General features: G+C 26.3%; 47 protein-coding genes (1 of these 47 only partly in view). 13 read left to right on the top strand and 34 right to left on the bottom strand.

What is annotated here, in order from left to right:
• The first annotated feature begins 205 nt into the window (after positions 1-205).
• Entirely contained in the window at positions 206-1,399 is a 1,194-nt protein-coding gene (gene megL / locus I1959_RS03535) for a methionine gamma-lyase (RefSeq protein ID WP_195237117.1), read from the top strand.
• 89 nt (positions 1,400-1,488) lie between these two features.
• Entirely contained in the window at positions 1,489-2,883 is a 1,395-nt protein-coding gene (locus I1959_RS03530) for a Na+/H+ antiporter NhaC family protein (RefSeq protein ID WP_195237116.1), read from the top strand.
• A gap of 109 nt (positions 2,884-2,992) precedes the next feature.
• Here the strand turns inward: I1959_RS03530 and I1959_RS03525 are convergent, their stop codons facing one another.
• From I1959_RS03525 to I1959_RS03490, 8 genes are all read right to left on the bottom strand, one after another.
• Positions 2,993-3,514 carry an ECF transporter S component gene (locus I1959_RS03525; protein ID WP_195237115.1) on the bottom strand — a complete coding sequence of 174 codons (522 nt, stop codon included), beginning with the start codon at positions 3,512-3,514 and terminating at the stop codon, positions 2,993-2,995.
• 27 nt (positions 3,515-3,541) lie between these two features.
• Positions 3,542-4,132 (bottom strand): class I SAM-dependent methyltransferase, encoded by a 591-nt coding sequence (locus I1959_RS03520; RefSeq protein ID WP_195237114.1) that lies wholly within the window; start codon positions 4,130-4,132, stop codon positions 3,542-3,544.
• A gap of 45 nt (positions 4,133-4,177) precedes the next feature.
• On the bottom strand, positions 4,178-4,696 hold the full coding sequence (locus I1959_RS03515) for an FmdE family protein (protein WP_195237113.1): 519 nt from the start codon (positions 4,694-4,696) through the stop codon (positions 4,178-4,180).
• 177 nt (positions 4,697-4,873) lie between these two features.
• Positions 4,874-5,620 carry a MerR family transcriptional regulator gene (locus I1959_RS03510; protein WP_330615160.1) on the bottom strand — a complete coding sequence of 249 codons (747 nt, stop codon included), beginning with the start codon at positions 5,618-5,620 and terminating at the stop codon, positions 4,874-4,876.
• A 187-nt stretch (positions 5,621-5,807) separates the two neighbouring features.
• On the bottom strand, positions 5,808-6,914 hold the full coding sequence (locus tag I1959_RS03505) for a DUF362 domain-containing protein (protein ID WP_195237111.1): 1,107 nt from the start codon (positions 6,912-6,914) through the stop codon (positions 5,808-5,810).
• Between the two features lie 94 nt (positions 6,915-7,008).
• Positions 7,009-8,271 carry a 4Fe-4S dicluster domain-containing protein gene (locus tag I1959_RS03500; RefSeq protein WP_195237110.1) on the bottom strand — a complete coding sequence of 421 codons (1,263 nt, stop codon included), beginning with the start codon at positions 8,269-8,271 and terminating at the stop codon, positions 7,009-7,011.
• A 317-nt stretch (positions 8,272-8,588) separates the two neighbouring features.
• On the bottom strand, positions 8,589-8,852 hold the full coding sequence (locus tag I1959_RS03495; RefSeq protein WP_092926167.1) for a hypothetical protein: 264 nt from the start codon (positions 8,850-8,852) through the stop codon (positions 8,589-8,591).
• A gap of 199 nt (positions 8,853-9,051) precedes the next feature.
• Positions 9,052-9,888, bottom strand: a complete 837-nt coding sequence (locus tag I1959_RS03490) for a methyltransferase domain-containing protein (protein WP_195237109.1) — start codon at positions 9,886-9,888, stop codon at positions 9,052-9,054.
• A gap of 239 nt (positions 9,889-10,127) precedes the next feature.
• On the opposite strand from I1959_RS03490, the gene I1959_RS03485 reads away from it, so the two are divergent.
• Positions 10,128-11,507, top strand: a complete 1,380-nt coding sequence (locus I1959_RS03485) for a DUF4832 domain-containing protein (RefSeq protein WP_195237108.1) — start codon at positions 10,128-10,130, stop codon at positions 11,505-11,507.
• A gap of 85 nt (positions 11,508-11,592) precedes the next feature.
• Here the strand turns inward: I1959_RS03485 and pelG are convergent, their stop codons facing one another.
• The 8 genes from pelG to I1959_RS03445 all read right to left on the bottom strand — a co-directional run bounded on the left by pelG (position 11,593) and on the right by I1959_RS03445 (position 23,409).
• On the bottom strand, positions 11,593-13,047 hold the full coding sequence (pelG, locus tag I1959_RS03480; RefSeq protein ID WP_195237107.1) for an exopolysaccharide Pel transporter PelG: 1,455 nt from the start codon (positions 13,045-13,047) through the stop codon (positions 11,593-11,595).
• 2 nt (positions 13,048-13,049) lie between these two features.
• Positions 13,050-14,456: a GT4 family glycosyltransferase PelF gene (gene pelF / locus I1959_RS03475; protein ID WP_195237106.1), complete on the bottom strand. Its 1,407-nt coding sequence runs from the start codon at positions 14,454-14,456 to the stop codon at positions 13,050-13,052.
• Position 14,457: 1 nt separating this feature from the next.
• Entirely contained in the window at positions 14,458-16,278 is a 1,821-nt protein-coding gene (locus I1959_RS03470; protein WP_195237105.1) for a DUF2194 domain-containing protein, read from the bottom strand.
• Positions 16,271-16,981, bottom strand: coding sequence for a hypothetical protein (locus I1959_RS03465; RefSeq protein ID WP_141664389.1), 711 nt, complete (start codon positions 16,979-16,981; stop codon positions 16,271-16,273). Before I1959_RS03465 ends, I1959_RS03470 begins: the two co-directional genes overlap by 8 nt.
• A 178-nt stretch (positions 16,982-17,159) precedes the next feature.
• Positions 17,160-19,184 (bottom strand): NAD(P)-dependent oxidoreductase, encoded by a 2,025-nt coding sequence (locus tag I1959_RS03460; protein WP_195237104.1) that lies wholly within the window; start codon positions 19,182-19,184, stop codon positions 17,160-17,162.
• A gap of 178 nt (positions 19,185-19,362) precedes the next feature.
• Complete coding sequence (locus tag I1959_RS03455) at positions 19,363-20,784, bottom strand: MATE family efflux transporter (protein ID WP_195237103.1); 1,422 nt, start codon at positions 20,782-20,784, stop codon at positions 19,363-19,365.
• A 455-nt stretch (positions 20,785-21,239) separates the two neighbouring features.
• Entirely contained in the window at positions 21,240-21,788 is a 549-nt protein-coding gene (locus I1959_RS03450; protein WP_195237102.1) for a ferritin family protein, read from the bottom strand.
• A gap of 385 nt (positions 21,789-22,173) precedes the next feature.
• Positions 22,174-23,409: a VanW family protein gene (locus I1959_RS03445; protein WP_195237101.1), complete on the bottom strand. Its 1,236-nt coding sequence runs from the start codon at positions 23,407-23,409 to the stop codon at positions 22,174-22,176.
• Positions 23,410-24,004: 595 nt separating this feature from the next.
• Between I1959_RS03445 and I1959_RS03440 the strand changes: the two genes are divergently transcribed.
• Both I1959_RS03440 and cax read left to right on the top strand, forming a co-directional pair.
• Positions 24,005-24,655, top strand: coding sequence for a GNAT family N-acetyltransferase (locus I1959_RS03440; RefSeq protein WP_176698686.1), 651 nt, complete (start codon positions 24,005-24,007; stop codon positions 24,653-24,655).
• Between the two features lie 220 nt (positions 24,656-24,875).
• The gene (cax, locus tag I1959_RS03435; protein WP_092926192.1) at positions 24,876-25,922 is read left to right on the top strand and encodes a calcium/proton exchanger; all 1,047 of its coding nucleotides are present in this window, start codon (positions 24,876-24,878) and stop codon (positions 25,920-25,922) included.
• Between the two features lie 69 nt (positions 25,923-25,991).
• Here the strand turns inward: cax and I1959_RS03430 are convergent, their stop codons facing one another.
• Both I1959_RS03430 and I1959_RS03425 read right to left on the bottom strand, forming a co-directional pair.
• Positions 25,992-27,272 carry a DUF2974 domain-containing protein gene (locus I1959_RS03430; RefSeq protein WP_166505278.1) on the bottom strand — a complete coding sequence of 427 codons (1,281 nt, stop codon included), beginning with the start codon at positions 27,270-27,272 and terminating at the stop codon, positions 25,992-25,994.
• A gap of 133 nt (positions 27,273-27,405) precedes the next feature.
• Positions 27,406-28,050, bottom strand: a complete 645-nt coding sequence (locus I1959_RS03425) for a hypothetical protein (RefSeq protein WP_195237100.1) — start codon at positions 28,048-28,050, stop codon at positions 27,406-27,408.
• 211 nt (positions 28,051-28,261) lie between these two features.
• On the opposite strand from I1959_RS03425, the gene I1959_RS03420 reads away from it, so the two are divergent.
• Both I1959_RS03420 and I1959_RS03415 read left to right on the top strand, forming a co-directional pair.
• The gene (locus I1959_RS03420; RefSeq protein WP_195237099.1) at positions 28,262-28,798 is read left to right on the top strand and encodes a hypothetical protein; all 537 of its coding nucleotides are present in this window, start codon (positions 28,262-28,264) and stop codon (positions 28,796-28,798) included.
• A 221-nt stretch (positions 28,799-29,019) separates the two neighbouring features.
• Positions 29,020-29,160, top strand: a complete 141-nt coding sequence (locus I1959_RS03415; protein WP_195237098.1) for a hypothetical protein — start codon at positions 29,020-29,022, stop codon at positions 29,158-29,160.
• A 94-nt stretch (positions 29,161-29,254) separates the two neighbouring features.
• Here I1959_RS03415 and I1959_RS03410 read toward each other — a convergent pair whose 3' ends face one another.
• From I1959_RS03410 to hcp, 3 genes are all read right to left on the bottom strand, one after another.
• Positions 29,255-29,443: a ferredoxin gene (locus I1959_RS03410; RefSeq protein WP_092926200.1), complete on the bottom strand. Its 189-nt coding sequence runs from the start codon at positions 29,441-29,443 to the stop codon at positions 29,255-29,257.
• Positions 29,444-29,472: 29 nt separating this feature from the next.
• Positions 29,473-29,766, bottom strand: a complete 294-nt coding sequence (locus I1959_RS03405; RefSeq protein ID WP_195237097.1) for a cupin domain-containing protein — start codon at positions 29,764-29,766, stop codon at positions 29,473-29,475.
• Positions 29,767-29,858: 92 nt separating this feature from the next.
• Positions 29,859-31,502, bottom strand: a complete 1,644-nt coding sequence (hcp, locus tag I1959_RS03400) for a hydroxylamine reductase (protein WP_195237096.1) — start codon at positions 31,500-31,502, stop codon at positions 29,859-29,861.
• A gap of 194 nt (positions 31,503-31,696) precedes the next feature.
• Here hcp and I1959_RS03395 point away from each other — a divergent pair, with 194 nt between their 5' ends.
• Positions 31,697-32,173 carry a staygreen family protein gene (locus I1959_RS03395; RefSeq protein ID WP_195237095.1) on the top strand — a complete coding sequence of 159 codons (477 nt, stop codon included), beginning with the start codon at positions 31,697-31,699 and terminating at the stop codon, positions 32,171-32,173.
• Between the two features lie 92 nt (positions 32,174-32,265).
• Here I1959_RS03395 and hydF read toward each other — a convergent pair whose 3' ends face one another.
• From hydF to I1959_RS03375, 4 genes are all read right to left on the bottom strand, one after another.
• A complete protein-coding gene (hydF, locus tag I1959_RS03390; protein WP_195237094.1) occupies positions 32,266-33,453 on the bottom strand; it encodes a [FeFe] hydrogenase H-cluster maturation GTPase HydF in 1,188 nt (395 codons plus the stop codon).
• A 9-nt stretch (positions 33,454-33,462) separates the two neighbouring features.
• On the bottom strand, positions 33,463-34,839 hold the full coding sequence (gene hydG, locus I1959_RS03385) for a [FeFe] hydrogenase H-cluster radical SAM maturase HydG (protein WP_195237093.1): 1,377 nt from the start codon (positions 34,837-34,839) through the stop codon (positions 33,463-33,465).
• Positions 34,840-34,913: 74 nt separating this feature from the next.
• The gene (gene hydE / locus I1959_RS03380) at positions 34,914-35,963 is read right to left on the bottom strand and encodes a [FeFe] hydrogenase H-cluster radical SAM maturase HydE (RefSeq protein ID WP_092926212.1); all 1,050 of its coding nucleotides are present in this window, start codon (positions 35,961-35,963) and stop codon (positions 34,914-34,916) included.
• A 254-nt stretch (positions 35,964-36,217) separates the two neighbouring features.
• A complete protein-coding gene (locus tag I1959_RS03375; protein ID WP_195237092.1) occupies positions 36,218-37,639 on the bottom strand; it encodes a [FeFe] hydrogenase, group A in 1,422 nt (473 codons plus the stop codon).
• Between the two features lie 337 nt (positions 37,640-37,976).
• Between I1959_RS03375 and I1959_RS03370 the strand changes: the two genes are divergently transcribed.
• The 3 genes from I1959_RS03370 to I1959_RS03360 are packed head-to-tail and all read left to right on the top strand — an operon-like array spanning position 37,977 to position 41,019.
• Positions 37,977-39,089 carry an efflux RND transporter periplasmic adaptor subunit gene (locus I1959_RS03370; protein WP_092926216.1) on the top strand — a complete coding sequence of 371 codons (1,113 nt, stop codon included), beginning with the start codon at positions 37,977-37,979 and terminating at the stop codon, positions 39,087-39,089.
• A 1-nt stretch (position 39,090) separates the two neighbouring features.
• Positions 39,091-39,771, top strand: coding sequence for an ABC transporter ATP-binding protein (locus I1959_RS03365; RefSeq protein ID WP_330405593.1), 681 nt, complete (start codon positions 39,091-39,093; stop codon positions 39,769-39,771).
• A gap of 3 nt (positions 39,772-39,774) precedes the next feature.
• Positions 39,775-41,019 carry an ABC transporter permease gene (locus I1959_RS03360; RefSeq protein WP_092926220.1) on the top strand — a complete coding sequence of 415 codons (1,245 nt, stop codon included), beginning with the start codon at positions 39,775-39,777 and terminating at the stop codon, positions 41,017-41,019.
• Positions 41,020-41,113: 94 nt separating this feature from the next.
• Here the strand turns inward: I1959_RS03360 and I1959_RS03355 are convergent, their stop codons facing one another.
• From I1959_RS03355 to I1959_RS03345, 3 genes are all read right to left on the bottom strand, one after another.
• Entirely contained in the window at positions 41,114-41,821 is a 708-nt protein-coding gene (locus I1959_RS03355) for a TraX family protein (RefSeq protein WP_195237091.1), read from the bottom strand.
• A 157-nt stretch (positions 41,822-41,978) separates the two neighbouring features.
• Positions 41,979-42,662, bottom strand: coding sequence for an ABC transporter ATP-binding protein (locus tag I1959_RS03350; RefSeq protein WP_166505269.1), 684 nt, complete (start codon positions 42,660-42,662; stop codon positions 41,979-41,981).
• A gap of 11 nt (positions 42,663-42,673) precedes the next feature.
• On the bottom strand, positions 42,674-45,250 hold the full coding sequence (locus I1959_RS03345) for an ABC transporter permease (protein WP_166505268.1): 2,577 nt from the start codon (positions 45,248-45,250) through the stop codon (positions 42,674-42,676).
• 210 nt (positions 45,251-45,460) lie between these two features.
• Here I1959_RS03345 and I1959_RS03340 point away from each other — a divergent pair, with 210 nt between their 5' ends.
• Positions 45,461-46,396, top strand: coding sequence for a sensor histidine kinase (locus I1959_RS03340; RefSeq protein ID WP_092926228.1), 936 nt, complete (start codon positions 45,461-45,463; stop codon positions 46,394-46,396).
• 13 nt (positions 46,397-46,409) lie between these two features.
• Complete coding sequence (locus I1959_RS03335) at positions 46,410-47,147, top strand: LytR/AlgR family response regulator transcription factor (RefSeq protein WP_092926230.1); 738 nt, start codon at positions 46,410-46,412, stop codon at positions 47,145-47,147.
• Between the two features lie 172 nt (positions 47,148-47,319).
• On the opposite strand, the gene I1959_RS03330 is transcribed toward I1959_RS03335, so the two are convergent.
• The 6 genes from I1959_RS03330 to I1959_RS03305 form a co-directional block, all read right to left on the bottom strand.
• Positions 47,320-48,291: an FUSC family protein gene (locus I1959_RS03330; RefSeq protein WP_195237090.1), complete on the bottom strand. Its 972-nt coding sequence runs from the start codon at positions 48,289-48,291 to the stop codon at positions 47,320-47,322.
• 276 nt (positions 48,292-48,567) lie between these two features.
• The gene (locus I1959_RS03325; protein WP_195237089.1) at positions 48,568-49,728 is read right to left on the bottom strand and encodes a SpoIIE family protein phosphatase; all 1,161 of its coding nucleotides are present in this window, start codon (positions 49,726-49,728) and stop codon (positions 48,568-48,570) included.
• The gene (locus I1959_RS03320) at positions 49,728-51,440 is read right to left on the bottom strand and encodes a [Fe-Fe] hydrogenase large subunit C-terminal domain-containing protein (protein ID WP_195237088.1); all 1,713 of its coding nucleotides are present in this window, start codon (positions 51,438-51,440) and stop codon (positions 49,728-49,730) included. Before I1959_RS03320 ends, I1959_RS03325 begins: the two co-directional genes overlap by 1 nt.
• A gap of 25 nt (positions 51,441-51,465) precedes the next feature.
• A complete protein-coding gene (locus I1959_RS03315) occupies positions 51,466-51,705 on the bottom strand; it encodes a (2Fe-2S) ferredoxin domain-containing protein (RefSeq protein ID WP_166505265.1) in 240 nt (79 codons plus the stop codon).
• Positions 51,706-51,808: 103 nt separating this feature from the next.
• Positions 51,809-52,927 carry a hypothetical protein gene (locus I1959_RS03310; RefSeq protein ID WP_092926240.1) on the bottom strand — a complete coding sequence of 373 codons (1,119 nt, stop codon included), beginning with the start codon at positions 52,925-52,927 and terminating at the stop codon, positions 51,809-51,811.
• A 9-nt stretch (positions 52,928-52,936) separates the two neighbouring features.
• On the bottom strand, positions 52,937-53,235 hold the 3' portion of the coding sequence (locus I1959_RS03305; RefSeq protein WP_166505264.1) for a HAMP domain-containing sensor histidine kinase. Its footprint extends 1,156 nt past the window's final position; the window shows 299 of its 1,455 coding nt (coding positions 1,157-1,455); its start codon lies beyond the right edge, outside the window — the gene reads right to left on this strand; its stop codon occupies positions 52,937-52,939.

Genomic DNA, 53,235 nt, shown 5'->3' with positions numbered 1-53,235 from the left:
ATAAAATTTTTTTTAAGCCTAAATAATCTAAAGTCAAAATTTGTCTAAATTAAGTTTAAAAAATTTTTATTATTTTAAGTTTCATACCTATTTTTTAATTTGCCAATAAATTACAATAGTGTTATATTAAAAAAGAAAACAGCAGCAATCGTTTTCATGAAGTAAGACACTACTATATTAATCAAAATCTAGGAGGAGAATTACTATGGAAAACTTAAAAAACAAAAGATTTGCTACAAAAGCGATACATGGAGGACATCATAAAGATCCTGTATCTGGAGCATTAACTACACCAATATGCCAAACATCAACATTTGTATTTGATAGTGCTGAACAAGGTGGAAGAAGATTTGCACTTCAAGAAGGTGGATACATATACTCAAGATTAGGAAATCCAACTAATGCTCAATTAGAAGAAAAAGTAGCTTTACTAGAAGGCGCAGAGGCTTGTATGTCTACTGCATCAGGAATAGGAGCTATATCTTCAGCATTATGGACAGCCTTAAAAGCAGGAGACCATGTAGTTGCGTCTAAGACATTATATGGATGTACATTTGCATTATTAAATCATGGCTTAACAAGATATGGAGTTGAAGTAACTTTTGTAGATGCTACTAATTTAGAAGAAATTAAAGCTGCTATGAAAGAAAATACTAGAGTTGTTTATTTAGAAACTCCAGCAAATCCAGACTTAAAATTAATAGATATAGAAGCTGTTGCTAAAATAGCTCATGAAAAGAAAGATTGTATAGTTATGGTAGATAATACTTTCTGTACACCTTACATACAAAGACCTCTAGAATGGGGAGCTGATGTTGTACTTCACTCTGCAACTAAGTACTTAAACGGACATGGAGACGTTATAGCAGGTTTTGTTGTTGGTAAACAAGACTTTATAAACCAAGTAAGATTATTTGGTGTTAAAGATATGACAGGTGCTGTACTTAGCGCATTTGATGCTTACTTAATATTAAGAGGTATGAAAACTTTACAAATCAGAATGGATAAACATAGTAAAAATGCACTAGAAGTTGCTAAATTCCTAGAAGGACATAAAAATGTAGTAAAAGTTAACTATCCTGGACTTGAAAGCTTCCCTCAACGTGAATTAGCTAAAAAACAAATGCATTTACCAGGTGGTATGATAGCATTTGAAGTTAAAGGTGGCTTAGAGGCAGGTAAAAAATTACTTAACTCTTTAGAATTATGTACTCTTGCAGTTAGCTTAGGTGATTGCGAGACATTAATACAACATCCTGCTTCAATGACTCACTCTCCTTATACAGCTGAGGAAAGAGCTGAAGCTGGAATCTCAGATGGATTAATAAGAATTTCTGTAGGTCTTGAAGACCCTGAAGATATAATAGATGATTTAAAACAAGCCTTAGATTTACTTTAAGCTTTAAAATTGAACCTAGTTTAATTAAGCTAGGTTCAATTTTTTTAAAGTCTTAATTGTCACAATTTTAATTCAAAAGGAGAATTCTTATGAGAAAAGAAGAAAAAGTCAAACCGAGTTTTAAAGCTTTAATTCCATTTTTAGTTTTTATAGCAGTTTATTTAGGAAGTGGTATAATTCTTCAAGCTCAAGGCGTAGAAATGGCCTTTTATCAATTCCCAGCCCCAGTAGCTGTCAGTTGTGGTGTCTTAGCAGCTTTTTTCTTAATTAAAGGTTCTATTGATGAAAAATTTGATATTTTCGTTAAAGGTTGTGGTAACTCAAACATTATAATAATGTGTGTAATATATTTATTAGCTGGAGCCTTTGCTAGTGTCTGCCAACAAATGGGAGGCGTTGATTCAACAGTAAACTTAGGTTTAACATACATACCTTCACAATTTATCGTAATTGGTATATTTTTAATTTCTGGTTTCATATCTACTGCTACAGGTACTTCAGTAGGATGTATTGCAGCAATTGGTCCAATTGCAGTTGCAGTAGCTGAAAAAACTGGTGCTTCTCTTCCCCTTGTAATGGCTTGTGTTTTAGGTGGAGCCATGCTTGGAGATAACCTTTCTATAATTTCAGATACTACAATAGCTTCTACAAGAACTCAAGGATGTGATATGAAAGATAAGTTTAGAATAAACTTTTATTTAAGTTTGGTTCCTGCCATTATTACAATTATTTTACTATTTGTATTTGGTAAGCCAGAAGTTCCTACTACAATTCAAGCTTATGATTTTAACTTAGTTAAAGTTTTACCTTATTTATTTGTATTGGTATTAGCAGTTGCTGGAATGAATGTATTTTTAGTTTTAACTGGTGGAATATTTTTAGCTGGAGCAATAGGAATGTATTATGGTGATTTGACAATATTAACTTTTGTAAAAAGTATTTACACAGGTTTTACAAATATGACAGATATCTTCTTGTTATCTCTTTTAACAGGTGGTCTTGCCGAAATGGTAACTCATGCTGGTGGTATAGAAGCACTTCTTGTAGCTGTTCAAAAGTTTATTAAAGATAAAAAATCAGCAGAAATTGGTATAGGTGTTTTAGTTGCATTAACAGATATAGCTGTTGCAAATAATACAGTTGCCATTATAATAAATGGACCTGTAGCTAAAAAACTTTGTTATAGATACAAAGTTGACCCTAGACGAAGCGCTGCTATTTTAAGTACTGTTTCTTCTATTTTACAAGGCTTTTTACCTTATGGTGCTCAGATGCTAATTTTAACTAGTTTCACAAATGGAAAAGTATCTCCTATGCAAGTTATGCCTTTAGTTTGGTTCTGTCAATTATTATTGATTTCAACACTACTTTCAACTTTCATACCATTTGCAAACAAATTAATCGTAAGAGATCCTTGGAATTTTTCTAGTGAAATGCCTGAAAGTAAAATTAAAAATATTGGTAGTGAGAGTATTCAAAATTAATAGATATATATAAATTTTTACATTTTATAAAATAAAAGAGTAGGCAAATTTTTACCTACTCTTTTATTTTTAATATTTTGAAAATCTATTTTTTTATCTTATATAATTTTTAAGAAGCTAAGCTTCTCTTTATCTCTGGATTTTTAGTTGTAAACTTAATTAAAATAGGAATAAATATTAGTTGTATAAGCATTCCAGGAATAGCTTTAGCTAAATCTCCAAATACAAACATAAATGGGCTAACTTTTGGTGCTAAAGTTAAAGAAACAATGAATGCCCCCAAAACAGCAAATAATCTACCACCTATCATAGCACCTATAAGACTTATATATATTTTATTAGTTTTTTCAAATAAAAATCCACTTATAACTCCGTATGCACATAATTCAAAAGCCATTATAGGCATAACTGGAACTAATGGTGGCATACCTGTCATAAACCCACTTAATATAGGTGTCAATAATCCTACTAATCCTCCATAAAGTGGTCCTAATAAAAATCCACCTATTAAAACTGGTATATGCATTGGTAAAAATATTGATCCTGCCATATTAAATGTATGGAAAAACATAGGTAATATAATTCCAAATGCAATAAATATCCCCGATAAAATTATTTTTTTTGTTTTCATAAAAATATCCCCCTAAAAGCTAAATTATTAATTTTTATCTATTATTAAATAATAAATTTCATCATTTTCAAAAGCTTCACTTACATTTAACCCTACATCTTCAAATAATGACTTTTGTTTTTTAACACATATAAGCCTATCATTTTTAACAGTTTCATCTTTTTCTTTATGCATATTATTTAAAAACTCTCTACTATTAGAATGAGCTATCATAAGTTGCCCATTTTCTTTTAAATTATTTTCTACTAATGACTTAATAGTTAACGTTTTATTTTGTAAATGTGGAAACATTGAATATAAAATTATTTTATCAAACTTTTCATTTATATTATCGTTTTCAACATCTAACTCCTCAAAGGATAAATTTTTAGTATCCTTAAATTTTTCTTTTGCTATATCTAGCATTTGAGTAGATATATCAACACCTTTTATAAATCCAGTTTTATTTAATTTTTTTAAAAAAGGTATTAATACGCCAGTTCCTGTTCCTACATCTAATATACTTTGATTATCTTTAATATTTAGCTTAGATAAAAGAGTATTTATTTTTAATTCATTTACTTCGATTATGTTGTCCCAATCTTTTGCTATACTATCAAAAAACTGTACTTGATTCATAGCATATCTCCTCCATTTGATAAATTATTTCCATCTTAGTAATATCTAAAAAAATCTTTTATAATCACTATAACAATCTAAACAAACCTTCTTCCCCTCTTGAAGTCTTATAAATTGTTCAGATGATTTTTCCTTACATACCTCACAAGTCTCAGATAAAAATAATCTAGCCTTTTCTGGAAGTTTTATATTAGTTGGTGTAAAATCAAATAAATCTTTTGGATTAGCATTTATCAAAAGATTTTTATAATCTTCTCTTGATAAGCTTTTATCCCTATTTTTTAGAGACATTCTAACAGATTTATTATTTTTTCTATTATAAAAATGATAAACACTTTTTCCCCTAAGTCTTATAAGTAAATTTCCCTTACCTACAGTGCACCCAAGCATTAATTGTATTGCATCTAGTCCACATGCATCATTTTCAGCTATACAAACAACCTCCTCATCCTCAGCAAATTCTAATTCTAAGTATTCTTTAGCTCCTTTAGAAGCTAAATACCCTATAGCTAGCCCTGGACATTCATGTCCATGAAATTTGATTACTTCTTCCCAAGTTTTCATAAGTTTTCTCCCCCAAAAACAAAAACCATGAAGATACACTTATATTATTCGTGTAAACCTTCATGGCTTAATTTCTAAATTTAATAATTCTTTTTTCAATATAAATAGTATATATTTATACATTATTTGTCAACAAACATTTTATCTATTAATATTTTTAGTATTTTAAAATTATCATTACTTTTTATTATCACAATAAACATTCATAGCATCACTTAAAAATTTAGCAAGCCCTTTTTTATGCTTATCTATATTTTTAGTAAATCTTTCATCTGCTACATACATAAGAGCTAATCCTCTAAATATTTCTACCGTACAGTTATAGTAATTATTGCTTATATGATCTCTCCATTTTTGTACTAATACTTGAACTTCTTCATCATCTGGATTTTTATCCATTAAATTTGCTAGCTCAATATATATATTATTAGCTTCTTCACTTATTTTTTCCCAGTCTTCTTTTGAATACTTTGATGTCTTTTCCCTACTTTCTTTATAAGCATCACTATCTTTATATCTTCTTTCTGTCTCTTCTTTGTACTTTTCTTCATGCTTTTTAATATCATCATAACTAAAAGCGTTAAAATCCTTTTTACTCATATTATTCTCTCCTAAATTTTTTATTGTTTCATCAATAGAATCTATTATATTTTCTAGCCTTTCTTTCTTTTTCATTATAAGTTTTCTTTGTACCCTTAAGGCATTTTCTATATCAAAATTTTTATCATCTAATATATTTTTTATTTCGCTTAATTTAAAGTCTAATTCCTTAAATACTAGTATTTGATAAAGTCTTAATATATCATCTTCACTGTAATATCTATAATTAGATTCAACTTCTCTACTTGGCCTTAATATTCCTATATTATCATAGTGGTGTAACATTCTTACACTTATGCCTGTTAATTTTGATACCTCACTTATTTTATACGTTTTTACACCTCCTAATGAAATTCTATTCTATAACATTATGTTAGAGTAAATAGTTTTTTATATAATTATCTTAAAATATTTAATTTTATCCTTTGTTTTATATATTTGTATATATAAGAATTAATAAAACAAAAAAACTAGCTCAAATCTAGTATAGACTTTAAGCTAGTTTATTGTTTTATACTTCTATTAATTCATATTCTTTATTTCCTATACCAAGACTTACACTATGATCAACACATACTTCCCAATTAGTTTCAGGGTGTGTATTTATAAAATGATCGTGTGTATTATGTTTTTTCTCATCTAAGTAGCTTCCATTTATTACACTTTGTTTATTTGCCATATCTACACAAGCCATATCAAGTGCTACTGGGTCAAATGATGCAAATATACCAACATCAGGTATTATTGCTAAATCATTTTCAAAATGGCAATCACAATTAGGGCTTACATCTATTACAAAACTTATATGAAAATGTGGTCTATCTTTAAGTACTGCATAACTATATTCTGCAATTTTTTTATTTAATATATCATTAGCTTCAAATGTTGTAGTATCTACTGCATCAAAATTACAATTTCCTATACATCTACCACAACCTACACACTTATCATGATTTATAACTGCTTTTTTACTTTCATTAAAACTTATAGCATCATGTGCACATATTTTTGCGCATGCACCACAAGTAACACATTTTCTTTCTTTTATTTTTGGCTTTCCACTACAGTGCATTTCCATTTTACCTGCTCTAGAACCACACCCCATACCTATATTTTTAAGCGCACCACCAAATCCTGTTGATTCATGACCTTTAAAGTGATTCATAGATATTATTATATCAGCATCCATTATTGCCTGACCTATTTTTGCCTCTTTTATGTACTCTTTATCTATTTTAACATTAACTTCATCTGTTCCTTTAAGCCCATCACCTATTATTATATGACATCCTGTTGTAAATGGATTATATCCATTTTCATATGCTGCATCTAAATGTTCTAGTGCATTTTTTCTTCTTCCTACATATAAAGTATTACAGTCTGTCAAAAATGGCTTTCCTCCATTTTTCTTTATTAAATCTACAACTACTTTAGAATAGTTTGGTCTTAGATATGCAAGATTTCCTGGTTCTCCAAAATGTATTTTAATAGCACTAAATTTTCCATTAAAGTCAATATTTTCTATACCTGCTTTTTTTATAAGATTTTCTAATTTCATAAGTAAACTTGTATTTTGGTCTGTTCTTAAATTAGTAAAATATACTTTTGATTTTTGCATTTACCTTATCCCCTTACCCTTTTATTTATATAATAATTATATCTATTTTTTCTTTTATTTTAAGTAATAATCTTAAGATTACTAAGTATAATTTTTATTTTTTTACTCTAAGTAATCTATCTAAATATATAGATTTCATCTGATCACTTGCCATAGCTTTATGTATAGGAGATAGCTTAAGTATACTAGAAAGTATTGAAGCCATAGCTCTATGACTATGAAGTGCTCCTTTATCAAATATTAAATTTTGTAATTGTCCTTTTTCAATAGCCATAAGTACTACTCTGTGAGCTGATGATGCTGGAGTTATTATTTTTTCTTTTCGCTTTTTTAGATGTATACATTTCTTAGGACAGCTTCTTGCACACACTCCACATCCTAAGCATATATCTTCATCTATTTTTATAGTAGTTTTGTCTAATTCTTTTACTTCTACTATTGAATATATAGGACAAGTATTTAGACATTTTTTACAGTTTATACACTCATCATAATCTATATACGGTATAAAGCTACTAGTAGCTACTGGTTGTAAACTTCCATACTCTCTTGCAGCAACTAATGCTTCACAGCAACATCCACAACAATTGCATATAAAATTTACTCCTTTTTGTACATTTTCTCCACATTGTACTAAATTACTTTCATAAGCTTGGTGAAGTAATTCCTTACACTCTGATACATCTATTCTTCTTGCAAAGTTATTTTTAATTAAAGAATTTGCAGTATTATTAAAGGTCATACATATATCCATAGGTGCATCACAAGCCTTTCCTACATGTTCCATTTTATGTCTACAATAACACATACTAACCCCTATATGGCTTGCAGTTTCTATTATATGTGTTGCTCTTTCATAATCAAGTATAGTTATTTCATCATCATTAGTTAAAACTTCTTCTTGTACATAAACTCTTCCTAATTTAGTTTCTGCCGAATAAAATAAATCTTTTATAAAATCTTCTTCTACATTCATATATTGATAGTAAAGTTCACCTAAAAGTTTTTGGTCTATATCATTTCTTGTTCTCATTAGTGCAAACTCAAAAAAACCTGCCATAGGAGGTGGCAGAATATATTTTTTACCTTTATCATCTTCTAGATCTAAAAGTATTGCCTTTGCAGCAAGTGAGTCTAATATTTTTAAAGCTTCACTATCACTTACACTCCATATTTTAGCTGCTGTTTTTACTCTAAATGGTCTTATTGGAAGTTGTGCTACTAAAGTTGCTTCCCTTTCTGTAAATAGTACCTTTAATATGTCATAAAGTGTTTTAGATGGTGGTACCCCTTGCGGAAATTTATTTAATCTTTCCTCTAAGCTTTTATAAGCATTTTTAGCACTTATATGGCTCATATTATCACCTCTTAAATTTATATGATTTAATTATTTACATATTATCTAATATTAATAACTAAAACTTTTTATATATATTCTTTATATTTCTATAAATTTCCTTTAAAGCTTTATATTTATTATCTTTTTTACGAAATTATAATTTTTTTATTAATTATCTATATTTAATAAAATGCATCTACTTAATAAAAGTAAAATAACATAAATTTACTATATAAATAAAAGTCCAAAATTTTTCTATCGTAAATAATTCTTAATACTAAAAAATGAGCAACTTCAATCAATATGAAGTTGCTCATTATATATTATCCATTTAATTATAATAGCTCATCTTTTAATTCTTTATTTACTTCTTTTACTAGTTCTTTTTCTTCTTTTTTAACTTCTCTTATTATTTCTTTTGCTTCTTTTTTTGCTTCTTTATCTTCTTCTTTCATTTGATGCTTTAATTCTTTTGCAAATTTATGTGCTTCGTGCTTTTCTTCTTTAAACTCTTTTCTGCTTTCATGTTCATACTTTAAACATTCAGCATCTTTTTTTAATTCTTCTTCAATATGTTTTACTTCTGATTTAAATGTCATTTTTAACATCTCCTGACTAATATTTTATGTAAGCTCAACTTTCTTGTTGATAGTTTATATATACCCATAAAATACCAACATAAACATATTATTAGTTTTTTTATATATTTTTTTCTAAAATTATAATTTCTAATTAAAATTTGCTATTATACTAAATTTTGTAATTATTATTTAGATATTTAATTTTTCTTTTATATTTTTACATAACTTCCCAAGTAATAACCCCTAAAGTTACTTTGCTTTCATGATAAAATATACCATCTTTAATTTCTCTATTAACAAATTCTTCTATTTTATCTATGATTTCATACTTATCTAAGTACTCTTTATATCTATTTTTTAATTTATTTACTGAACCTTCATAACTTGTTTTATATTTCCAAGTAGTACCTGTATAAAAAATACTCGGTCTATAACCACTAAAATATAATATATTAAATGGATATATTATATCACTTACTCCACAAAATTCTAGCCTTTTTCCTAATATGAATTCATCTGCCTTTTCTAAAACATCATCTTTTGACTTTCCATCTGTTGCTATGTAACAACAACTTTTATTTGAAGCTTCATTTATTTTTAGTAAACTATTTGGGTTATAACATCCTGGGTTTAAGCTACTTATTACTAAGTCAAATTTTTTATACATATTCTCTTTGTTTAAGTCTATATCATTCCAATTAGCTTTAATAATTTCTATATTATTTATATTATTGCTTTTTATCTTTTCTTTTAAAATATTAAGCATACAATCTGAATAATCAAGTGCATATACTTTTTTGCATATTTTACTTAATTCTATAGAATATGAGCCTGTACCACAACCAATATCTAATACCTCGCTATTTTCATTAATATATCCCTTTAATTTTAAATTTTTAATAACATCCTTAACTCTATTATTACAAACTGTTTCATCATAATTTTTTGAGAACTCATCCCAAACCTTTATGTTCTTATCTTCTGTGTTTTTGTCTAAAATATATTCTTTACCTACTTTAATCCATTCCTTTTTCCAATACTCTAAATTCTCCATACTCCACCTCTGATAAACAAAAAATTAATTTTAATACAAAAAGCCATAAAGACAAATCTACTATAGATTAAAACCCTTATGACTTTATATTATAAATCCTGCTAATTTAATGATAGTATTTTTTTTAACAAACTTCAACATATTTTATATTTATAGCTATTTAACTCTTATTTTTATATTCCTAAATTTATTAAATATTAGGTATAATAAACTATAGAACCTAATATTTGGAGGAAATTATGAATCTACGCATAAAAGCACTTTTAACATCATTGTCACTTATACTTATATCAACTACTGCTGTATCTTGTAAAACTAATACTAAAAATACATATACTCCACCTAAATCAGATGCAGTTTTAAATAATCCTTTTATGGGATGGGCACCTGATGCACAATATACAGATTACACTCAACCACACAAACTAGTTTATGCAAATATATATTTTAGCGAACTAGAACCTAAAAAAGGAGTATACGATTTTGATTATATAGAAAAAAAATATAACTTTGATTATTGGAAAAATAAAGGTGTAAAAATAATAATAAGACTGGTTATGGACTTACCTAACAGTGAAAACAAAATGTATATCCCTAACTGGTTGTATAAAGAAATTGGTAAGGACGGAACTTGGTATAACATACCTTATGGTAGTGGATTTAGCCCAAACTATGAAAATAAAAAATTAATCAAATATCACGAAGAAGCCATAAAAGCTTTAGCAAATAAATACAATAAATCTTCAGAAATTGCATTTGTAGCTCTAGGTAGTATAGGTCATTGGGGAGAATGGCATACCTATCAGGCAAATGATTTTTTCATACCATTTCCTAGACAAGAAATAGCAAATATTTATGCTGATCATTATGTAAAATACTTTGATAATAAAAAATTATTAATGAGAAGACCATTCAAAGTAGCTAGAGATAATAATATGGGATTATTTAATGATATGCTTGGTAATAAACCATCTACAAAAGAATTTATCTCTTGGGTAAATGATGGATATATAGATTGGCTAACAAAGGTTAATCAACCTTCTATGAAAGATTTTTGGAAAAATGCACCTTCTGGTGGTGAATTTGCAAGTGGTAACTCTGGAATGAATTTTTTAAAAGATTTTTCTATAGATAATACTATAAAGCAAATACAAGATACTCATATAACCTATATAGGACCTAATTGTCCTGCTGATAAAAAAGGGAAACTTCAGTATAATTTTGATAAAGTACTAAAAACCTTAGGGTATAGATATGTTATAGATACTGTAAAATTTAATAATAACTTAAATCCTAATGATAATCTTAAACTTAATATTAATATAAAAAATGAAGGTGTAGCTCCTTTTTATTATAAATGGCCTGTAAATATTTCATTAATAGACAAAAATAATAATATTATTTATAGTTTAAATATTGATGAAGATATAACAACTTGGTTGCCTGGAAATATAAACTTTGCTACTTCTATAAAATTACCTTCACATATATCTAGTGGAAATTATAATATAGCTTTATCTATATTAGATCCATCTAATAATAAACCTAGCATAAAATTTGCTAATAATAATGAAATAATACCTAATTACTTTAAATTAGGTGAAATAACTGTTAAGTAATATATTAAAACTTAGATAATATATATTTATAAAAATAACCTATAAAGTGGATTCTTTATGTTACCCACTTTATAGGTTATTTTATTTATACTACTTTGTTTTTATTAAATAGACCATATATACTACTAAATATGCCCTTTTTCTTTATATTAAACATTGGTTGGTCTGCAAATATATGGTATTCTATCCTGTTAAAGAATTTATTTATTTCATTAAAAGCAAATACCATAGATATTATACTTGAAAAGAAAAAGCCATATCCATAAAATTCTTTCCCAATAAATACAGTAATTATTGATAATACTATTGTAGTTATTAAAAATACTGTTGCTATTTTTAAACTTTCACTTCTTGCATCAAAATAAAGTAACATTATAATTAAAAAGTTCATACATATATATGCTAGTGCTCCTAGTGTTAATATACCAAATATCTCAATAGAGTCACTTAAAAAGCCCATATATGGAAGTAACTTAAACCCTAATACTATGCATGCAAAGCTTCCTATAAACTGTACCTCTATCATATGAGTCATATGCATTACTACACAATCTATCAATTCTTTTTTAGCTCTTTTTATTTCATTGATACTTCCAGTATCTCTTACAAAGTTATAAAATTCTTTATACTTTGGATATATTAAAGTTTCAACTTTTACAGTAAATATTACAACTGCTGGTATAACACTTAAAAAAGCATAAAAACTAGGAACATCATAAAATGAGGCTACTCTAAAAGTATTGTCAACTACTGTGGCGCTATCTGTCATCCAAATTATAAGATTATGAGAATATGCACCTAGTGCTAAAAATATTCCTATTAAAAATAGTTCAAAATACTTGTCTAAACTCTCCATAAATTTCATGCACCTTGATAATTTTAAACTATCAAATCCAAATGCTCTATAAATTATCCCTATAAACATTATAGATATAAATATATACCCTATTAAAGTAGCTAAAAGTGCTATGTATAACTTAGGCATATTTATAAACTTTATTCCAAATATTGTTCCTAAAGTTATAATTAACATACCTATTACAAACCCTAAAACTATTTTTAAATAGTCTTTTACAGCTGATAAATACACCACTTCTATCCATATTATTCCTATTATTATAGTTATCATAACTGTCGCCAACTTTATATATATCTCTAAAGTTGAATTTATAAATAATAATGATGTTATTATTAATGCACTTATACTGTATATAATTATACTTCCTATTAAAGATTCAAATATATATCCTATCTTTTTTTCATATATGCAATCTGAAACAAATCTTGATATAAACATACTTATACCATTAGATAATATATATGATATAAAAAAGGCATATATTATTATAGAACTAAATAATTGTATATTTAAGTAGGTTTCTCCAACTTTTTTTAATATATCTTGCATAATTAAAAATGACAATATTGAGATGATCATTGGACCTATGGTTATTAATGAAGACATAAAATAGGTTCTAGTTTTAGAAAAGTATCCGTCTTTATCTATTATCTTTTTAAGTTCAAATCCAATTCCTGCCATATTTATATTTCTCCATAAATTTTTCTATAATTTTGTATAAATTGATCTTGTGTATAAAAAGTTGATACTCTTTTATATCCATTTTCGCCCATTTCTTTTCTTAATTTTTCATCTTTTGCTAGATTTACTATTTCATTTGCCATTTGAGAATAACCCATAACAGGTACTACTACTCCACAGTGTCCTATATTATCATTATTTCCATATAAGAGTTCCCTACATGCTCCTACATCTGTAGTTATATAAGGCTTTTTAGCTGCCATACCTTCAAGTACTGATAGTGGCTGGCCTTCACTTATACTTCCAAGAAGTAACATGTCCATTTTACCTATATATTTTGATATATCTACTCTTCCTGTAAATAATATATTTTTATTACCTAGCGATTCTACTAAGTCTATACATTCTTTAGTATAGTCTTCATCTTCATCCATAGGTCCTATAATATATAGCCTAATATTTTTCATTTCTTCATTTGCATTTACAAAAGCTTGTATTATAGTTTTTACATCCTTTATAGGTACTACCCTTACTATAGCACCTATATATATAATACTTTCATCATCTTTTTTAGTATCTATATTTTTAAATCTATCAAGCTTTACGCCATTTGGAACAATTTTTATTTTATTCCTATCACATCCTAATTCTATTTGAAGCTTTTTATTTTTTTCAAATAAACTATAAACCTCATCACTGTAAGTATACGCAGCTCTTGATAAATTGTAAAAATACCTTATCCAGTTATCTTTAAAGTAACCTTTAACCCAATCTGCCTTTATTATCTCTTCTTCTCTTTCTCTTGTATATATTCCATGTTCTGTTAATATAAACTTAGAATCTTTGTTGTAGTATTTCCCTAAAGCTCCCACTAATCCTGCATATCCAGTAGATACACTATGATATATATCACATTTTGGTATATCACTTTTTAGAACTTCAAATACAGTCATCATCATAGACCTTATAGTCCAAAAGAAATGGTTAAATATTATATGTGGATAATATTTACTTGCTATATCGCTTACTACATCAAAAAAATCTTCACTCATTAATATATCCACTGTATTTACATTTTTAAGTCTATTTATGCAGTCAAATAAATCTTTCCAGTTAAAGTATTCACCTACTATAAACTTACCTATAACTTCTTTTTCTATATCTGTAAGATTAAATTTTACTTTACTTTTAACCTTTTTATTATCGTCTATATCTAAGTATATATCTTTAATTTCTACAACATTATCTGGTATTTCATACTTATAGGTAAGACCTTCATCATTTTTAGCACTTATTGCATATATTACAAATTCAATTTCTTTCATACTACTAACTAGCATTTGAATCCAGCTTGAAACTCCACCTGTTACATATGGATAGCTTCCTTCTGCGATTAAACATATCCTCATATTATTTACCTCCTGTTGTTATACTAAAATCAGTATTAGTTGAATGTATAAGGTAAATATCTTCATCTATTTTTTTATAACTACATCCTTTAGTTTTTATTATCTCTTTATCACTTCTAAGTATATAATAATCATTCTTTGAAGTATCTTTTGAATATCCTTTTATATTATTTTTTTCATAAGAAAATACACTTTTAGTTTTTAGATAAGTGTCTAAGGATTCTACACCTTGAGATATAGTATCAGCCTCTAACCATCTAAAGTCTTTATAAACTATCTCCATAATTTTTTCAAAGTCCTTTTTAAGTTCTTCCCAGCTCATACCACGATTTCTTTCTGGATCTAATATGTCATCTGGATGTATAAAGTGAGAAAATACTCCATTTATAGTTATGCCATTGTATATCATCCACTTTTCAAATTCTTCAAAATCATAACCTGAACTATATCTAGGAAAATTGTATATTCCATCTTTTCCTTTTGAAAACTCTTGTTCATAAGCTAGTTCATCGTTACTTACTACATATAAAGATGCTATAACATTAATACTTGGTATACCTTTTTTTAAGGCTTTTATACCTTCTTCTGTTATAATATTAGATGGTGGTACATATCCCCTTATTATATAGTTTGGGTATATCTCATGTATAAATTTATTTAACGCTCTCTGCGCTTTTAACATTTCATCGTAGCTTTTCCATGGCTTATATCCAAGTTCTTTACCTACTAAGTATTTATTAGTAGTAAGTGGCTGATGATTAAATCCATGTATACCTATTTCTCCACCAACCTTTAGTAAGTTTCTACCTAAAGTTACTAAATTTTTAGAATATACATCTCCATTAAACTTTTCTATATTATTTGTTACATCTTCGTAATTGTATATTAAAAAACCTGTTGGAACTGCATTGTAATTTTCACACATTCTAACAATATCTGGCCACCATATATTAACAAAGAATTTTTCATCATTAACATGATAATATTTATAAATTATATCTGAATTTCCATTAGGCATTGGAGCTGGGAAATCATCTATATCTAAAACCTTAGAGTTTATAATAGGATATATAAACTCATCTCCAGTTCTATAAAGTATACCAGTTAATATACCTCGATTAGACTTTTCACCTAAAAACTGTCCATTTGAAAATATTACTTTACCACTACCTAACTCTTCCTCCCAAAGTAGAGGTATATTATTATCAGCACTTATATGAACCTTAACACCTTTTTTTAACTTAACATCTAAAGAGCTATTTTCTGTATCTTCAGTTCTTTTAAGGCCCTTACCTTTTATAAGTATATTAGATTTAACATACATATTCTCTGCTTCTATTAGCTCATTAATACTTTCTATTCCTAATTCACTTGAATATCTTTTTATATTATCACTAATCAATGGCCTTTGTGCAAATATTAAGTTTCCTCCTGATTTAGCATAATTTATAAGTTCATCTAAGTAACTAAACTCTTGTAATCTTTCAGAATTTATTATAACTGCTTTATATCCCTTTATATCACCATTAAAATTTTTAATATTTTCATTTACTATAGACTTATCCATAGATTTTATAATCTCATTAAAATTTCCTTCAACCTTTTTAGATTCTTCACTCTCATCACTTAGTAGTAAAAACTTTTCAGTGTATTTCTTACTAGCACTTTCATATTTTTTTGATGTGTATACTTTTTTATCTAAGCTTGTGGTTTTTGTATTTTGAATTTTATCAAATATATAGTTATTTTTCATAAGAGATATTAAAAAACCTAAAACTAAAATTATAGATGTAAAAGTTATTATAAATCTTTTTCTAAACACTATTATCACCTTCTATCCAAAATCTTAGTATGTCTAATCCTTCTTTGTCTAATTTAATATCAGATTCTCTTAATGACTTTATAACTTTTTCAAAATTTTTTTTATCGTTAAGTGTATAGTAAACTTCTAATAAAAACATATATGGTTTATAACTTTGTACAAATTTTTTCATATACTTATAAGAATATATTATAGCTTTATCATAGTTTTTAATATCTATATATATTTTTATAAGCTCATTTAAGTAATTTTCATCATCTTCTATGTCTCTTATATAGTTTTCTAATGCTAATTTATAGCTATAAGTTAACCTTGTTCTTTCTTTTTTGTCTATTAAATTACTATCTATACATTCTTTGAGCGCTTTTATATACTCTTTGCTCACCTCTTTATTCTTAGAGTTTTTATAATACTCAACTTCCATATCTTGTATAGCAACAGTAAGCTTACTTTTAAGCTGCGTTATAGCCGTTGCTGCATAGTGTGACGTCTCACTATCTTCATCTTTAAGTGCTTTTAATAAAAATTCTAAATATTTATATGAATCTTCTTTTAGCATTTCTATAACTAGATTTCTTTTTATATTATGGTCATTTAAATTTAGTGCATCTTCTATTGGTATTAAATCTTTTTTATTTTTAAGCTCTGCTTCTCTAATAAGCAAACTTATATTTCTATCATACTCATTTTCTTTATCTATCAAATACTGTCCATTGTCACTTTTAATAAAAAATTTAAATAAATAAATAAACAATATATATATAATACCTAAAAAAGGAATAGCTATAATTAGTAAGAAATTGGTGTAAGCATTTTTCACTCTAAAAATTTTCATAAGTAGTAGTATAAATAGACCTATTAAAAAATTAATGACATATATTTTAATCATCTTCATCTACTCCATCTACTATTTTTACTGTTAGATTTTTACCTAGTAATCTATTCTTTACTATACTACTTTCTTCTTTATTAGTATTATTAAGTATTATGTATACATGATTATTACATACTCCAGCTAAATCAGTACTTCTTATGCACTTAGATATTTCTTTAGATAAATAGTTAATATCATTTAACATATTAACTTTTAAAAGTGTATAGTCTGATTTCTTCTCTTTCTTAGATATTTCACATACTTTTAAGGCACTTTTTAGATACTCTTTTCTTAAAAAGATAGTTTCGTCTATATATCTTTCTTTTATAGTTGCTTCTTCGTAATTATAAGCTTTTATTATAGATGTCTCAATTAAACTTACTATAACTTTAAATAGATTTTGATAGTATAAATTCATCTTTGAAAACTTAATTTTATCTACCATTATAATACTTATTATTTTATTGTCTTTTACTATTGGTGCTACCATAGAAGGTAACTTTGGATTTAAGTTTTTATTTATATATATTTCTTTATTTAGTAGTTTATCTTTAGCTTCGTATAAATCATTTATTTTGATACTTTTTAGTGGGTTAAAATCCTTATTATTAGATTTTACATTAAGCCTTAAGTAATCATTATTTAAAGTATATATAGATATATTATTATTTTCTAAAAACTCTTCCATAATATCTATAGATGATCTTAATATATATTGAGGCTTTAAACTATCTAGCTCTTTTACATAAGAATATATCTTACCAAAACTATCCTTAGAGCTTATAACTTTTTCTTCTAACTCTCTTTTTTCTTCGTATGTTGAGTTGTATATATCTTCTAAAAATTCATATTTACTATTTTTTTCTTCATTTATTCTTTTTAATTCTTTTATTTGATTGTTCTTAAAGTCACTAGCATATCCTGTATATATTCCTAGCAATACATACATTAACATTTGAACTAAAGATTGACTAAGTACAAATATTGATATAATAGATATTCCTTGTGATAATTGGTTTAATATTAATAATAAACAAGATAATATAGATGCTATTACAGATTGCTTCATTCCATGCATCATACCTATTACAATTATATATATAATTTTTAAGTCTATTATAGTAAATATTGAATTATTCTTAGATAAAAATGATGATATAAAGCATACAATCAAAAACATACCTATATTTTCTACATATGGCTTAGTTACTTTTATAAATTTATTTTGTTTTTTATCTTTTTTAATTGCTTTTATTTTTTCAGTACTATTAGATTCATTTATATACTTATTGTATATAGTTATTATCTCTTTACTTAAACTAAATTTTATATAAAAGTTAGTATCTTCTTTAAATTCTTTAAAATCTTTAGTATTTATTTTTTCTAATGTATAGATATCTTTATTTTTTATAGTACTTAATACTAAATTATATATGTCTTTATCACTAGCTAATTCATACCCACAAATATAATATTCTTTATTGATATTATATTTAGATAATAAATATACAGCCTCTGCCACATCTAAATAGTGAATATATCCATTTTTTAATCTATTATCATAATTCTTATTTTTATTATCTACTACATCTTTAATTATGTTTAATACTATATCTTCTTTTTCTTTTAAATTTACTTCACCATATACTCTATCTATGTATAAAATAGACATATTTATATCATATAATCTTTTAAATTCTCTAAAAATATTCTCACAAAGTATATGTTCTTTACTTTTATTCTTTAAATTTACCATTATAATTTGAGAGGTTTCATAAGTTTTAGATAACTCTAAAATATTTAACAATATACTACTTTCAATATTATGATTTATATATATAACTTTATCAAAGTGTGTATTTTTAAATATATAATCATATTTATAATTTAATGAATCTAGTTTATAATTTTTATAATATGGTTCTCTTAATTCATCATCACTTAAAATAAACACTTTGTTTCCCTCTTTATAGAATCTATGAGCTATTGATTTTATTAGAGAATCAACCCTCCCCACAATAAGTATTTTCATCTTACACCACCTTTTTATAAATATTACTTTCATCATAATATTTTAGCACTTTTAGTCGATTTTTTGTGTAGATTAATCTATTTGTCATATATTTCAATAAAAGATTAAATATTTCAAATTATATATCTAATGAAAAAATTATAATTTTCTTTCTATTAAAAAAAGTAGCTAATATTAGCTACTTTTCATCTTTATCACTTTCTTTTTCTAATGCATATTCTTCTAACTCAGCTTTTAATATATCTTCTCCTTCATCATTTAATATCTTATAACTTCTTAATTCTTTGTATAAGACTATTATAGTAAGTATAGTAGATATTAAATCTGCTAAAGCTTGAGATAACCATACACCATTAAGTCCTAAAAATTGTGGGAGTATTAATATAAATGGTATTAAAAGTATTACTTGTCTAAGTAAACTTAAGAGCATAGCAATTTTAGCCTTACCTATAGACTGTATAAAGTTACTTCCAGTTATTGATATACCAACGATTGGCATCATAAACAAATAGATTCTAATTCCTTGTATGGATATTTTCATAAGCTCTTCATCTTTATTGAATAATCCAATAAAAAATTTTGGATACATTTGTATAAAAAATGTACCTATAAACAATATAATTGTTGCTACGCTTAAAGACATTAAATATGCTTTTTTGACTCTATTATATTTTTTAGCTCCATAGTTGTATCCAATTATAGGTTGTGCACCTTGGTTAAGTCCAAATATAGGCATTAAAAATATCATAGCTATAGAAGAAATTGTTGTCATTGCACCAATAGCTAAGTCTCCGCCATAAGTTCTTAGTGCATTATTAGATATAACTTGAACTAAGCTTGCAGCTAACTGCATAAAAAATGGCGACATACCTATAGCAAATGTGCTAATTACTAAATCTTTTCTTAATATTAAATTATTTTTCCTTATTTTTAAATTAGATTTTTTAGATAGATAATACAAAATAGTAAGTATCGCCGTTACACATTGCGCTATTATAGTAGCTAGAGCCGCTCCTTGTATTCCTAAATTAAAAATAAATATAAATAAATAATCTAAACTTGCATTTAATACACACCCTAGAATCATGATTCCTGATGATATCCTAGGATTTCCGTCTGCTCTTATAGAATGATACAGAGAAAAAGAAAGTAAGTTAACTACACTTCCTACAAGGATTATATCTATATAAGTTTTTGCATATATTAAAGTATTTTCACTAGCACCAAATAGTATAAGAATATCTTCACTAAATATAATACCTATTATAGTTAATATAATACCTATTATTAAGGATAATGTTACTGCATTTCCTAGCAGTACTTCTGCTTCATAATTTTTCTTTTGGCCAAGTTTGATAGATATGTTAGTAGTTGTCCCAATACCTATTAACATTCCAAATGCAAGTATTATGGTAGCTATTGGCATAGTTATTCCAAGGCCTGTTATAGCAAGTGGTCCAACTCCAGGAATTTTTCCTATAAACATTCTATCTATTACATTATATAAGGCATTAACAAGCATTCCTATAATTGCTGGTACTGAATACTTAAATAATAAAGAATTGACATGTTTTACTCCTAGTTCAGTTTGTGAATGCATTTAGACTCTCCTTTTATAATTTTCTTTATATTAATATAGATTCTAAATTTTAATATATATTTATAGTTATTGTTCTACTATTTCTTATAAACTATTTGTGACAAGTTTTGTGATACTTAAAAGTTTTTAATCTATATTCCATTATTTATAATATGACTTAAAATTTTTTTAAATAACTTTTGTTTAAATTTTTCATTAAAATTTTATTTCATTTTAATTATGCCTATTTATATCACTTTTATAAATTATACAATTTTTTTATATATAAAAAATTCGCTTCGCTTAAGCCACTGCGTGGGCGCTACATTTTATGTCGCCAACGACTTAGTCCGTTGCTCAAAATGTCTTTTTTACGCTCTGCAAACACTTAAACCTCAATAGTTATCCACAGTTTTTTAAGTATCATAATTTCCTTGAGCGTAAAAAAGGCTATCTTTTAAAGATAGCCTTACTTACTATTTATTGCTAAAATGTCTTTTTAATAATCCTAAAAATGCTTTACCATGTCTTGCTTCGTCCTTACACATTTCATGAACTGTATCATGTATTGCATCTAAGCCTAATTGCTTTGCTTTTTTTGCAAGTTTTAATTTTCCATCTGTCGCACCATATTCAGCCTCAACCCTTGCTTCTAGGTTAGACTTAGTATCTGCAACAACAACTTCTCCTAAAAGTTCAGCAAATTTTGCTGCATGTTCAGCTTCTTCATAAGCTATTCTTAAATAAGCTTCTGCAATTTCTGGATATCCCTCTCTATCTGCTTGGCGGCTCATTGCTATATACATTCCAACTTCAGTACATTCTCCAACAAAATTAGCTCTAAGCCCCTCTAGTATTTCTTCATCTATCCCCTTAGCTATACCTATTCTATGTTCATCAGCCCATATTAATTTACTATCCATTTCTTCAAACTTTTCACTTCCTACATTACATACTGGACAAGATATAGGCAAGTTTTCACCTTCATAAACATAACCACAAACTGTGCATACAAATTTTCTCATAACAACAATACCTCCAAAATTTTTAATTTATCTTAATTTTTAGTTAATTTTAATTATTGCATTTTTTATATACTTGTATTTTTTATATACCCTTGCTTTTTATTATATAAACAATATATATCATCCAAATTTTATTTTTTATAATATTTAGAAATATAGTTATATTTCTAAATATTATAAAAAAAACGCAACATTAGTACTATAATTAGTTTTCTTACTATATTATACATTTTTTTTTGCATTTTATAAGTAAAATTACAATATTTAGAAAATTTTTTTATTTTTTTAATTTTAAATAAATTAACCGTATATTTTTTTGTATACTTAATTAAGTTTTAAGATGAAAAAATATTTTAATTTCATGCAAAAAACCAGTAAAAAATAATTACTGGTTTTTTATTTTATATATGCTTTTAGCTACTAATTCTTCTCGTTCTTTTTGATTGTTATTATCTAAATATACTCTATAAGTATTTACATATATTTTTTCTTCTTCATGTTTTTCATCAGTCCTTATATATAACTTCTCTCTATCTTTATCACATCCATATATTTTGCTTGTTATAGCTCCATTTTTTATTATATTTTTTATATAAACTGGATGACTATATGGATTTTTAAACTTAAAATCTATATAACCGTAGGATACTGCTGCATCTTTTCCTCTAGGTGCATATCTAGATGGATAAGTATGATTGTGTACTTCTACTATTTCCATATTAGATATAAGAGCTGCATTATATATTGTAGTTGAAACTTGACAAACTCCTCCACCTTCTCCGTTTACATATTTACCTCCTACTATAACTTTTGCACTTTTATATCCATTAGACCAAGTTCTAGGTCCTGTAGCTGAATTATATGAAAAAGTTTCATTTGGCATTATAACTATATCACTTGTACTCTTTCCTGCTATATATATATTGTTTCCTCTTGAACTTTTATCATTAAAGCTAGTACTATATTGGCCTAATATAGCATTAATACTTTTTACATCTGATGTATTAATTTTGGGCTTTATTACTTTAACAGGAAGATATATATCTTTTATTTCTTTTTCTTTTATCATTTCATATATTTTTTCTTTTAACTTAGAAACATCTACTTCTAACCCATCTTTTGACTCAGTTGTTTTTATTTGTGAACTTTCACTTATACTTACAGTAGCATCTATCTCACTTTTATCTATTTCTTCTTTTATAGATTCTATTATTTCACTAAGCTTAGCTTCATCATATGATGCTTTTAGCTTTATTTTATGTTGTTTTTTTATAGCTAAATCAAATATTCTTCTTAAGTTTAATAAATTATCCTCAGTTCTTGTATAATCTTTTGCTAATTTTACTGCTTTATCTACATTATAATTTAATTTTATTATATCTTTATTTATTACCCATGTTTTTTGATTGTATCTTATATTTATATTTTTAGGATGATAATATTTATTTATTTTATCTTCTGCTTGCCTTGTAGTTAAGTCTTCTACATTAATATCTTCTATATATATTTTTTTAAATATTTTAGGATCTTTTATAATTTCATTTTTTTTCATACCTAAATTAAAAAGTGATATTATAACTAGTATAAGTACAATAGTTATTTTGTTTATTTTAGTAGTCATATTTTTCTCCTTAATTTGTTGTCTTTATTATTTTCTCCTCTTAAATATTTTATATTCCTATATATAGCAATGATTTCAAATTGATTCAACTTTAATTTCAATTTTGAAATTTGAATTATTATGGTATTTTTGAAATTTCATTTAATATTTAAATTTTTTTATAAAAAAATATAATTTTTAATATACTTTTTTAAGTATTATGTTATAATAAATTATCAATGAATATTAAATTGAAATCCATCTAATAATATTTGTATTTTTAAAATAAGAAAAGAGGTAAGCTTAGCCTCGTATGTAGAGAAATCTGCATATGGTACAACCTGAATTGCAGGTAATTCCTAAAGCCTAAGTGCCACAACGTAAAAGCGAATAGCTTTAAGCGTGAAGGAACGAAAGTAGAAAGAAGTCTTAGGATGGTATATGGTTAAACCCTAAGTACCAAAACAATGGATGTTCTTGCAGGGAAGTCCCGAATAGGGAAACCTTCAACGACTAGAGATTTATCTCGTACACTATAAGCGATTGATAGTGGAAGTAGGTTGCCCCTAACGAGTAATGTCGAGGGTGAAGAAATAGTCTGCTCTCATATGAAAGTATGAGAAGTTTTTTAAGAAACTGCATAAGCCTAGCGAACTTGTGTGAACAAATGGTGTCTATTATGATAAAAAGAGTAAAGTTATCTAAATTTAATGGAGAACTATGTGAAAACTTATATGCTGATGTATGTTATATAACAGCAACTAACTTTAATGATGTTACTAATTTATACAATAGGGTGAGTGATGCTCTAGATAATAAAAATTGGTTAAAGTCTCGTGATGAGCTTTATTTGATGGATGTTTTAGATAAAGGTGGATTTATAATTGGTTGTTATGTTGAAGAAACTTTAGTTGCTTCAGCTCTTTGTGAAGCTCCTAGTGGAGATTATTTAGATTATCTTTACGAGCTAGGGCTAGATGATTTAGATATTAATTCTAGCTATGTATCTGGATATGTGATGGTAGACCCTGTTTATCGAGGAAATGCTCTTCACAGAACACTTATGGAAACTAGAATAGAAGAATCTTTACTTAGAGGTAAAGACTTTATAATAACTGCTATAGCTACAGAAAATATTTTTAGCTTAAATACAGTTTTAAAACTTGGATTTGAAATACAATTTGAGAGAGAAAATGAATACGGTATAAAAAGAAATATACTTACAAAAAGATTAGTAGAACTTTCTGAAGAAGAATTTACTGCATAGTACTATTTTATGTACTTATCTTGAAGGCATCTTTATGCAACCTAGTTATAACACTTGGCTATATAAAGATGCCTTTTATATGTTCTATTTAAAATTATTTGAGTATTTTAAGTGATAAATGTATATCCTAACTTTATAACTTTTTATTTATGTATATTTAGGTAATAAATGGTATAATAGTTATAATTCTAATCATTTTCAAATATATATGGAGGTATATATGAATATTTTAAAATACTTATTAATTTTCATACCTATAAGCTTTGTAGGTGAATTTATGCATTTCCCACCTACTCTTATGTTTATTTTGGCTGCTTTATCGATAATACCACTTGCTGGTCTTATGGGTGAAGCAACTGAAGAAATTTCTTTTTATACAGGTCCTAAAATAGGAGGTTTTTTAAATGCGACCTTTGGAAATGCAACAGAACTTATAATTTCATTCTTTGCTTTAAAAGCTGGCTTATTTGATGTTGTAAAATCTTCTATTGCTGGCTCAGTTATAGGAAATATATTATTAGTTTTAGGAGCTAGCATGCTATTTGGTGGTATAAAGCATAAAAATCAAACCTTTAATAAAAAGGTTGTAGAAGTATCATCTAGTATGCTTTTATTTGCAGTTATAGGACTTTGTATTCCTGCTGTTTTTACACATACTATTGATCCTTCCCTTTTAAATACTAAATATGAAGGTCTTAGCGTGGTAGTTGCAATAATTATGTTTACTATATATATATTAAGTTTAGTTTTCTCATTCTTTACTCATAAAGATATATATTCTATAAACCATAGTGATGATGAAGGTAGCGCTAAATGGACATTAAAAAAATCTATTATAGTGCTTGCTCTAGCTACTATATTTATAGCTATTGAAAGTGAATTTTTAGTTAGTGGTATAGATTCTTTAACTAAAACTCTTGGACTTAGTGAATTCTTTGTTGGTATAATTCTTATACCTATTATAGGAAATGCAGCAGAGCATTCAACAGCTATTGTTATGGCTATGAAAGATAAAATGGATGTATCAGTTGAAATTGCAATTGGCTCAAGTTTACAAATAATACTATTTGTTGCTCCAGTTTTAATATTTTTAAGCTTATTATTTACTCCTATGAGTATAGTATTTAACCCTTTTGAACTAGTATCTCTTATTTTTGCAGTTCTTATTGTTAATAGAGTTGCTAGCGATGGAGAAAGCAATTGGCTAGAAGGGGTCCAATTACTTTCTGTATACTTTATAATAGCAGCAGGCTTTTTCATATTATAAAGTAGTATGATTGTATTAAAATATAAAAGCACCTAAGTAAGTTTTTAGCTACATAGGTGCTTTTATATTTTAATTTATTTCTATTGATTTTTTTAAGTCAATATCATTTTCAAAATTTTCAATTCTATGAGCATTGGAGAAATCTTTTTCATTTTTTATAATTTCTTTATTTTTATATCCATAATCTTTTTTATTATATTTACCTAAATATCCTCCATTTATTATTGTATATAAAGGGTCTCCTTTGACTATATAGTTTTCTATAAATTTATCATAATTTATAAAAAAATCACTACTTCTCCATTTTTTATCATTAATATCTATAAATCCATCTGATTCTATTGATTTATCAAAAAACTCAATTAATTCTTTTTTATCTTTAATTTTTTCATCTGTTTCTGAGAGTATATCTACATAAGCTGATATATAATATCCTACTAAGCTTTTTTTGAGTATTAAGGGTCCATATTCACCTTTTATATGATTAGGATTCATATTATTAGCAGCATTAAAAGTTATTCCTTTTATATTTTTATAACCATTGTTATAAAGTTCATATATAGCGTATTGAGTTAGAAGTCCTCCTAGTGAATGACCTGTTATATATATTTTATCTTCTTTATTTATAAGTGGAGTAAGAAATTCTATACAAGCATTTCTTTGAGGATGAGGCATAAATTGCGTTAAGAAATTACCTAACCAATCCTTATAATCTTTACTAGCTTGATAAGCTATTATCAAAGCATCTCCATTTTTTAAAGCTATAGCAGAAAAACCTTTAGTATGTCCTGTAGTTCTTATTATAGTAAAATCACTTAAAAGATCATAATTTTTTCCAAATACTTCTTTTACTGTTTTTCCTACTTTCATTTTTTCTATACCTTCATAACTTAACTTACAGCTTTCAAGTAACATCTCACCATTTACTTTTACATTTTTATTTCTAAATCGCGGAGTTATAAATTTATCATTTAATTTTGGATTAGTTTTATATTTTAATTCATATTCATTACTTTTACCATCATTATCAAAATCTTCATCTTTATCTTCTACCCCATTATTATCACTATCTTTTTTATTTGGATTAAGATTTAGTTCAATTTCAATCTTATCATTTAATCCATCTTCATCACTATCTTTTTTATATTTATTACTCCCTATTATTTCTTCAAGCGCATCTGTTATTCCATCATTATCACTGTCAATTCTCCATAAAATATTGTCTTCATCTAATAAATTTTCTAACATTTCTTTATTATTTTTGTTTGTTTTTAATTGCCCATTACCGTAAACTACCGTGCTAATAATAAAAAATAAAATTAAAGTTGCACAAAATATTCTTTTTATCATAGTTTATCACCTATTTTTTATATAATATTATTTTGTTAATATTTTATGCTATTTGTAATTTTTTATATAATAACATTTCCCTACATGTAAAAAGTAGCTGAAAAATCAAAAAATTCTTCAACTACTTTTTAATTTATAGCTTTATAATTTTATTATCACTAATACTTCCACTAACTTTACTTTCATAAGCATATCTAATACCTAGATTTTCAACAAATGATTTTATCCATAATTCTCTAAGATTATATAGATATTCTAAATCTCCTTTACCTAGTTCATAATTAGATTTCTGTATATCTTTATTTTCTTGATATTTTATATATTCTTCATTTTTTTCTATTACAGAGCTTGCTCTATCACAAGGCATACCAGCTAATATATAATTATTTAAAGAAACATATACATTTTCTGGTGTATCTATTTTATTAGATTCATTTTTTGCACATTCTATAGCTTGTTGAGTATATGCATTTTTTGTAAGTTCTACACTATCTTCTCCATATATCTCTTTATATTTAGTCACTATATATGCAGTTCTACTTTCAACTTCTTTTATTCTTTCTTGTAACCACCCATGTATATTATCTACATCTATTAATTCTTCTAATGGCTTATTTACTAAATATTTTCCATATAAAGTAACTGCTTCTTCTTGTATTTTTAATGCATCTTTTTGATATCTATCTGCGTGTAATCTTACTATATGTTCTTCTAAATCTTGACTTAATTTTACTTTATTAAATAACCAAGTGTGTATTGGTGCTAAAAATCTACTCATATTTTGTCTCCTTTATTAATTAAGATATTGTTTTTAAGTTTTATTTAACTTTATTTAGTAATCTGTTCATTAATTTTAAAATTAATACTATCAATTTATGTATTTATTATATTGCATTATATACCACCCAATCCGTAACATAAGTTACTGTTTTTTCTATTTTTTAAGAGTATCATATTAAATATACTAAATATCAAAAGGAGTAATAAAAATGCAAGATAAAAATAAAACATTAGAAAAACAATTATGTAATTTTACTATAGAGTATACTTCTATTAGATTAAAAGAGCTTGTACAAAAAGCTAAAGAAAATGAAGTGGATTTTAACGACAATCTATTAAAAGATCTAACAGAAATAACATTCTCTTATAATTTTTTCAATGAGGTTGAAGAACTTGAATTAGATTTTCCTCTTCATAATAAGGTAGAAAATCTTTTAAATGCTCTAAAAACAATAAAAGAGTTAAATAACCTTACTGATAAAGAATGTTACTTAGGTCAAATTTATAATACATATTCTAATTATTGCGATAAGTGCAAAAATGTAGATGATTATTTAAAAAGAGATGAACTAAAAAAATATCTATTAACTAATATTTTAAGTTTCAATGATATAGATCCTTCATCTATTGTAAATAGTAAAATTGAGTCAGTAATTGATTTATGGATTTCAACATTAAGTGATTTTAATTGCAAAAATGAAAATGGAGTTTCTTCAAAATTTCAAGAACAATTAGCTAAACTTTAGGTAGTATGTATATTTTTTTATTTACAATTATAATTTTATTTGTAAATAGTAAAATTTACATAACTAAAAAAGAGATTAAAGTTAAATATAGTATCATAGATATAGGATATTAAGTGTATTATATACTTGTCCTATATCTTTTTTATATAATATAATTATATTAATATACAATTATTATATAATACAGATGAAATTATTGTAAATCAGTGGGGGATAAACAAATGAAATCGAAAGATAGAAAAATAATCATAGGAATAGTTTTGATAGTATTAATTGTATTTGCTGGAATTAAAGTTATAGATTTTCAATATTCAGGTATAGATAAGAAGGCAATACTTACAACAAAAAATATTTCAGAATAATATTAATATAATACAAAATAAAAAATCCAATAGTTTATCTATTGGATTTTTTATTTTGTATTACTATATATGTATAATAAATTAAATATAATATTTATTCAATAGTTATTGCACCTACAGGGCAATTTTCCATTGCATCATTAGCTGATTCTATTTCATTTTCAGGAATATCAGTTGTTACTGGTACAGATTTTCCTTCATCATCCATGCTAAATACATCTGGACATATACCTACACAACCTTCACATCCTATACATGTATCTCTATCTACAAATGCTTTCATTTTATATCTCCTATTATATCTTCTAGCTTTTAAAATATTATTGTAACAAGAATTGAACTAAGCTCTCTTGCTATTACATTATGTTCTACCCTTGCATCAAATGGTAAAAAGTCTCCTGGATTTAAAACGAATTTTTCTCCTGTCTTAAATTCAATATCAACACTTCCACTTATAACTTGAACAGTAGCATATCCATTATGAGTATGATTTGGTAAACCTTTACCTTTCTCAAATTTAAAAAGTATATTTTTGAATTTTTCGTTTTGAACTAATATTTCTCTATTTGTTTCTATATTATTTAAGTTTGTAGCAATTAGTTTCATTTTATATCTCTCCTTTTTATAGGAAACTTTTTATATTAAGTAATATTAATTATATAAGTAGTAACTTATATAATTAATATTACTTTTATAACCTATTTTTCTCCTAAGAACATTTTTAAATCATCTTCAACATTAGTTATTCCACCTATACCAAAGTTTTCAACTAAAACTTTAGCTACATTTGGTGATAAGAATGCTGGTAATGTTGGTCCTAAGTGTATATTTTTAACTCCTAAGTATAATAATGATAATAATACTATTACAGCTTTTTGTTCATACCAAGCTATATTAAATGATATTGGTAAATCATTTATATCTTCTAATTCAAATACTTCTTTAAGTTTTAATGCAATAAGTGCTAATGAGTAAGAGTCATTACATTGTCCTGCATCTAATACTCTTGGTATTCCATTTATATCACCTAATGGTAACTTGTTGTATTTATATTTAGCACATCCTGCTGTTAATATAACAGTATCTTGTGGTATAGCTTTTGCAAATTCTGTGTAGTAGTTTCTTGACTTAGCTCTTCCGTCACATCCACCCATTACAAAGAATCTCTTTATAGCTCCAGTTTTTATAGCATCTACTATACTATCTGCAAGTGCAAATACTTGATTGTGAGCAAATCCACCTACTATTTCTCCAGTTTCTATTTCAACTGGTGCTTGACATTTTTTAGCATGTTCTATTATTTGTGAGAAGTCTTTATCATCTTCTGAATTTCCTTTTATATGAGTACATCCAGCAAATCCTGCTGCTCCAGTAGTGTATACTCTATCTTTGTAACTATCCTTTGGAGGAACTATACAGTTAGTAGTCATTAATATTGGACCATTGAAACTTTCAAATTCTTCTTTTTGCTTCCACCAAGCATTTCCATAGTTACCTACAAAGTGTGAATATTTTTTAAATGCTGGGTAATAATGAGCTGGTAACATTTCTGAGTGAGTATATACGTCTACCCCTGTTCCTTCTGTTTGCTTAAGTAATAATTCTAAGTCTTTTAAATCATGTCCTGATATTAATATACCTGGATTATTTCTAACACCTATATTAACTTTAGTTATTTCTGGATGTCCATAAGTTCCAGTATTTGCACTATCAAGTAAAGCCATTGCATCTACCCCAACCTTACCTGTTTCTAGTGTTAATGCAACTAAATCATCTGCTGTTAAAGTGTTATCTAAAGTCTTAGCTAATGTACTTTGCATAAATGCATTTACTTCTTCACTATCATAACCTAGTGCATTAGCATGTTTCATATATGCAGACATTCCTTTTAATCCATATATTATAAGTTCTCTTAAACTTCTTATATCTTCATTTTCAGTAGCTAATACTCCTACTTTGCTTGATTTTTCATCCATTTCTTCTTTAGTTGATGCATTCCATAAAGCTGCTTCTGATAAGTTTACTTTATTTTCTAATGTAGCTAATAATTCTTCTTTAGTTGATAAAGTTTTTGCAACTCTTTCATAGAATACTGCATCATCAAAGTTAGCATTAGTTATTGTTGTAAATAAGTTTATAGTTACTAAATGATTAACTTCATCTGCTACTTTTTTTCCTTCATTTCTAAGTCTAGTTGTAACCTCTGATAATCCTTTAGTTACATATATTAATAAATCTTGCATTCTTGCTAGATCTGGTGATTTTCCACATACCCCAAATTTTGTACATCCTGTACATCCTGCTGTTTCTTGACATTGGAAACAGAACATTTTATTTTCCATAATTATTCCTCCATCACTGTTGTGTTTTCTTATCTTTAGAATACTCCTTATTGGTTATTTTTTCTGTAACGTATGTTACATTTTATAAAAATTTATAAGATTTTTTATTAATATAAATCATGATTGGTTATATATATCACAAAAGTTGTCTTAAAAAATATAATATAGTACAACTAAATTAGGATGTGATAATATTGAGAAATTTAAATTTGTCTAAGGTTAATGTAGTTATAGAACCACCATATACAGCTACGTCACCTATTAGATTTAGAAGGTATAATATACTTCACCTAGATAATCCAAGAGAAGTTAATTTATCTATTTCACCATACTTTTATAATCTAGATTTATATACTACTAGTACGAACTTAATATATAGTCAATGGTATTTTATATATGGTGATAGGTATCAAATAACTTTTGCAGTATTTGTTGGTGATTATCCTTATGATGTGGCTAAATATCGATATGAAAAGTTTTTAGAGCTTCTTCCTATGTCTATAAGTGCTGTAGCTAATGGAGATAAAGGTCTTCTAGAAGCTAATCCTAGCTTATATGAAGCTCCTGTATATGTTAGATTCATCTCCTCCTACCCTCAATTTAATAAAATAGTTCCTTATAAATTTATTAAAGACTATATTGATGATAAAGTAGATGTATCTGTTAAATAAAAATAATTTTTTAATTTATTGGTATTTATAAAAAATGATTAGTACTTTGTATAATTTATAAAATAAGGAGGAACGAATCGTTCCTCCTTATTTTATTTAAATATCTCAATACTTCTATCTAGTATCCCAGTAAAGTAAGCTATAACTAAGCCATAGTTAGTTATAGGTATATTTTTTTCTTTGCATAGATTTATTTTGTTTATTACACTTTTTCTATTAACCATACAAGCCCCACAGTGTATTACTAAATCATAATTTTCTATGTCATTAGTAAAATCATATCCTACTTTAAAATCAAAATCTAGCTTACCACCTGCTATTTTTTCTAGAATTTTAGGTATTTTAACTCTACCAATATCCTCATGACTTATATTATGGGTACAACTTTCACACATTAATACTTTTTGACCTGGTTTTAAGTCTTTAAGTTTTCTAGCCCCATTTATAAAATCTTTAAGCTCTCCTTTTTGTCTAGCAAATAGTATTGAAAAACTTGTAAGCTTCATATTCTTTGGTATCATAGCGTCTACTTCTTTAAATGCTTGTGAATCAGTTATAACTAAATCTATATCTTTTAACTCTTTTATTGCATCTTCAAGTTCAGTGTCTCTTACCACATAAGTCTTTATGCCATGATCTAAACAATCTCTTATCACTTGGACTTGTGGAAGTATTATCCTACCTTTAGGAGCTTCTGAATCTATTGGTACTACTAATACAACTTTAGAACCATAATCTAGTAAGTCTCCTACTATTGGCCTATCTTCTTCTTCAGTTTCTAATTTTTTTATAATAGTTTCTTTTAAAGAATCTATATTAGTATTTTCTTTAGCTGATACATATATTGGATTTTTGAATTCTTTATTTATATTATCTATCTCATTGTTTTTTAGCTTATCTAATTTATTTACAACTACTATATGAGGTATATTATATTTATTAGCTTCCCTCTTCCAAGTCTTATATGTACTTATATCAGGATTTTTACCATCTACTACATACATAGCAAAGTCTAATCTTTTTAAATAGTCATAGCTTTTTTTAATCCTCATTTTGCCTAATTCACTTTTATCTTCAAGACCTGCTGTATCTATTAATAATACTGGTCCAAAAGGAATTAACTCCATAGCCTTTTGAACAGGGTCTGTGGTTGTTCCTTCTACACTAGATACTAGTGATATTTCTTGACCTAATATTTTATTCATTAAAGATGATTTACCACTATTAGTATTACCATATATACCAATATGTTTTCTATTTGCATTTGGAGTATTGTTCATAATTACCTCCTAAAGATAGAAATCTCTTTCTCCAGACTTCATTTTTTCTAAACTTTCCTTTGTATAAGATTTAATATCTTCTCTTTCTATACTTTCGACTTCAGTGTTTATTATTTCTTGTGCTTTATCATATAACTCTTTATCTCCATAGTCTAATGTAAACTCATGAAGTGTCATAAGTGCATTAGGTTCACATACATATTTTATATTACCAGACTTGGCAAGTTGCATAAATCTATCTCCAGTTCTACCTTTTCTATAACATGCTGTACAGTAACTTGGTATATATCCATCATTTAATAATTCTTTTAGTATTTCTATAGGACTTCTCTCATCATTTGTCTTAAACTGTTTAGTTTCTTTTCCTTCTTCTCTTTCCTTATATCCACCAACACCAGTTGAAGAACCTGCAGATATTTGACTTACTCCATATTTTAATAGTTCTTTTCTCATAGCTGGAGTTTCTCTTGTTGAAAGTATAAGTCCTGTAAATGGTACTGCAATTCTAAGTATTGCTACTATCTTTTTAAACATTTTATCACTAAGTAAATGTGGATAATTTTCTAACGTAACCCCCTTAGCTTCTTGAAGTCTTGGTACTGATATAGTATGGAATCCTACACCATATTTTTCTTCTAAGTGAGCATTATGCATCATAAGTCCTAAAACTTCAAATCTAGGGTCTGCTAGTCCAAATAATACTCCAGCTCCTACATCATCTATTCCTGCCTGCATAGCTCTATCAAAAGCTGTTAAATGATAATTATAATCTCCTTTTATAGACTTAGGATGCATTAAATCATATGTTGGCTTATGATAAGTTTCTTGGAATAATATATACGTTCCTATCCCTTTCTCATGAAGAGCTTTATAATTTTCTACAGTAGTCGCTGCTATATTTACATTAACTCTTCTTATTTCTCCATTTGCATTTTGAGTTTTATATATTGTATCTAAACATTCTAATACATAATCTATAGGTGCATTAACAGGGTCCTCTCCAAGTTCTAATGCTAACCTTTTATGTCCCATTTGTTCAAGTATTCTTACTTCTTCTGCTACTTCATCCATTGTAAGTCTTCTTCTATTAAACTTATTATCTCTTTGATAACCGCAGTACACACAGTTATTTACACAGTAATCACTTACATAAAGTGGTGCAAATACTACTATTCTTTTTCCATAGATGTCTTTTTTAATTTGCCCTGCTAATGAATATATCTCTTCTAAATCTTTCTCATCTTCAGCTTGAAGAAGTATTGCTATATCTTTATAAGATAATCCTTCTCTTTTTTTAGCTTTATTTAATACTTCTTTTATCTCTTCATTTGAAGGATTTTTAGTTTCCTCTAATATTTTGTATATATATTCATGATCTATAAACATTTAAAACATCTCCTTTAGTTAAATTTAAGTAACATTTATTAATTTGTGCTTTTAAAACTTATACTATTTTCATATTAGCCTCTAAAATCAGGGTTATCTCCTCTAGTTATTTCAACTTCAAATCCAGCTTCTTTTATCTTTTCTTCAGTTAATCTTCTATATTCTGCATCTTCATCTAATATGTATGCTTTATTATTGTATAGAGAATATTTTTTTCTAACACTCATAGGTGATAAATTTGGCATTATAACATTTCCACCAGCTTTAAGGCCTGCATTTCTTCCATTTTTATCAATACTTGATAAGGCAGTTGTTGCAGGAAGTAATACTTTTGGAAGTAATAATCTAACTATAGCTAAACATATTACAGTTTTTTCTAAGCTCCCATGAGGATAGTCCTTAAGTGGAGTATCTTTATGAGGAATAAAAGGTCCTATTCCACACATTGCAGGTTCAAACTCCTTTACAAATCTTAAATCATTAGCTAAATCTTCATTAGTTTGATTTGGTATTCCTACCATAAATCCTGCTCCTGCTTGATATCCTATTTCCTTTAGATTTTTTAAGCAATTAAATCTAACTTCATATGGTTCTCCTGGATGAATAGATTCATATAGTTTCTTAGATGCACTTTCATGTCTTAATAAATATCTATCCGCACCTGCTTTAAACATTTTTTCATAAGATTCATAACTTCTCTCACCTAAAGATAAAGTTAAAGCATTATTTGGAAATTCATTTTTTATAGCAGTTATAATTTCTACCATAACATCATCAGTATAATATGCATCTTCACCACCCTGAAGTACAAAAGTTTTATATCCTAGCTTATCTCCTTTTCTAACGCATTCTAAAACTTCATCAATATTTAGTCTATATCTCTCGGCACTTTTATTACTCCTTCTAAGCCCACAATACAAACAATCCTTCTTACAAAAGCTTGTAAGTTCTATAAGCCCTCTTAAATAAACTTTATTTGAATAAGTTCTCATTCTCGTTTCATGCGCTTTTTCTATTAGAAGATTTTTTTCTTCTTCATTTATATTATCAAGTAGATAAAGTAATTCTTCTTTGCTTGCGTCATTTTCACTATATAGTTTATTTATTATATCTATAACATTCATTAATATCACCTCTTTAATTGAGTTAAAATAAAATCTCAATACTACTTAAAATAAGTTTTAAGCACTATTAAAATTTCATTTAATATATTCAAATTAAAATTTTATTATTTTAATTAATTTTCAAAAAATTTTTTAATCAATTTATCAGAGTCTCAAAATGCATAAGTTTTATGAATTAACTATAAAACTCATGTATTCTGAGACATATTATATTAAATATTCCTTTGTACTAAATTATTCATATAAATAACTTTTTATCCAATGCTTTTTTCTTCACTTTTAGCATTATCAACTTTAACATCTCCACGACCTAACATATAATATTTAGAATCAAATTCTGTATGTAAAAGTTCATGAGATACATGAGATAATGGTTTTTCAAAGAATTCATCATAAGCTTTTATAACTTCTGGGTTTTCATAGCTACATTTTACATTTATTTGAGCATCTTTATTGTATAATCCTTCTATACGCTTTAATCTTATTTCATTAGTTACTCTCTTTTTAGGTTGTTTAGGTTGTCCAGCCCCACCTATACATCCACCTTTACATGTCATTACCTCTACAAATTGATAATCTACTTCACCACTTTTTATTTTTTCCATTAAAGCTTCCGCATTATTTGTAGTTTGAACAGCAGCAACTTTTATAACTTTATCTTCTATTTGAAGTGTAGCTTCTTTAACTCCTTCAAGACCTCTAACTGGCTTAAAATCTAATAATTCTTTAGTTGGTCTCTCTCCTGTTAATACATGATAAGCTGTTCTTACTGCAGCTTCCATAACTCCACCACTATTACCAAATATAATACCAGCTCCACTACCTTGTCCCATTAGGTCATCAAAGTTAGAACCTTCTAAAGCTTCAAAATCTATATCTTCTTCTCTTATCCACTTAGCTAACTCTTTAGTAGTTAATATGTAATCATTGTCTCTTAATCCTTCTATATTATTGTATTTGCTAGAAGAATTCATTTCAGGTCTACTTATTTCATATTTTTTAGATGTACATGGCGTTATTGTTACATTTACTATTTTAGCTGGATCTATATTTGCTTCTTTAGCAAAGTATGTTTTTATAGCAGCTCCTTGTATACCTATTGGACTTTTAGTTGTAGATAGATTTGGTATAAACTCTGGGTAGAAAGTTTCTACATACTTAACCCAAGATGGACAACAACTTGTAAATTGAGGTAAGTTCTCACTTTTATTGATGATTCTGTCAACTAACTCATTTGCTTCTTCCATTATTGTCATATCCGCACCAAAAGTTACATCAAATACATACTCTCCACCTAATTTTCTAAGTGCAGCTACCATTTTATCTTCAACATATGAACCTACTTCATATCCAAACTCTTCTCCAAGTGCAACTCTAACTGCTGGAGCTGTATTAAATATTACTATTTTTTCAGGATCATTTATAGCTTCTTTAACTTTTTGATAGTCTTCTACTTGAGTTATAGCTCCTACTGGACATGCTACTGCACATTGTCCACAATGTATACATATAGCTACATCACCTGTTTCCTCTAGGTTAAATCTTCCAGCAACAGCTATATCATTATCACAAGTACGTTTACATAATCCGCACTTTATGCACTTATCGTAATCAATTTGTATAGCTGGATTGTCTAATTCTACTGGTACAACTTTTTCTGTAAATAAATGTTTCATGATTTTTCCCCTCTGCTACTTTATTTTATTGTCTAAAAAAATTTAATCATCTTATATGACAACCCTCTAATATTTATAAGGTTGTCATATAGTGCTTTAAACTTTAAACTATGGTTTTTATATATTAGATTTGCCATTTTTCGACATATCTAATATAAATTTATATACCCAAATTTTTAATTTATTATCATATTTTTTAATTTTTTTTTATTTTTTATTAAGAAAACATTTCCCATTTAATTACAAATTTGTATATTTTCCATTTTACTTTGACTTATATAGCCATTTTCAATTATAATCTACTAATGAATGGATTTTTTTACATGAGGAGGAAAATATGTCTTTTTTAGAGAAATTTAAAAACAAAAAAGTTATGATTGGGGTAAGTGCAGTAGTAATAATAGCACTTGGAAGCGGTTATTTTATTTATAGGAATAATAAAATAAATAATGAAGTAAATGAGTTAAATGCTCAAATAGAAACTTACACTATAGCAGATAGTGAAAAGGTATTTATAAATGGGGTTATAGTACCTACTCAAACAAAAGACTTTAATCCTTCTACTGAGGGTGAAATAAGTAAGTTAAATGTTACAAATGGTAAGATTGTAAAACAAGGGGATTTATTATTTACAACTAAAAATCAAAATATACTAGATGAAATAGATGGTCTTAAAGCTCAAGTTAATGAACTTAAAAAAGCAAATACAGAAAATGACCCTACTATAAAAACAGAAATAAACAAAATAAATGCACAAATATCAGCACTAGATAAAAAAGCCTATGTAAATACTTATGCACCTTTTGCTGGTAAAGTTTATCTAAATAATAATGAATCTGAAAATAATAATATGCAAGGTCAAACTTCATCATTTATGACACTTATAAGTTCAACATTTTATATGCAAGGTCAAGTAAGTGAACAAGATTTAGTCAAACTTCAAATGGATGATCCTGTAGATGTATTAGTATTTTCAAATAACAAAAATTTAAGTGGTAGAATTAGCTTTATATCAGATAGACCAACTACTAATACTAATGAAATGAATATGGGCAATCAAGGAAATATGTCTTACTATGATGTTAATGTATCTTTTGAAAATCAAGAAGGTTTAGTTAATGGATTCCATGTTCAAGGTTCTGTAAAAGTTAATAATTCATTAGTTAAGGTACCAACAACTGCAATATTAGAAAATAAAGAAGACGGTACAGCTTATGTATTTAAAGATTTAGATGGAATACTAAAAAAACAAATAGTCGAAATACATGACAAAAATGAAGAATTTAGTGTAATCAGTTCTGGTCTTGAACCAAATGATATAGTTATTAGATATATATCACCTGAAATGAAAGAAGGCGACCCAGTAAATACAGGTAATGCAGGTGCTAATAATACACCTTCAAATGTAGATGATTCTACTGAAACTACTACTGAAGGAGCTGAGAATTAATTTGAGTAATGTAATTAGACTAGAAAATATAGAAAAATATTATAAAGTTGGAAAAGATAGGCTTCATGTTCTAAAATCTCTAAATCTTGAAATAGAAGAAGGAGAATTTGTAATGATAATGGGTAAGTCAGGTAGTGGTAAAACTACCTTACTTAATTCCCTAGGTCTTTTAGATAAATTTGATGAGGGCAAGTATTTCTTTTTTGATAAAGATGTTACTAATCTTAGTGAAAATCAAAAATCTGACTTTAGAAATAAAAATATTGGATTTATATTCCAACAGTTTAATCTAATAGAAAGTTTAGATATTTATCAAAATGTAGAACTTCCATTACTTTATAGCAATCACTTAAATAAGGCTCAAAGACAAGAGATAATACTAGAAAAATTAGATTCAGTTGGTCTTGGTGATAAAGCAAAATCTAGACCTCTTCAATTGTCTGGTGGACAGCAACAAAGAGTAGCTATTGCTCGTGCACTTGTTAACAATCCATCATTAATATTTGCAGATGAACCAACAGGAGCACTTGATAGTGAAACTAGTAATGATATAATGAACGTTTTAAAAAAGTTAAATGAAGAAGGTAAAACTATAATAATGGTTACTCATGATAGTGATTTAATAAAATATGCCACTAAAGTCATAAGACTTAAAGATGGTGTATTATCATCGGAGGTATAACCTATGAATATGATGAAAAATGCATTAACTAATTTAAAAGGACATAAACTTAGAGTCTTTATAACTCTAGTTTGGATAATAATAGGTATTACCTCTGTAATACTTGTAAGTTCTATTGGTAATGGTGTTAAAAAAGAAGTTCTAAAATCAGTTAGCAAAGTTAATCCTAACAAAACTCAAATATACTTTGAACCTACTAACTCTAATATGGCAGGTATGACAAGCTTTTTATCTCCATTTAAACTTAAAGATTTAGAAGAGTTATCATTTTTAGAAGGTGTTGAAAAAATTGGACCTGCTAAAGATGATTTTGCTATGAATTCTATGTTTTATTCTGAAGCTTATTTTGATAAAAAAGCTACATATGTTGATGTTTCACCATTAAAAGATGATACTACTTTAAATCCTCTATATGGAAGAAGTTTTTCTTATGAAGACGAAAATAGAAAAGTTATTATAATAACTCTACAAAATGCAACTGATCTATTTGGAACTCCTGAAGATGCTTTAGGTAAAGGTATCAGTATAAATGGAAATATATATGAAGTAATAGGCGTTATAGACGAAAGTTCCGTTGTTAAAAAAGAAAAGGAAGAATCTAATTCTTTTGAATCTATGTATTATGGAGATATGGATTATCTAACTTCATATATGCCAAAAAAAGCTTTAGATGTGCTAATGAATCAAAATATGTATCCAACTGATATATACCAATTAGATTTAGTTGTATCTAATGGATATGATTTATTTGAAACAGCTTCTAGAGTAACACAAAAACTTCATGAACTTCATCCGGATATAGAAGGAACTTATCAAGTTCATGATCCTAGTGAACAAACTAAAGCACTTGAATCTATGGTAAATAATATAAATATGTTTATAACTGTAATAACTGCTATTTCTATGTTTGTTGGTGGTGTTGGGGTTATGAATATTATGTATATATCAGTAATGGAACGTCAAAGAGAAATAGGTATAAGACGTGCTATAGGTGCTAAACCTCGAGATATAATGTTACAGTTTTTAACAGAATCTGTATTTATAACAGTTTTAGGTGGTATACTTGGTATAATAATAGGATTTATAGTTGTAAACTATGCATCTAGTTACCTACCATTTAAAGCTATAGTTAATATAAACAGCTTATTCTATGCCTTTATTGCTACTATTGTAACAGGAGTTATTTTTGGTATAGTACCAGCTTTTAAAGCATCTAGATTAGATCCTATTAAAGCTATATATAAATAAATACTTTAATTTAACGTATATTTCATACTAACTAATAACGGTATTTAAATAATAAAAAAGGGAGTGTCTTTAAAAGACACTCCCTTTTTTATTATTACATGCTTATTATCTTTGCTAATGATACTATTACAATTAAGTGAACTGGATAGAACCAATAAAACATCCACTTTATAAACTTATTAGATATTCCTAATTTTCCATTGTACATAAGTATTGGAATTATTGCAAATACCATCATCCATTGGTAATCCCATAAAAATGCAGCATCTATAAAATCAGGTCCAATCATAGTTACTAGTCCAAGTAAACTAAACACAATGTAAGCTAAGACCATACAAACCTTTTTTTCTCTTAAGAAGTAGAATATTAATACCATACCTACTCCATATAAAGATGCTTCTGTAAAAAATCCTGCTATTCCAAATAAAATAGCTAATAAAATTTTCCAATTTAGAATACTAAATTTATTCGTACTTGATTTTGCATATTCTATCATGCTTAACATACAAACTGCAAGTCCTAATGATAAGAATATATTATTTGGTATCTTAAACACTATATCTACCCCTATCATTAATACAGCCATTGAGAAAAGTCTTTGTATATATTTACTTTTACTTCTTGTATGATAAAAACCTTCAACTATTAAATAGAAAAATATTGGTGCAGCTAACTTTCCTAAATATCCAAACCATATAGGTACTTGATTGTTTAATGCTCCATTCATATAAGTATAAATATGATCCATAGCCATAAATATAATAGCCATAATTTTTAATGTAAAATTACTAAATAATTTCATTTATGTCCTCCTGTATTGATTTCTGATACTATTTTATTATTTTTTGTTAATACCTACCATCGATTTACATTACATTATACTTACAAATTTGTAATGTAACAGTGTTTTAAGTCAAAAAAATAACATAAGCCTAATATTAGGCTTATGTTATTTTTTATTATATACACTCTTTATCAGATAAACTTAGATTACCATCTACTATAGATATTATTCTATCTGCTTTTTTAGCTATATTTTCATTATGAGTTATCATTATAAGAGTTTGATTATATTTTTTTATAGATGTCTTAAGAAGTTCCATAACCTCCTCAGTAGTTTTAGTATCTAAGTTTCCTGTTGGTTCATCTGCAAGTATTATACTAGGTTTTGATGATAGTGCACGAGCTATTGCTACTCTCTGTTGTTGTCCACCTGATAACTGATTAGGAAGATGTGTTTTTCTATCACTAATTCCTAGTAAATCCATTAAGTCATTTATATATTCTTTATCAACTTTTCTATTATCTAATTTTACTGGCAATTCTATATTTTCAGCTACGTTAAGTACAGGTATTAAATTGTATTGTTGAAATACAAATCCAACTTTTTGTCTTCTATATTTTGCTAGTTCCTTATCACTTAAGCAACATATATCTTTCCCATCTACTTTTATAGTTCCACTACTTGGTCTTTCCAGTCCTCCTACTAAATGTAGGAATGTACTTTTTCCGCTTCCACTAGGTCCTACTATTGCAACAAATTCCCCTTTGTTTATCTTTAAATTAGCATCATTTAATGCATGTACAGTTGTTTCTTTTTTTCCATATATTTTACCTAAATTAATAGTTTCAAGTATAACCATAATAAATCCCTCTATTCTATAATATTTATAGCATCTACTATATTAGTTTCTTTTATTTTTCTTGCTGGTAAATATGTAGCAAGTAATCCTATTACTATATTAACTGCTATTATAAGTAGATAAAGTTTATAGTCAATAGCAAACTCTATGCCTATAATTTCAAATCCAAGTCTTTTATACATTCTGATTTGAAGTAGTATACCTAACACTATTACTATAGCACTTGAGAATAAACCATAAAGTATTCCTTCGTATACTATCATGTTTTTAAAATCTTTATCACTTATTCCAACTGCTCTTAACATTCCAAATTCGCTAGTTCTTGATGTTAGGTTATAACTTACGTTGTTTATTATATTAAACATACTTATTACAAATAGAACAGCAACTATACCATAGTTATATATTAAGAATTTCTCATTCATCTTAGCATCATCTTCTTTATCTTTAATCATGTCTATAGTAGTAGTTCCTGGCACTTTACTACCTATTTTACCTAATTGTTTATTTATAGATTCATGGTCTGCTCCATCTTTTATTGTTGCATATACTAAATCATAATTATCTAAATTAGTTATATTTTTAAATTGATTATCACTAATTATAACGTCTACTCCATTTTCTCCACTATACATACTATCATCTGCATAAGGATAATCAACTATTGCTCCTACTTTAAATTCATATTCATCATATTCATAGTTATCTTTACCTTGCCAATATTTTTGTGTATCTATTTTACCTTTTGGATATTTTACTTTTACAGTATCCCCTACTTTTATATCAACTATTGGTTTTCCATAAGTACTATCTCCTACATCATAATAATCCTTGTAATCTTTATAAGGTTCATAAGCATGTGGAATATATACTACTGCTAAATTTTCTTTTTTCATTTTTTCTTTATTTATCTCACCACTTACTATGTGATTATTTAATTCATCTAGCATTTCATCATTATAGCCTTTTAATTTTTGTTTTAATAGGTATCCATTGTTTTCTTTATCTTCTATTAAAAGTCCATTTAGTACTTTTCCAACATAACCACCCTTAGATTGGCTTTCATAAAATTTCATATTTAAAATATCGTCTTTTTTAATTGGCATTCTACTATTTAATATTTTAGCAGTTTGAACTTTATCAATACCATTTATATTTTTTATGTCTTTTACATCTTCATCTTTTAAACCATTTTCTTCATCAATACTTCCATTGACACTTAGCATAAAATCTCCTTGCCAATATAATTTTTTGTAATTATTTTCATTTCTTTCCTTGCTTCCCGTTAAGCTATAATCAGTTTTTATAATCATTATCCCACCTATACTCATAGAAAACATAATCATTATAAATGCTTTTTTATTTCTAAATATATTTTTTAAAGATATATTTTTAGTAGGTGATATATTCTTACTTAGTCTTGATATTATAAAATTGCTTCTTTTGATTTTATCTTTATTAAAATTTCTTCTTATAGCTTCAATTGGTGATATTCTTCTTATTTTTATATAAGTTAGTATACTTATAACAAACATTACTAAAAGTATGCATACTATAGATAGTAAAATAACTTGTGTTGGTATAACAAATGGTGTTTCCTTTACTGGTCCTTCAAACTCTATATTCCCTGCAAATTTATTAAATAATTGTGCTCCACCAATTCCAAGTATTATGCCTATAGGAATTGATACTACACTTAATATTAAAAGCTCATATAACATAAGTAAAAATACTTTTAAATTAGTAGCTCCTATTGCTCTTAATACTCCATACTCTCTTATTCTTTGATATATTGATGTAGTGTATATACTATATATTACAAGTCCTGCAAATAAACTAAGTACTATAGATGTATTTTTGCTTTCTGAATCTAATCTTCCATTATTTCTTGCAGAATCTACAAGCATAGAGTTTATCCCAGCTTGTTTTTCTTTATCTATTTTAGCTTCTTTTATTATATTTGATATGTTTTTACTTATATCACTATTTTCATTAAATTCTACATGAGCTGTAAAGTTATTAAGTTTATTTTCATCTAAACCTAAAAACATTTCACATCTTCCAACACTTTTATCTTTATACCTATCTTTAAGTATTCCAACTACCTTAAAAGTTTCAGGTTTTTCTTTATTGTATAATTTAAAAGTTATTTCTTGATTTAGTTTGGGCTCAAGCCCCATACTATTTAAAATCCACTCTTCTACTACTACTTCATTATTTCCCTTTGGAAATCTTCCTTTTAAAAGTTCAGTATCACTATTTAAATAATTTTTATCTGAATAAAGTATATTTATAGGTAGTTTTTCACCAACATCACTGGATGCATAATAAGATGTTATGCCTAAATCTTTTATGTCTCTTCCATTTTTAACAGTTTTAAGTTGGTCTTTGTTTATATCTTTAAAATATGCATGATACTTTCCAGTTTCTCTTTTTAATCTATCCAAGTCTGCTTGTTGTGCGCTTCTTGATAATGTCCCAACGCCTACTATTAATGCACTAGCAAGTACTACACTAAGTACTATAGCCAATGACCTTGATTTGTAGCTTTTTATATATTTAAAAACTATCTCCAAATCATTTTTCATATTCACCACTTCCTTCCTTTTGATTAATTTGATTATAGCTTCTTTAAAAAAATGTATCAAACTGCATTTTTTCAAGTTTTTAATGGTTTTGTGTACAAATTCATATATCTATATTCAAGTTTAAAACCTTTGTTTGCAAATTTCCACTTTTTACATATTTTTTTATAAATGTTATAATTTAATTAAAGAATCGAAAACTTAGGGGGAATTATGAATAATATTTATATCTTACCTGTATACATACTTCTTTTGTTTATAGGTACTAGCCTTTTATTTAATAGATATGAATTTTATAGGAAACTTTCTTTAAATAAAAAGTCTTTGTTATCATTTTTTGTATCATTTATAACATTTTTATTATTTAATATTTTATATAAACACATATTGTTTGAGGTTATAAATGATTATTTTTTAAGGGGCATTATTAAAACTTCATTATCTTTTGTTTTAATAATTATTTGTATATATATTGGAAATAAATTTATCAAGTTAGTAGATGATAATATTATTAAAGAAAAAAATCTAAATGCTTCAAATAATAAAATAGAGCATAAAGATAATATTATTGCAAAACTTCGAAGTCAAAAACATGATTATCTAAAGCATCTTCAAGTAGTATATTCTTTATTAAATACTGGGCTTACTAATGATGCTAAAGAATATATAACAAATATATCTAATAACTTTAGAAGTAAAACTTCAAGATATGGTAAAGTATCTTACCTTGATGCTATAGCTTCATTAAAATATGAAGAATGTCTTATGAAAAATATAACTTTTGATGTTTATATACAAGATTTTATAGACAATCTAATTATAGAGCCTAATGAAATGAGCTCTGTACTTCTTAATATAATAGATAATGCAATTGATTCATTATCTACAATATCTAAAGATAATAAATACATCAAACTATTTGTCTATGAAGATGAATTTCAATATGTTATATCTATAAAAAACAACGGCCCTAAAATATATAACACTGATGCAATATTTTTAGAAGGCTACTCTACTAAAGATGGTACAGATAGAGGTTATGGTCTTTATTTAGTAAAAAATATATTAGATAAATATGGGTATTATATATTTGCAAATAGTGATGATTTTTTAACAGAATTTACTATACTAATACCCAAATATAATTAACTAGGAGATTTATATGATAAAAGTTTTAATATGTGATGATGATAAAGCTATAAGAGATGATATAGAAAATATATTAAAAGAATCTGGATATGTAGATTATATAAAAAAAGTTAAAAATGGAATTGAGGCTATAGAGTTTATTAAATCTGAAAAAATAGATTTACTTATAATTGATATTGATATGCCTTATAAAAATGGAATTGAAACTGCTAAAGAAATAACTTCTATTGACAAAGATATTCATATAATTTTTGTTACTGGCTTTTCAGATTATAGCTTAGAAAGCTTTAAAGTTCATCCTGTTGATTTTATAGTCAAGCCATTTACTAGGGATAAAATAATTGATTCTGTAAATATAGCTATTGACCATATAAATTCTCATAAGTTAGCTAAAACAAATTTTATAGATGATACCTTATTTGTATATAAAATAAGAAAGCAAATACATATGCTAAATTTTGATGATATAGTTATGTTTGAAAAGAATTCTAGAGCTATAAACTTATATACTAAAGACCACGATATTATAAAATTTTATGAGAACTTTGATGATTTAGAAAAAAGAATACCTCCAAATTTTTTCAAATCACATAAAAGTTACATAGTTAATCTAAAATTAATTCATAAAGTTATTCCTACTAATAGGTCTTCTTTAGAAATAAGGTTTATTAATTTTCAAGAAAGTGCAACTCTAAGTAAAACCTTAGAAAAAGATTTTTTATACAGATTTTATAGAACTAAAAGATTTTAAATATAAAGAAGGTATATAAATTATTGTAATTTATATACCTTCTTTCTCAATTCAATTGTATTTGTTACTCAAATCTTTCATAAAATAGAGAATTTATAATTTCATTCCAATCAAAAATACTATATTCAGATTAAACTTTTCTGTATATAGTATTGATATTATTTTTATTATATTATTCAAATATAGCTGATTGCTCTTTGTCTTTTATTTTAGATATAACCTCTTCACCTTTACTTATAATATATACAACACATATTCCTATAGTTAAAAATCCAATTCTTAATGCTATAGATGTTGGCGTATTAAATATAAACATAGATGCCACTAAAGCATTTATAGCTACGAAAAACATCTTTATTTTATATTCGTATATGAATGTATATATATATCCTAAGCTAAGGGTTACAAAAGTAAAGTATTTTTCTGGCACCAATACTTTAAATAATATAACAAAAGCTATAGCTCCTAATATTGTACTTATAAGTCTTTCTTTCATACGCTGTTTTGAATCTTCATGTTGTGATTGAGTTAGTGACATTACTGCTATAGTAATCCACATAGCCTTTTGAGTATTTAAAACCCTCCCTATAAGTATTGCTATACTTATACCTATTGCCATTTTTACTGCAAATCTAAACCTTTCACTAGAAAAATCTATATTTTCTTTACATAAATCTTCTTTTATAGATTTTTTTGATATTTGTTTTTTATAATGACTTATATAAAGTGTTAAAGCCATTATAACTCCACCTATAAAAGATGCTACTACCCTCATAATAGCTTGTGTTTCATCAATAGGTGTTCCATCTAAGAATACATAAAGTAAAATAAATGGTAAAAATACTTTTGTTTGTAAATTTTCTGATGTTATATAGATTACCATAAATACTGATATAAGGTTTATTAATATCCCAAGTAATATTCCAACTTGACTAGTTAAATATGTAACTATTCCTATAAAAGTAAATAATCCTATAGTTATAAATACAGATTCTTTGACATTGTATCCTAAATCTATATCCTTAAACATTAATGCACCTGTTATTACTGTTACCCCTGTTAGGGTGTTTTCCGTTCCAAATAAAAAAGAGAACATATTTACAAATGCTATTATGATAATAAGTAAAATTAACTTATTAATCATTAATCTTTTAGTAATATTTGTTTCCAAATTCATCCCTCATTTCATATTTGTTTAAGCTATTATACCGATATAAATTTTTAATCAGTAATCATTTTTTTAATTAAAATTATAATTACTTTTCTTATAATCAAGGAGTAATTATACTACTATAAAACTTTAATTTCAAGTACGTAAATTTTTATAAAATTTTTAATGGCTAATACTTATGTTATATGCACTTATATTATGAAATGTTAAAATACTTGTATAATAAATTAAAGGCACATAACTGTGCCTTTAGTAAAATTTTATATCTACTATTTTTCCTAAAGCTATTAGCTCTTTTTTAAGTTCATTCATAAGATATAGCTTTATACTTAGCTCATTTGGAAAATCAGGATTTTGGTGTGCTGGATTTATTGCTCTTCCAACTATTAAAGTTATATGTGTACAATCCTCATAAAGCATTCTAGCTAATTTTGATGCACCATCTTCTTTATATAAAAAGTTTAAATTAGTTTCATATTTTATTCTTTTAAGCTTTTTTATTGTTTCCTTAATAGTTAATACACCTTCTGTTACCAAGTCAATCCCCTTTATATAACCTATAGGTGGTATATTTTTATCAAAAATATCAAAACTAGTTTTTAGTTCTACACCTAGTTCTCTTGCTACTATATTTGCAGTAGTACCTCCACATACTATCTTTTTGCCATGAGTCTTCATTATAGTATCTACTATTTTACTATCTATAGCATTATCTATTGGAGGACCTGAAAATAATACTGCATTTTTACGCCTTATAGCCTTTATAGTGGCTACCGTTGTGTCATCCCCTGGCTTTTGCATATATAGTTGATCGCAAGCGCCTAATAATAAATCAGTTACTTGTTTAGCCGACATAGATTTATTTATATTTTTCTTTAGGTATTCATCTACATTTTCCCACTGCCACCCTAAATTTAGGATAGTTCCAACTCCAGCATGTATGACTCCATCGCTGACAAATACTAAAGTATCTTTTTCATGAACTTTAAACTGACTTTCTTTTACCTTGCGTCCATCTATATCAATAGTACTCCATTCTATTTTTTTGATTTCTCTATCACTTAAAAAAAATATACTAGGATTGTCAAACTCTGCAATATAGGCAATATTATCTTTTGCTATTTTAACTATTGTAAAAGTTGAATATGCTAAATTTCGCTCTGAGCATACTGGTAAAGTTTTTACTATTGTATCTACAACCTCTTCTATTTTAACTCCTTCTTTTAGCATAGTTATAGCTATTTTAGATGTTAAAGTTGCTAATATATTTGCTTTTACTCCACTTCCAAGTCCATCTGATAGCACTGCGATAAACATCTCTTCATCATTATAAAACTCAACTTTATCGCCACATAATTCTTCACCATATTTGTTTAAGCTACTACTAGCAAAATCTATAAAAAAATCCATTATAAATTCTCCTCTTCTTTTATAAGCTGTTTAAGATTTGTTAGTGTAACCTTAGTTTGAGCCGTTGTTTCTCCAAGAAGACTTGCTATTTCTTGTGCTACTATCATTTGTTTGTCTATAACATCTTGAGCCATATTAACAGCATCTATTTTCATACTTTTTATTTTATTTTTTAGTTTTTCATCCTCTGTTATATCGTCTCCTATCCAAAGCAATACCTGATTTTTATCTAACCATATTATACTTTGAATTATAGTTGAGTTACTTTCTTTTAGTATTATCCTTTCTTTGTATATATTTTTCTTACTTGTTTTTACATTTTTAAATTTTTCTTCTTCTAGAAACATTCCTATAGGAATATTCTTAGCTTTATTGCTAGACATATTAAAAAAATGTTCTGCCGCTGGATTTAATCTAGCTATTTCTAATTCTTTATTTACTACGGCTATCATATTTGGTGTCATCTCAAATATAGTACTAGTTAGATTTTCTGCTTTTTCCCTCATAAATGGTAAACACATATTTATTTCAGCCATATTATTATATACTGCTATTGCTTTTTCCCTACAAGAATGATATCCACATCCACCGCAGTTTAGCTCATCACTTTTATCGTATTTTCCCATATCTCTTAATATTTCCTTAAGTTCATTTTCACTTGGTTGTTTTAATTTATAATCTTTTGCTGGGAATTCTTTATAAATTGATATATTTATGTTTTTATTTTTTGAAGTGTCATTTTCAATTATTAAGCTCTTATTTTCATCTAAGTATTTTGAAAATTCTTTTATATTTTCTTTTTTTTCATAAACACTATTATTGTCCTCAGGCATACCAGATCCACCAATACAACCATGTCTACAAGCAGTCATTTCAAATAAAGTATTTTTAAATTTTCCTTTTTTTATTTCATCTAAAACCTCTATACACTCTCTAACTCCATCCACTTGTATTATAGTTCTTTTTGGTTTCTGACTTTTTATTTTCTCTGTTATGCTTCCTATTATAGGCAACATTCTTTTTTCTTTTTCTATATATTTAAATTCTCCATCCTCTAGACTTTCTAAATCTATATTCTCCTCTTTAAACCACTTATCTAATTCTTCAAAAGTTATAACAGAATTTATAGATTTTTCATCGTGTGCGTCAGTTTTTTTAGATAAGCATGGTCCTATAAAAACCACTTTAGAATCTGGATATTTTTCTTTTAGTATTCTTCCATGTAGTATTGACGGTGATGTTACAGGTATTATATTTTTAGTTAGTTCAGGGTAGTGTTTTTGGATTAGATTATTTATAGATGGGCAAAAACTTGTTATATACACATCATCATTTTCTTTATTTGCATATTTTATGTATTCATCTAATACTAAATCAGTAACCTCTACAGTTTCTTTTACATAATTAAATCCTAACTTTTTTAGTGCTGTTGGAATTTTTAAGCTATTTTTGCCATATATTGCGCTAAAGCTTGGTGCAAGTGATGCAACTACAGTTTTCCCCATTTTATTGTAGTGCTTTATCATAGATACTTCTGATTTTATAAGCTTGGCATTTTGTGGACAAGCTTTAAAACATTTGCCACATATTATACATCTCTCCTTTATAATATGTGCTTGTTCTTCTTTTACTTTTATAGCATGTACAAAGCAAGTTCTTATACATGCATAGCAATTTTTACAATTTGCTTTGGAAAAGCTCATAAACCACATAGTCTATTCCCCCTGATAGTTAATTTTATATCTTAAACTCACGCTCAAATATATCTTTTGCATTTTCTTTATCAACAGAAAATACTACTCCGTCCCATCTCATAACTGATACTGCTTCTTTACAATTTCCTATACAAAAAGATGCGCATAATTCTATCTCTTGTTCTAAGTTATTTTCCTTTATTAGTTTTTTAAATGCCTCTATAACTTCATATGATCCTTTTAAGTGACAAGCACTTCCTATACATATTTTTATAGATTTCATATTATCTTCCCCTTAAGCTTTCTTTATAATATAATTTTAGTTAACTATGTAGCTTATTTCTATAATATTTTTTAAATTTTATATAATTTATTTTTAGTTTTATTTATATATCATAAATATATAATCTTAAATTTTGTAGTTTATCCCTAACTAAATAAGCAAGTTGATTTTCATTATTTATACTTATAGAACCTATCCTTGTTATTCCACTTATATTTCCTACCTTACTTAATTTAGTATTTTCACTTCTATTTTTAACATCATATATTCCTATTTCCATCTCATAATTGTTATTTGTAGTTATTATTACAAGTTTACTTCTATTGTTATTTAAATAAATTGATTCTACATTTTTTATATCTAGCTCTTCAGATTTATTTTTAGTATTTATATATATTCTATTTATTCCATCTCTATGTTCTAAAGTTAATATACTTCCATTATTGAATACTTCCATATCTATAATATTATTGCTATTTATTTTAATAGTTGACTTATTCATTTTTAAATCATATTCTAGCAAAATACTTTTTGTATGATTATTTTTCAATAGCTTTTCCATAAACATATATAACTTTGTTCCATCACTAGAAAATTCGACTTTATGTATAAACTCATCATCTTTAAATTTATATATCTCTCTTTTAGTTCCATTGATTATATCATAATAAATTAAGCTATTATCTATAGTATATATAAATCCACTACTATCTAAAACCCAGCTTAATATTGTAATAGGCCTACTTTCTAATATCTTAGAACTATTTTCTTTTAAGTTTAATATACTAGTTACTGGTTTATTTTTATAATCTTGTATGCATAGAAGTACTTCTCCATTTGGAGATATACTTCTATAACCATAGTACATAACTTTTCCAGCACTACTGCTATTTATTAATTTTTTTTCTTTGCTTTTAATATCTATAGATACTATATCAGTTTTGCCCTTTTCTGATTCAAATAGTAATATATTATTATCTAAAATCTTCATGGATAATACATTCCTACTTAAAGATATTACTGAGTTAAGCTTTATAGGTTCATCCTTTTTTTTTAATTTATTCTCATTATATATATATTTACTAGAACTTAAATTTACATTTTTAGTGTATTCCTTATCTTTATTTATACCAAAGTATATTATCATAGAAAGTATACCTACAATACAAAACAAAACTATTAAATTACTTTTCTCTTTTTTAAAGATATTAAAATTTTTCATGTCTCCTCCTTAACTTATTGTAGGCAATTTAACTAAAACCATGGTTCCTTTGTTTACTTCGCTTTGTATTTCAATAATGCCGTTATAACTTTCAACTATAGATTTTACAATAGCAAGACCTAAACCTGTACTACCAATCTCTCTAGTATCACTTTTAGATACTCTATAAAATGGTGATAATATATTTTCTAGTTCACTCTCACAAATTCCTTCACCACTATCAACTACTTTTATATTTATATATCCATCATTAACCTCTGCTTTTACATATATGGTTGTATTTATTTTTCCATATTTAATAGCATTAT

Origin of the sequence: Romboutsia sp. 1001285H_161024_C4, assembly GCF_015550185.1 — a bacterium.
GTDB lineage: Bacteria > Bacillota > Clostridia > Peptostreptococcales > Peptostreptococcaceae > Romboutsia_C > Romboutsia_C hominis.
The sequence above is the reverse complement of the archived record's forward strand: the minus strand, read 5'-3'. Positions and strand labels throughout refer to the sequence as shown.

Bases quoted from the DNA above. Each gene is read 5' to 3' on its own strand.
- megL (WP_195237117.1), top strand. From the start codon at position 206: ATGGAAAACTTAAAAAACAAAAGATTTGCTACAAAAGCGATACATGGA.
- I1959_RS03530 (WP_195237116.1), top strand. From the start codon at position 1,489: ATGAGAAAAGAAGAAAAAGTCAAACCGAGTTTTAAAGCTTTAATTCCA.
- I1959_RS03525 (WP_195237115.1), bottom strand. From the start codon at position 3,514: ATGAAAACAAAAAAAATAATTTTATCGGGGATATTTATTGCATTTGGA.
- I1959_RS03520 (WP_195237114.1), bottom strand. From the start codon at position 4,132: ATGAATCAAGTACAGTTTTTTGATAGTATAGCAAAAGATTGGGACAAC.
- I1959_RS03515 (WP_195237113.1), bottom strand. From the start codon at position 4,696: ATGAAAACTTGGGAAGAAGTAATCAAATTTCATGGACATGAATGTCCA.
- I1959_RS03505 (WP_195237111.1), bottom strand. From the start codon at position 6,914: ATGCAAAAATCAAAAGTATATTTTACTAATTTAAGAACAGACCAAAAT.
- I1959_RS03500 (WP_195237110.1), bottom strand. From the start codon at position 8,271: ATGAGCCATATAAGTGCTAAAAATGCTTATAAAAGCTTAGAGGAAAGA.
- I1959_RS03495 (WP_092926167.1), bottom strand. From the start codon at position 8,852: ATGACATTTAAATCAGAAGTAAAACATATTGAAGAAGAATTAAAAAAA.
- I1959_RS03490 (WP_195237109.1), bottom strand. From the start codon at position 9,888: ATGGAGAATTTAGAGTATTGGAAAAAGGAATGGATTAAAGTAGGTAAA.
- I1959_RS03485 (WP_195237108.1), top strand. From the start codon at position 10,128: ATGAATCTACGCATAAAAGCACTTTTAACATCATTGTCACTTATACTT.
- pelG (WP_195237107.1), bottom strand. From the start codon at position 13,047: ATGGCAGGAATTGGATTTGAACTTAAAAAGATAATAGATAAAGACGGA.
- pelF (WP_195237106.1), bottom strand. From the start codon at position 14,456: ATGAGGATATGTTTAATCGCAGAAGGAAGCTATCCATATGTAACAGGT.
- I1959_RS03460 (WP_195237104.1), bottom strand. From the start codon at position 19,184: ATGAAAATACTTATTGTGGGGAGGGTTGATTCTCTAATAAAATCAATA.
- I1959_RS03455 (WP_195237103.1), bottom strand. From the start codon at position 20,784: ATGCATTCACAAACTGAACTAGGAGTAAAACATGTCAATTCTTTATTA.
- I1959_RS03450 (WP_195237102.1), bottom strand. From the start codon at position 21,788: ATGAGAAAATTTGTATGCACAGTTTGTGGTTATGTTTATGAAGGTGAA.
- I1959_RS03445 (WP_195237101.1), bottom strand. From the start codon at position 23,409: ATGACTACTAAAATAAACAAAATAACTATTGTACTTATACTAGTTATA.
- I1959_RS03440 (WP_176698686.1), top strand. From the start codon at position 24,005: ATGAGAAGTTTTTTAAGAAACTGCATAAGCCTAGCGAACTTGTGTGAA.
- cax (WP_092926192.1), top strand. From the start codon at position 24,876: ATGAATATTTTAAAATACTTATTAATTTTCATACCTATAAGCTTTGTA.
- I1959_RS03430 (WP_166505278.1), bottom strand. From the start codon at position 27,272: ATGATAAAAAGAATATTTTGTGCAACTTTAATTTTATTTTTTATTATT.
- I1959_RS03425 (WP_195237100.1), bottom strand. From the start codon at position 28,050: ATGAGTAGATTTTTAGCACCAATACACACTTGGTTATTTAATAAAGTA.
- I1959_RS03420 (WP_195237099.1), top strand. From the start codon at position 28,262: ATGCAAGATAAAAATAAAACATTAGAAAAACAATTATGTAATTTTACT.
- I1959_RS03415 (WP_195237098.1), top strand. From the start codon at position 29,020: ATGAAATCGAAAGATAGAAAAATAATCATAGGAATAGTTTTGATAGTA.
- I1959_RS03410 (WP_092926200.1), bottom strand. From the start codon at position 29,443: ATGAAAGCATTTGTAGATAGAGATACATGTATAGGATGTGAAGGTTGT.
- I1959_RS03405 (WP_195237097.1), bottom strand. From the start codon at position 29,766: ATGAAACTAATTGCTACAAACTTAAATAATATAGAAACAAATAGAGAA.
- hcp (WP_195237096.1), bottom strand. From the start codon at position 31,502: ATGGAAAATAAAATGTTCTGTTTCCAATGTCAAGAAACAGCAGGATGT.
- hydF (WP_195237094.1), bottom strand. From the start codon at position 33,453: ATGAACAATACTCCAAATGCAAATAGAAAACATATTGGTATATATGGT.
- hydG (WP_195237093.1), bottom strand. From the start codon at position 34,839: ATGTTTATAGATCATGAATATATATACAAAATATTAGAGGAAACTAAA.
- hydE (WP_092926212.1), bottom strand. From the start codon at position 35,963: ATGAATGTTATAGATATAATAAATAAACTATATAGTGAAAATGACGCA.
- I1959_RS03375 (WP_195237092.1), bottom strand. From the start codon at position 37,639: ATGAAACATTTATTTACAGAAAAAGTTGTACCAGTAGAATTAGACAAT.
- I1959_RS03370 (WP_092926216.1), top strand. From the start codon at position 37,977: ATGTCTTTTTTAGAGAAATTTAAAAACAAAAAAGTTATGATTGGGGTA.
- I1959_RS03360 (WP_092926220.1), top strand. From the start codon at position 39,775: ATGAATATGATGAAAAATGCATTAACTAATTTAAAAGGACATAAACTT.
- I1959_RS03355 (WP_195237091.1), bottom strand. From the start codon at position 41,821: ATGAAATTATTTAGTAATTTTACATTAAAAATTATGGCTATTATATTT.
- I1959_RS03350 (WP_166505269.1), bottom strand. From the start codon at position 42,662: ATGGTTATACTTGAAACTATTAATTTAGGTAAAATATATGGAAAAAAA.
- I1959_RS03345 (WP_166505268.1), bottom strand. From the start codon at position 45,250: ATGAAAAATGATTTGGAGATAGTTTTTAAATATATAAAAAGCTACAAA.
- I1959_RS03340 (WP_092926228.1), top strand. From the start codon at position 45,461: ATGAATAATATTTATATCTTACCTGTATACATACTTCTTTTGTTTATA.
- I1959_RS03335 (WP_092926230.1), top strand. From the start codon at position 46,410: ATGATAAAAGTTTTAATATGTGATGATGATAAAGCTATAAGAGATGAT.
- I1959_RS03330 (WP_195237090.1), bottom strand. From the start codon at position 48,291: ATGATTAATAAGTTAATTTTACTTATTATCATAATAGCATTTGTAAAT.
- I1959_RS03325 (WP_195237089.1), bottom strand. From the start codon at position 49,728: ATGGATTTTTTTATAGATTTTGCTAGTAGTAGCTTAAACAAATATGGT.
- I1959_RS03320 (WP_195237088.1), bottom strand. From the start codon at position 51,440: ATGTGGTTTATGAGCTTTTCCAAAGCAAATTGTAAAAATTGCTATGCA.
- I1959_RS03315 (WP_166505265.1), bottom strand. From the start codon at position 51,705: ATGAAATCTATAAAAATATGTATAGGAAGTGCTTGTCACTTAAAAGGA.
- I1959_RS03310 (WP_092926240.1), bottom strand. From the start codon at position 52,927: ATGAAAAATTTTAATATCTTTAAAAAAGAGAAAAGTAATTTAATAGTT.